We start from the raw sequence: 52661 nt of genomic DNA, 5'->3' as shown, positions 1-52661 counted from the left end.
CCCGCGGAGCGGGTCCCCCTGCGCTGCGCGCAGGGCAGGGACTCGCCCCCGCTGCGCGGGGGGGAGTGACGGAGTGTCACCGCCCACGCTGCGCGTGGGCGTTCGGCCGCTGCGCGGCCGACCCCTCTTCGCTGCGCTCCGAGGGGCATGTCCCGGCCTGCGGCCGGGACGGCACGGTCCGCTGCGCTCCCGGGCCGGGGCCCCTGCGGGGCCGGGCTGGCTACGGGAGGGGGTGGCCGGGGTGGGTGGTCAACTCCTGCCGTGGCTACGGCGGGTGATGCAGCATGTTCCGTTGGCGGAACCGGGGCACACCCCGTGCATCATTTTGAGGCCTGGGTAGAGTCTGGAACCACGCCCCACCACCCCTACCGGCCCGAGCCGCACCACCGGGCTCCTCTGACACCTAGTCTGACCTGTGAACTCAGGATGCCGGGCGCAGCGCGAGACCACACAGCACACCACACCCCAGCCTGAACTAACGGACCATCAGGCTTCAGCGGGAATTCCATCGGTCGCAAGAAAGCGACTAAAGGCCCAGCCCGAGGACGTCCAGGAGCAACCCTCGCTTCGCTCGTTTCGCGCGTCCCCGCGCGAATTGCCCCGCCTCCGGCGGGGGTTGTGGAACTGGCCTCCGGCCATTCCACAACGGCCCGTGCCTCCGGCACGGAAAGGCAGACAAATGGGTTTGTGCCTCCGGCACAAACATCGGTGCGGGTATTTGGTTGTTTCGGTGGGGTGTTGGGGTTTGAGTTGAGAGACCGTCATCTGGTTTGGCTGAGCGGGGTTCAGGGGAATCTCCGATCCCCCTTAGAGACGAGGGTATTTGATTGAGATTCCGTGGGGAAAGTGCAACACGGAAACCGGAAAAAGGCAATAGGGCCCCTCCGGGGCCCGACAGCCAGAGTGAGAGGGAGTGTTGGGTCCGCCTCCGGCGGCCGGACACCACCACCCCGCCAGCGCCCGAGCGCGGAGGCCCCGCCGACGCGCAACCCCAAAACCCCGGCCCCGATCCCCGAAGCCGCCGCGCCGCCCATGCCCGCCCCCACACTCCTTCTTTCTTCTTCGGGCAGGGAGAGCGGCAGCAGAGGGGATGTCAGCTCCCCCGACCACGCGTAAGAGCCCATCTGACCTGGGATGTTGGGAAGGCCGGCCGCTGGCCGAGGACAGGGGATAGCGCAGGAGATAGCGCAGGAGTTTGCGCGTGGGGTGGTGCAACAGATCAAGGTTGCTGTATTATGGAACATGTCGGAAGGGTGGCCCCCTAACCGGCACCGCCGAACGTTCGTCAACAGAAAGGCGTAAGCGTGGAAATCGTCATCAGCGGAGGCAAGGTGGCTCCTAGCACGGACGAGATCACGACCCCTCAGGCTGTCAAGGCCCGCCGGATCGCCAATTACCTCCCGCGCCCGGAACTCCTGCGGGACGCCGTCATCGAGCACAACCAGGACGACAACACCACGTCAATTCGGTTTGAGACCACGGCCGGTCCCATCCGAATTCTTCTGCCGGTCGCTCAGGGGTTTGAGTTTCACATCATCCACGACAGCGACACCGGGCCCCGCATTCTCGGAACGTTCCGAGGAGGATCCCTTTCGGTCCGAGCCGTCGCATTCCGCATCAGTGAATTCCTGCGGACGCGCGGACTGAAGTAGGAAGCAATTCCGGGGGGTCCGGTTTACCGGGCCCCCCGGACAGCCCCAGCACCTACACCAACCGGAGGGAAATTCACTGTGAGCATGACGAGCATCGAGCCGGCCCACCGCGCCGCTCCGGCGAGCGAGGGTGAGCGAGAGCAGATGGAGGCCGCATTTCGGGCGGCACTGGAACAGCTCCCCGAGAACACCGGTTTCCCGCACGACGTGCGCGAGGTGGCCCGGCCCCTGTTCGAAGTGGGATGGATCTCTGGCGTACGGACCGGGCACACCGGGCCCGCGCTGGCCGACGTGCCGTTGCCGCCCCACACGTTCGGTACGGCCCTGTCCAACCTGTCCGCCGCCATGCGCGCGGACAGTGGCCCCAGCATCGGGCAGTTGGTCAGCTACCACGGGTCGCAGGAGTGCTGCCACGGCCGCTACTGGGTGACGCGCATTGAGCGCGAACTGGACCACCGGGGACGAGAGTCCACGCTCTACCGGCTCAGCGAGTACAGGAACGGCGCGTTCGTCACCGCACTGACCGGAGTCCACGCGTGGAGCATCACGGCACTGCCGCAGCACTGGCAGCAGTAGGCCCACGCGGAAGGGAACTGATCATGAGTCAGAGGATCGCCGAGCAGCTCAAGACCCACCCGCGCGCCCATGTGGTCAAGCCGGAGGGGAACGACCGGCACGGTGTCATGCGCTACCGCGCACAGGTCAAGCACCTCGCAGTCGGTGACACGCTCGCAGGCTTCGGCAAGGTTCTGGAGTGGTCGGAGACTGACGCGGTCGACGGATGGCGGAGGTTCCGGATGGTCACCGAGCGCCCGCAGTACTACCCGGTCGAGACCAACGTGTTCCACGTGCCGGAGTACCTCTACTACGGCGTTACCGCCCTTGCCGAGCAGGAGGAGTGACCTGACCCGGCACATGCCGCCGCAGTCGTAACCGCAGGTCAGCAGGCTGCCCCGGGGGTGGGGCGCACCGGAGATTTAAGCGGTTGCCCCACCTCCAGAGTTAGGTATTATGGAACCAGTTCGGAAGGGTTGGCCCCCTACCGGACACGCCGAAAGTTCGTCACCAGAAGGGAAGCCCCAAGTGGCTCACGAGATCGAGCAGTTCACCGACGGCACCGCCGCTTTCGCCTCCGCCAACACGAGCGCCTGGCAAAAGCTCGGCACCGTCACCGACGGCGCGATGACCGCCGAGGAAGCCATGCGCCTCGCGTCGCTGTCCGGCTGGAACGTGCGGCTCCTCCCCCTGACCGCAACCGAGATCACGGCCGAGGGAACCACGCCGCTGGAGGTACCGCAGCACTTCGCGACCGCGCGCACGCACCCCAAGACCGGCCGCACGCAGACGCTCGGAGTGGTCGGCAGCGACTACCACCCCGTGCAGAACGAGGAACACGCCGAGTTCCTCAACCTGCTGGCCGACGAGTCCGGCGCGCACTTCGAAACCGCCGGATCGCTCAAGGACGGCCGTCAGGTGTTCCTGACCATTAAGATGCCGCAGGGTCTCACGATCGGCGGGAACGACGACGTTGATCTGTACATCGCAGCGTTCAACAGCCACGACGGAGGCAGCGCGTTCCGCATCGTGGTGACGCCGGTCCGGGTGGTGTGCGCGAACACCATGCGCGCAGCCATCCACGGGGCCCGGTCCTCGTTCGTGGTGCGGCACACCGCCGGAGCCAAGGCCCGCATCGCGCAGGCCCGTTCCGCCCTCGGTCTGACGTTCAAGTACGCCGAGGAGTTCGAGCAGGCCGCACAGCGCATGATCGAAGCCGAGATGACGCTCAGCGAGCTGAAGTCGGTAGTGGACGAGCTGTGGCCGGTCAAGGACAGCGACCACGCCCGCGCCAAGACCAACCAGCGCCAGCGCTGGGGGGCGATCTCGAACCTGTTCGAGCACGCCGACACCCAGGCCGGTATCCGGGGCACGCGGTGGGCCGGATACAACGCGCTCACCGAGTACGCCAACCACTTCGCCCCGACCCGGGGCAAGACCGACGCCGAGAAGGCGAACGCCCGCGCCGAGCGGGTCATCAGCGGAGCGGCGAACGACCTGATGGAGAAGGCATTCGCCCTCACCACGGTCTGACCCCCTGACCGCCGGGTGGGCACCCCAACTCCCCCACGGGGGTGCCCACCCGGCCCCACCGGCCAGCAGTGGCCGCACCCGCCCCCGAGCCCGGAGCGCTCAACCCCGCACCCAGCAGCGCGGAGCGCTGCCCGCCGGCCCCTGCCGCGTAGCGGCAGCGCGTCGCGTCTGCGGAGCAGAGCGCGCGCCAAGAACACGTCCGCCCCCTCCCTGCGCCCAGGCCGCGCCGGCGGACGCCCAGCAGCCTCGACACCCACCGCCCACCCACCGCCCCACGGAAGGCCATCCATGCCCATCCCGAAGTGGACGATCAAAGGCATCGTCGACGACTACGACACGTGCGGTTGCTGCGGCCGCCGCGGCCTCAAGCGCACCGTCGCGCTCATGCCGCTAGACGCCGACGGGAACGAGGACGGCACCGCCGAAGACGTGGGGTACTACGGCACGTCGTGCGCCGCCACCGCGCTGAGCTGGACGCAGGGCAAGGTGACCGACACCGCGCGCGCCGCCCAGGCCGAGCGGGACCAGCGCGACGCCTACGCCCGCCGGATGATCAGCATCTACGCCCCGGTGGAGTTCGCCCCCGTCCGCGACAAGGCACGCGTCTACTACGGCCGCAACCAGCACCAGCGGGGCACGGGCGTGAAGGCGACCGAGGAAGTGGCGAAACTGCTGGACAAGGCCCGCGCCACGCTGGCCGACACCACCACCGGCCCGGCCCGCCCCTCGCGGATCGAGGACTTCCGCCGCTACCTCGTGATCTTCACCAGCGACGACCGGATCCACCTCGTTCAGCGCGTGCCGGAGGAGGAGGCCGAGCGCCAGGAGCAGGCCGCCGCCGCCCAGCGCCGCGCGGACCAGATCCGGGGCAGCGTCCGGGTCGTGGCCGCGCTGGACGCCGAGTCCGCGCGCGACGTCGCGTACGCCGACGAACTGACCCGCGAGTGGAACACGAAGGCCTGGCAGGCCGCCCATGCCTGAGACCGCGCCCGCCCCCCGGTTGTTCATCGGGAGCCGCGTCACCTACCACGGCACCATCACCGAGATGCACGACCACCCCCTGTACCTCCTGCCGTGCACGTGGTTCGGACACTGCGACGCCTGCTGGGAGCAGGACGACGAGTTCGGCGAGCAGCACCCGGAAGAGCGGGACCACTTCATGGCGGTCGACCTCACCACCGACCGCCGTTTGCACCACGCCCGCCGAGCGCACCTGACCCCGGTCCCGCACGAGTGGCCCGCAGACGCCGTTCCGTTCAACATCAACGGCTACTGGTACGCCGCCGCGTACACCACGGCAGGAGGAAGCGGCCGGGCCCGGACGGTGCACTTCTACACCGCCGAGGACTTCATGGGGCGCACCTGGTGCCACTTCCAGGAGCCCGCGCCCGACATCCGCCGCCTGGACGAGTTGGGCCGCCGCCGCCCCGTCATCTGACCAGTGCCCGCGCGCCACAGCGCGCGGGACACCCCCGCCCGCCGCGCGCAGCCGGCCCCCACCCGTCGCCCCGCTGGAGTCACCGTGCCGAACCCACAGCCCGACCAGCCCGCCCGCCGCAGCCTGCCCTACCCCGGAGACGAAGCGATCACCTCCGCCCGCGACCGCGCGCACCTCGCATTCGCCCAGCTCTTCACCGCCCTGGGGGCTGGACGTCACCGCCTGCACTACGCCGCAGTGGACGTCGACGGCCGGTACCGCTTGGCCAGCGCCACCGTCACGGTCACGACCGCCCCCGCATGGCACCTGGACGCCGACCCGGACGAGTTCACCGTCATCGAGGCCGCCGTCACGGCCGCCCTGGAAGGCAGCTGCACCGTCCTGGCCACCCTGGTCGTGCAGACCGACCAGGAACCAGACCCGGTTGTCTGCGGGTGGCGCATCGAGCGCGAATGGCTGCACGGCATGAAGCCCGCCGCCGTGCAGGCCGCCGTACGGCCGTGCGGGGGCAGCTCAGCGCCCGTCGCCCGCGCATACCCCGCCCCGTTCCTGCCGGACCCGTCCGTCACCGGCTAAGGCCCCCGCCCGGCCCCGCCGGAGGCCGGGCCGCCCGCCAACTCCCCATTCACGAGGAGACACCCTGTGATCACCATTGCAACCCCGTCCGGCACCGTCCGCGCCGTTCCCTCCGAGCCGGACGCCACCGGAGCCGTGCTCTACACCCTCACCGGCGCAGCCACGGGAACTGTCCACGTGACCGCGACCAGCAGCCCCGCCCGATGGGACCGCTTCGACGCCGTCCGCGCCAGTCTCGGATCCGTCAGCGCGCGCGAGCTCCCCGCCGAGCCGCTGGTACGCATCCGCGGCCGCGCCTACCACGGCAACACGGTCCGGGTGCTCGCCTCCGCCGACGTGCCCTGGGGATGGCTGGAGCGCGACCTGACCGACACCGACGACCGGCCCGCGCCCCCGCAGGCCAGCCAGACGCTGACCGCCATCCTGCGCGCGTGCGCCGGACACTACGCCGCGCGCAGCGACTTCCCCAGCCTCCAGCACGCGGCCCGACGCCACGACACCCCGCAGCTGCTGAGGTGGCTGGACGCGATGATCTCGCACGCCGAACGGGCGCAGGCCCGCTGGCTAGAGGAGGCCGAGGCCCACCGGGTCCAGGCCGCCCGCAGTCTGGCAGCATGGTGGACGCTGGCCCGCTGGTTCACCGCCCGTCCTCACCCGGTGCTCGCACTCCTACTGGCACCGGACCGCGAGAGCCTGGCCCACCGCGCCGAGTACCTCCCGAAGTGGGCCGAGATCAGCACACGCGCAGCCGAGGACGAGGGCCGCCGTCTGACGCTCTTCCGGTCGGAGCGCGAGGGGTTGGCCCGGCCCGCCGCCGCGCCGGAGAGCACAGAGCGCGCGTACTTCGTGGTCGGTCAGTGGACGGGCGGGGGCGACGTCGACATCTGGCACGTGGAGGAGGCCCCCGCCGATCCGGGCGAACGGGCCGACGTCCACGAGCAGCACCAGGAGGACGCCGAAGAGACCTTCGGCAGCGCCAACGTCGTCTACGCCGCCAGCCCGCAGGCCGCAGCCGAGCAGGCCCGCCGGGAGGCGAGCGAGACCAGCGAGCGCATCCACCGCGAGCTCACCCGCCCCCAGGCCGATACGGCCGCTCCCCGGGGTGGCCTACTGCCAGGCCGCCCCGGCACCCGCCCCTGATCACGAGGAGAGACGACCCGTGGCAACCTTCGCGCACGCCACCCCGGAACGCTGCGCCCAGCTCGGCCGCGCCCTCACCGCCGCCGGCCTTGGCTGGAGTGACAACGGCCGCCAGGACGACCCGCAGTACCTCACCTACACCGTGACCGACCCGCACGGCCGCACGTGGCAGGTCAGCCCGGCCACCAACTTCCAGGTCTCCCCGTCCAGTCCGGGGCAGATCTGGCAGGCCAGCTGCGCGGCCCGGATGACGACGGCCCCGGTGCTGTCCGCCCGCCTGGTGGCGGAGCACATCAAGGACGTCCCGGCATGAGCAGCCCGCCGCCGTTTAGGCCCGAGGACTTCGAAGAGCGCTGCGAGACCTGCAACGCCCCGCCCGGACAGCTCTGCCACGCATGGTGCGACACCGGATACACCGCCGAGGACGCCTGCGCCGACGCCGAGCGCCACGCCTCCCAGCGCGACGCCAAGCCCCCTGCGCCGTAGGCGCACCGCCCCGACTCCCCCGCCCACCCCCACTTCCTCGAAGGAGCACCCTCATGGACCTGTCCACCCCCGCCGGCCTTGAGTCCCTCGCACGCTCGGTTGCCGAGCAGCTCGGCGCCGAGCGCACCGGGACGGACGGCGACACCGGCCGGGTGCGTGTCGTCTACGCCGACGGCCGCGCCCTGGAACTCACCCCCAACCGCCCCCGGACCCGGATCACCGTCACCGCGGTTCTGCCCGAGCAGGCCACCGCGCACGGCATCGAGGTCAAGGCGATCACGGTCACCGCCCTGCCCCGCCCGCGCCCCAGCGAGAGCCAGGCCAAGGCCACCGCGCGGCACACGGCCGACCACATCCGTCAGCGGCTGCTGCCCGCGCACACCGCCGCCCTGGCCGAGCTGCGCGAGCGCACCGCCCCCCAGGTGGCCACGTTCCAGCTGGCCGACGCAGCCCTGTCCGGATTCCTCGACCGCCCCCGGGGCGGGGTGGCGATCTCCGAGCAGCCGGTACGCCGCCCGTTGGGGCTGACCGCCCGGTGTGCCGTCGCCTGGTGGCACACGCTCGACGGGCCCTCCCGCGCCGTGGCACCGTTCATGGCCGACGCCCTGCGCCGGGCCGGACTGGCAACGACGGAGCCGCACGGCAGCGGGTACGTGTTCTTCGCCGAGCCCCCGGCCGAGCAGTCCGGCACCCGGTTCCGGATCGCCCCTGCCGCCGGGGGCGAAGGGTGGGACCTGGTCGACGAGTTCACCGGCGCGTGCGTGCGGACGTACGACGACCGGGAGTGGGCCCAGGGGATCGCCGAGAGCGCGAACGGCGAGGAGGACGCCACCCGGCGCGCCCAGGTCGCGTCCATGGACCTGCCGGGACTGTCTGCAGACCTGATCGAGGACGAGCAATTCCGAATGCTGGCCGTGGAGTTGGCCACCGCCGGGCACATGCCCTACGGCCTGGCCGACGTCGACTACACGCAGACGCCGGGATTCCACATCTACCCCAGCGCAGAGCCGGGCAAGGCCAAGGTGGCACGGCTGCTGGAACCCTGGGGGGCGATCCGGCCCGGTGCCCGCTTCGAGGCGCCCGAACGCGAAGTCGAGCGCCACGACAAGGACATGGAGGCCTACGCGCGGCTCCTGACCAGCCCAGGGCGAACGGTGGCCGTCATGCTGGACGGCATCCAGGTCACGTACAGCGACCCGCCGACCAGGCCCTGATCTGCGCGTTCCGGGGTGGGGCAGCGCTGAGAAATTCAGTTGCCCCACCCTTTGAAATAGGTATTATGGAACACGTCAGATGGAAGCGAGCGAGGAGGCTATCCGTGGACCTGCACAACGCGGCCGCGCTGCTCACCACCCACGCCCAGCACGCCTACACGCTCCAGCGTGAGGCCGGCGCCGCCCTCACGCTGGGGACGCAGCGAGCCCCCCGTCGGCTGGCCCGGCTCGCACACCGGGCCGAACGCGCCGTAGAACTGGCTGGGTTGTGGGACGGGGTCCTCTACGAGGCCCACGCCACCGACCAGCGTGACCTTCTCCCGCTCGCCGACCCCGCGCGCATCGTCGCTGCCGTCCGCACCCTGCGGGCCCTCACCCGCGAGGGGATCACCCGCGCGTACGACCTCGCCTGCGACGACCCCACCTGTCCGGAGTTCCGCGCCTCCACCCCGGAAAGCCCGGCACGGCACTGGGTGGCACGGCTCTTCCTCCTCCACACCAACCTTGTCGAGCACCTGCCCGGCGCGCCGACCGCCACCGCCGTACTCGACGAGCTGCACACCCGCCTCACCGCCGCCCCGGCCGGAGCCGCAGCCGTCCTGGATGTGGTCACCGCCCTGCGCGAGCGCCTCGACGCCGGGCTCGTGGCCGCCCGCGACATCCCCTGCCGCGCGGGCGAGATCCTCATCCGCGCCCTCGAACTGGCCTCCTTCCACGGAAGCAGCCTCACCGGCACCGGAGGCAGCCGCACCGCCGTCGTCGTCCCCCTGGTCGACGGCTGGACGATCCGCATCGACGACCAGGGCTCGGCCGACCACTCGGAGGAGGACCACGGCAGCGGCCGGGGCAGTGCGGGATGGACCGCCTACCTGCACGACCCGGACGGTGACGCGATCGATGTGCTCCGCCACCCCTGCCCCGACACGTCGCACGCGTGTCTCGCCGACAGCGGCATGCGTCCGTCAACTGACGCAGTGGCGTGCCGAGAGCCAGGCCAAAGGCCCTGTCCAGGGCTGACATCCGGCCGCCACGCCGGAGACCACCCACCGGTCCCGCTCACGAGAGGGCCTCCGCCGTGCCCCTGTCAGCCGCCCCGCTGGAGACAGCGGACCTGTCGGCACTCGCCGACCGTCAGCAGACATGGTTCGCCACCGGTCGTGGTCCGGTGGCCGTGCGCAGGTATGCCCGCTCCTCGGACTTCGTACGGGCCGCCGTGCGTTCCGGCAACGGCCGCGACCGCGCAGCCCTGCTGACGCTGCACCCCGAGGCGTACCCGCTCGCGCCGGCCTGGCTGACCGCCGTCGCCGAGGCCGCGCCCGAAACGGCCGACCACCGCCACCCGTCCGCCGCCATGTGCTCGGTCCGGCTGCTCGCGCGGATGACGCCGGATCACCGTAACGGCATCCCCCGCCAGTGCGACGGCTCGGTCGGCTGGAGTGTCCCGGCGCCTTCGCACGCGTGTGGCCGGACGGCCGGATCGAGTTGCGCAGCACCACCGGTGCGGAACTCGCCGGCCGCCTGGAGGGCTCCGAGTGGGATCACTTCAGGGTGGCCGCCGTGGCAGACGCAGGTCTGCGGCTGCTGTGCGCGCACGAGGCCCGGCACCTGATCAGCACCGGGGAGCCGTCCGGCTGGTACCGGCCGTCCGACCGGGGCCTGACCGGAGAGGGCCGGGAGCGCAAGGGCGGTCAGGTGTACGACGGCTCCACCGTGGCGCGCTGCTCCTGCGGCTGGAGCGTGACCGTCCCCTCGCAGCTGGGCGCCCGGGCGATGGCCAAGCAGCACCGCCGCGAGGCCACCGCCGGCGAGGCCGAGTAACTCCCCACGCCCGAGGGTGCGTACGCCCGTACACCCGGCCCGACCACGAAGAAGGTTCCGCCATGTCCCCCGCCGTCAAGACTCCGCCGCCCGCGCCATCCCCCGTACCTGACGACGACCGCAGGTGCGTCGACTGCGGTGTGCCCTGCACCGAGCGGGTGGCATCCATCCCCCGTCTCCGGGGCGGGACCCGCGCCGTGTACGCCTGCTCCGTACACGCGGCCAGGCGCCGACAGGCGTCCTGACCTGCCATGCGGCGCTCAGGCAGCGCCGAGAAATTCAGTTGCCCCACAGCCAGATATAGGTATTATGGAACATGTCGGGGTGGCTCCCTCCCGGCACCGCTGAAAGTCCGTCAACCCAGCGCAAGGAGGCCAGACATGGCCACAGCCACCACCCCTGTCACTGACCAGACGGCAGAGTCCGCCCCCGTCGACACCGACGAGACGCACCTGACCGCCGTCCTGCTCGACCCGGACCTCATCGATCGCGACGACTGCAACGCCCGCGAGCACGACACCGAGCCCGACGACGACCTGATCAACTCCGTCAAGGCCGTCGGCGTCCAGGACCCCGTCAGCGTCCGCCCCCGCCGGGACGGCACCTACGGCGCGTTCAAGGGCTGGCGGCGCACCCAGGCCGCGCAGATCGCCAACGCCACCGCCGAGGCCGAAGGCCACGAGAGGCGGCCGATCAAGGCCTTCGTCCGCGCCGACCTGGTCGGCCGGGACGCGTGGACCCGGTTCCTGTCCCTGATCGAGAACCACCAGCGCGAGGGCATGTCCGCCAAGGACACCCTCAAGGCCGCCGAACTCTCCCTGATCGGCATGGGCGAAGTCGAGCAGAAGGCCGCCGCGCGCGCCCTGGGGCTCAAGCGCGGCACCGGCAAGCGGCTCGGCCGCGCGCAGCAGCTCGACGACGCCACCTTGCGCCGCGCGTCTGCCGGGGGCATGGACCTGGAGCAGATGGCCACGCTCGCCGAGGTCGCCGATGTCCCCGACGCGGAAGGCCGTCTGCTGCGGGCGCTGGCCCGCGACGAAAAGGCGGAGGACGGCGGGCGCGGTCACTGGGACCAGGAACTCGCGCTGCTCAAGGCGGAGCAGGCCGACCGCGCCGCCCGCAAGGAGGCGATCGCCGCGCTGGAGAAGGCGCAAGTCCCCCTGCTGCCCGCACGCGTGCCGTACGGGGAGAAGGACACCGCCCGGCCGCTCACGGACCTGACCACCACGCTGGGCAACCCGCTGACCGAGGACAACCACAAGAACTGCCCCGGCCACAGCGCCCGGCTCGACGACGAGCACCAGCCAGTGTGGTTCTGCGCCGACCCGGCCGCCTACGGCCACAAGGCCCGCCCCAAGCCGAAGCCGGAGAAGACGGCCGAGGACGAGGCCAAGGCCGCCGAACGGGCCCGCACCACCGCGTGCAACCGGGCCTGGAAGGCCGCCGCCGGTCCCCGGCAGGAGTTCGTCTCCCGGCTGGTGCGCTCCAGCAAGGCCCTGCCGGAGGAAGCCTGGCGGTTCGCCGCCGGGGTGCTGCTGGACCTTCCCCGCTTCTACGGCAAGTGGGCCGGTCGGCAGGAGGCCGAGGACGTCGCCCAACTGCTCGGCGTGAAGCTGCCCGAGACGCCGTTCGAGCGGGTGTGCCTGTCGCAGCTGGTCACCCTGTCCAAGGCCCGGCTGCCGCACGTGCTGTTCGCGCACGTCGCCGCCGCCTTCGAGCGCGACATGCGCGAGCCGAAGGGCTGGCACGAGGCCCGGATGCAGGTCCGCTTCCTGTGGGAGGACCTCACCCCCCAGCAGGCCGCCTACCTGCTGCTCCTGGAGAAGCTCGGTCAGGAGGACAAGGGCTCCTACCGGCTGTCGGAGGTCGAGGAACAGGCCCTCGCCCCACACCGGAACGAGGACGCCGACGCCACCAACGACGCCACCGACAACTGACCGCGCGGACGACGGCCGGGCGCCGACGGTGCCCGGCCCCCGCTACCACCGATCAAGACCGCAGGGAGTCCGTCATGTCCAAGTCCAATTCTGCTGAGGCCGCACAGCCGATCGAGGCAGACCAGCCGCTCACCCTCGACGTACTGCGCCGCCTGATCGGCAACGACTGGGCCCGCCTTCCGGGCAAGACCCTGGTCGTCCTGTCCCGGGACGCCGAGGGCAACCTCTACTCGCCGTTCAGCACCTACGCGATCGGCCGCTACGCGCCCGACTACGAGCAGACCGGCGAGGTCTACCCCCTGGAAAGCGAACTCGCGCGCGACCCCGAACTGCGAAGGCTGTTCCCCCAGATCCCGGACAAGGCCGTCGCCGCCCTGGTGCTCTACCCGCTCGGCTGACCGACGGCACACGGTGGGCGCCGTGCATCCGGCGCCCACCCCGGCCCGCCGTCCGGCCGGACGGCGGGTCGGCTCCCACCACCCGGCCATCCCGTCCTCACCCGTAACCCGCGAAGGGAGTGTGACTTCGATGAGCCCCGCGATTCCCGTGCGCTGCCTCGCCCGGCCGCTGGCCGGCGGACTGGTCGTGCCGTGGGTCTCCCTGATCCACAACGGACACGCCGTATTCGGCAGTCTCGACGCCGACCGCGCCCGCCGCGCCTTCCTCGGCCACCTGTGTCAGATCTGCTCCCAGCCTCTTGAGGAGCGGTTCTTCGTCATCGTCCGCCCCGCCGACCAGGAGCAGGGCTACTCCCCCGAACCCGGGCTGCACCCGGAGTGCCAGCCCTACGCCGCCGCCCACTGCCCGATGCTCAACGGCACCGCCACCCACTACCGCTCCCGCCCCGTGCTCGCCTCCCATCCCCCGGGCCGCCCCTGCGCCAATCCCTCATGTCCGTGTCCCCAGCTGACCCCGGACGAGGGGCACACCGCCCGCAGCGGACGGCCCGCCGACCGGTACGAGGCATGGATGATCGCGGCCCGGCACTACCGGCTGGTGTTTCGCCAGGACGCCTTCGGGGCTCCGGCCGGGATCAGTCTGAACGCGCCCGTCCTGCGCAAGCGCACCCTGCGCGAGGCCGTGCTGCCTGCCGACCACGCCGCCCTGCTCGACCTCTTGCACAAGGCCCTGGGACTGGAGAACCCCTAGCCCGCCGGACCGGGGCAGCCCCCGGTGCCGCCCCAACTACGCCATCCAGAAGGGACGTTGCATGCCCACCACGTACCCCGTGACCTTGCCGCCCGTTCCCGGCGACCCGGAGACCACCTGGCACGCCCAGCGGATCGGCGACACGGTCTTCGAGCGGCCGGACGAGGGGTGGCCCTCCGCCACCACCTTGTTCGCCATCGAGCCTCCAGCCCGGCCGAAGCCGAACTGCGCGTGCTGGCGTGGATCAACCACAGCTACGAGGACGACCTCCGTCAGGCGACCGCCTCTGCCGAGCACTAGGCCGGCCCCCACCGCTGGCACGTCAGTCTCCGTCTGCTCGGCGAGTTCTGAGCAGACCGGGTCGCACTACACCGAGAGGAGCCCATCGTGATCATCCCCGACCCTGACAGCCCTGTGGGCAAAGCCGTCATCTCGCTGCACCGGCAGATGACCGATCTGGAGGAGCGCACGGACGAGTGGCCCGGCGCGGACGTCGTCGACATCCTCGGCGACTGGCTGGAGCAGTTCGACTTCACCACGGCTCCGAACCCGGCCGTCGTGCACATTCCGCCGCGCCCGCCGGGGCGGGCCTGGGTGCTGCGCCGCTGGGACCGGCACGAGGACGGCATCGAGCTGTTCACCGACGAGGGCACGGCCCTGGGCGCGCTCGCGCAGCATGTGCGCGGAGCCTGGGACAACCTCGTCGGCGAGGACGGCGTCCCTGAGGAACCGCCCGCCGACGACCGCACGGCCGTGAACCTCTACTACGGGCCGAAACGCGACAACCGCCCGGACGAGGGCTACTCGCTGTACGCCGACACCATCCGCGGGAGGAACCGCACGCGGATCGTGCCGCTCGACTTCCACTTCCCCGACGCCGGCGCCTGCGAACGGGCCCACCGCAACACCGTCTTCCACGCGGGAACCCACGGCGATCTCCCCTGCCTGGAGGTCGACGGCGTCCTGGTGTTCACCTACCTCGACCACCAGGCCGGCGCCGTCCGGGTGTCCGTTCACCTCGACAGTGTCCCCGATCACCTCGTCCGGCCCGACGGCACGGTGCCGCTGCGCGTCGAGGTCGAGGACACGGTCGTGCTCGACGACACCGGCACACAGAGCGCGCCCAGGCCGCCCCTGCTGGACGCGTTGCTGAGCACGGCCGACGCCGTACAGAAGGCGGCGATCCTCGCGGCGGCCCGGGCCGCCGGCCTGCTGTGGCGCTGCCCGGCCTGCCAGTGGGACAACCCGGCTGCGGCGACCTGCTGCGAGGGGCCCGGACCCTGCCGAACGCCCAAGCCAACCAGCGGAGTCGAGGCGGAGCGCGAGCTCCGCGAGCCGTAGGCAGGAGCCGGCCTCAGCGGGGCGGGTGTCTCCACCCCGAAGGAAAAAAAGGGGATGACACCCGCTCTGGACTAGGTATTATGGAACTAGTTTGGGTGGCTCCCGGGCACCGCCAGACCGTTCGTCGCATCGAGGAGTACTTCCATGAGCGGAGAGACCACCGCTGTCATCCGCGGCCGCGTCTTCGGAACCGTGCAGCTGCGCCACACCGAACGCGGCACCCCCGCCGCCCGGTTCACCGTGGTGCAGGTCCCGCGCGAGTACGACCGCACCCGAGGGCAGTGGCACGACGGCCAGCCGGTCCCGGTCATCTGCACCGTCACCGGGCCTCTCGCCCGGCACGTCGCCGAGTGCCTCACCGACGCCGTCCATGTGATCGCCACCGGGAACCTGGCTCTGCGCGACAACATGCTCCGCCTCGACGCGGCCCAGGTCGGTGTAGACCTCGCCCACCACGTCGCCTACATCGACGACACCCTGCCCGCCGTCCTCGCCGGACGCGCACCCACTCCGGCACCGCGTGCGGCAGCCGCCCCCGAGCCCGCACACCGCTCCGGTCCCGCCCGTCCGGCCGCGCCAGCCGCTGACTGGTGGCAGTCCCCGCCGCGCAACTCCTGGGATGCCGTCACCGCGCCCAGCCGCTGACCGCGCCCGCGCTCTCGCCCCCCCATCGCGGCACCGGCATGCCGTCGGCCGCCGCCCTCTCACGGAGGTACATCGTGCCCGACACCGCCCTGTCCGAGCGCGCCGCACGCGCCGCGCTCGCCGCCCACTTCCCCCCTCACCAGGTCGCCGACCACCTCGCCCATCACCCCGCCAAGGACGTCTGGCAGTACGGCGTCGACCATGACGCCAGCGGCCGCCTGGCCCAGTACAAGCCGCACGAGGAACTCGGCAGCGCCCAGCTGACGTGCCAGTTCGTCATCCCGTCGGACGACATCTGGCCCGCCGCCCTGGCCGACCTCGGCCCCGACTGCCCGCTCGGTCTGTGGGTGCGCGGCCGCGAGCAGCTGCCCGAGCTGACCTCACGTGCCGTGGCCGTGACCGGCAACCGGGCCGCCACCGCCCAGGCCCTCGCCCGTACGAAGGCCTTCGCCGCCGCCGTCGCCGAGGCCGGGCACACCGTCACCGCCACCCTCGCCTACGGCGTCGACGCCACCGCCCACCGGGCCGCCGCCCAGGCCGGACACGCCACGCTCGCCGTCCTGCCGCGCGGCCTGGACCGCGCCCACCCGCACGACCACGCCCAGCTGCTGAGCTCGATCCCCACCAGCGGCGGCGCGGTGGTCAGCCTGTTCCCGCCGGGCACACCGGCCAGCGGAGCAACGCTCCGGGCCAGCGCCGCCCTGCTCGCCGCGCTCGTACGGGCCGTGGTTCTCATCGAGGCCCTGGACCACGCCGAGGCGGCGATGCACACCGCCGAGGTCGCCGCCGGCCTGAAGCGGCCCGTGCTTGTCCCGCCCCCCACCGGCGACGTGCGCGCCTACGGCAACGTCCGCCTGCTCGCCGAGCAGCGCGCCGTCCTGGTCCCCGACCCCGCGCACGCGCTCGCCGCCCCGCGCTGACCAGCCCAACCGCCCGTCCGTGCCCGGCTCTCCGGCCGGGCACGGGCCCCGGAAGGAGTGACGGAGGTTATGCCCCGCACCGCGTACACCCCGTCGCTGCCCGGCCTCAGCACCCCCGACGACCTGGACACCGTCATCAACTGGGGCCTCGGCGCCGACTCCACCGCCTACCTCGCCCGGATGCTCACCGACCCCGCCGCGCACGGCATCGACCTGGAGCGCACTGCCGTCCTCTACACGGCCACCGGCAGCGAGTGGCCCGAGACCCGGCTCCTGGTCGAGGAGTTCATGCTGCCGCTGCTTCGCGAACACGGCGTGCGCTTCGTCCAGCTGGCGCGCAACGGCCATCTGCGAGAGGACGGGTTCACGGTCCTGGACGACTCCCGCCAACCCGAGCGGCTCTTCGTCCGCGGGCCGTGGACGCGGTGGGACGACCTGGAGTCCGTCGGCACCGTTCCCCAGCAGGCCGGCACCCGCAAATGCAGCCTGTGGGCCAAGGGCGCCGTCGGTGACTGGTGGCTCGGCCAGGTCTTCGGCGGCCGCCCGTTCCGGCAGGTCATGGGCTTCAACGCCAACGAGGCCGGGCGCTGCTTGCGTGACGAGGCCGCCTCGAAGCTCCCCGGGCGGAGAGGGGTTTACCCGCTCCTCGACTGGGGCTGGGACCGGCAGCAGGTAGAGGACTACCTGCTGAAGCGGTTCGGTGTGCACTGGCCGAAGTCGTACTGCACGTTCTGTTGCTTCCCGGTGTCCATGGGCGCGCTGCCCGCCCACCTGGAACGAATGCGGTCCCACCCGGACATCGCCGGCGAGGTGCTGCGCCTGGAGTACACGGCGATGAGCCTCAACCCCAAGGCCAAGCTGTACGGCAAGCGCACCCTCCTGGAGTGCTTCGACCCCTCCCGCCCACGGGACCGCGATTGTCTGGAGGCCTTCGAGCGCGAGCTCGACATGCCGTGGGCGCTGTACCACGTGCGCCGCCTGTTCCTGCTGTCCGCCTCCGGCGAGCGGCGCCCGGTCATGCGCTCCACCGAGCGCGTCGACCTCGGCCGCGCACGCCAGCTGGGCCAGCGGCTGATCTCCGTGTCCGAGCGGCACGGGATCGAGGTCGAGCACGACCCGGTGTACGGGCGCGCCCGCTCCTGGGTGCGCCGGCGTCGCGAGACCTGGCCGATGGCGGAGGAGCTCTTCACCACCGCCCCCGCCCGCGTGATCAACAAGCAGGACAAGAACTTCGAGCCGGCATGGGACGCCCTGATCTCCGGCTCCACCGCCCAGCTCCCGCTTACCTGAACCACCCCCTCTCTCTGGCGGAAGGACACCTCATGCGCGCTCCCCTGGCCTTACCCCCTGATTCGTCTCGTCCTCTGCGCCGTGCTGTACCTGGCCACGCCGTCCGGGGATGACGTTCGGGCCGCCATGCGGGCCGGACTTCTGGCCTGCATGACGACCCCGGCCCAGGGCGACGTGATCCCGCCCGGTTGCCTGTACGCCTGCGACAACGGCAAGTTCGGCAAGGGCTGGCCCGGCGAGCAGGCCTGGTTCGCCTGGCTCAGGGCGACCATCGACCGCTACGGCCCAGACCGCTGCCTGTGGGCCGTAGCCCCCGACGTCCCGATGGACGCCACAGCGACCCTGACCGAGTCGCTGCCCTGGCTGCGGCAGATTCGCTCCCTGGGCATCCCGGCCGCCTTCGCCGCCCAGGACGGCAGCGAGCACGGCCTCATCCCCTGGGACTTGATCGACGTGCTGTTCCTGGCGGGCAGCACCGAGTGGAAGACCTCACCAGCCGCCCACCGCCTAGCCCTTGAGGCCCGCGAGCGCGGCCTGGACGTCCACATGGGCCGCGTCAACTCTCGCCGGCGGCTGCGCATCGCACAGGCCTTCGGCTGCACCAGCGCCGACGGCACCTACCTCGCCTTCGGCTCCGACGCCAACCTCCCGCGCCTCCTCACCTGGATGAACGAACTCCGCACCACCCCAACTCTGTTCGGAGACGACACATGACGACCTGGCTGCGCTACGTGGGCGCATCGATCATGGGCATCCTCGACCCCGTCCCCTCCGCCGTGGCCTCCCCCATGACCGTGGAGGAGGGCGCCTGGGTCCGCGCGAACGCCTGGACCAAGGCACTGCGCAAGATCGATGACGCCTACCCCCACGGCTTCCACCGGTGGTGCTCGTGCGAGGCCGGCACCTGCCACCCCTGCCGCACCGGCCACCACCAGTGCATCAGCCGCAACGGCCCCCACGTCGACGACGACGCCGGCACCATCACCGACCGCGGCGGCTTCGTCGTCGCGGTGATCCGCTACGGCCCCGGCCAGCGGCCCTGCCGCTGGAGCTGCCCCTGCACGCACGCGCCCGACGGCGAAGCCGAGGAGGCCGACGCCGTCGACGCCTCCGAGGTGCAGCCGACCGCCCGGCGGTCGGCGACGCGCCCCTCGAAGTCCGTGCCCGCGCTCGCACCGGACGGGCAGATGTCCCTCTTCGCCAGCGCCGGTCTGCCGGAGGAGGCCACCGGCGGTGAGACGCCGTGACGCTCCCGATCGGGCCCGACCCCGAACCATCGCCCGCCTGCGCTCCCGCGGCGCCGTCTGCCCTGAGTTCCCCCGTCCGCTGCTCGTCTCAGTGGAGTTGACATGCCTTCGCGCCCCAGCACCCTCCCGCCCATCACACCCGATCTGACCTCGTACGATCTGCTCGCGCCCCAGTTGTCCGGCGGGAAGGACAGCGCGGTCATGATGGCCGTGTTCATGGAAGCTGCCCGCACCGCCGGCGTGGCCGACCGGGTCATCTCGTACCACTCCAGTCTGGGGGTTTTGGAGTGGCCGTCCGTCGTGTTCGACGGCACCCGATACCCGGGGGTGTCCGAGCTCGCGGCCCTGCAGAGCGCCGCGTTCGGGGTCCCCGCCGACCGGCACCTGGAGGTCACCCGCACGATGCCAGGCCCGGACGGGATCCGGATGCCGCACAGTCTGCTGACGGAGATCGCGCTCTATGGGCGCTTCCCGCGCAAGGGCAGCCCGTACTGCCGCAAGAGCGCCAAGGAGAGCGTGGTCTCGAGCGCCTGGACCCCATCGTCCACCGGCTCGGGCGCGAGTTCGGCCGGCCGGTACGCATCCTGAAGGTCATGGGCCTGCGCAGCGACGAGGGCCCCGACCGCAAGAAGCGTGCCACCTTCCGTACGGTGCAGGTCAATGGGGCCCGGATCGTGGACGAGTGGCTGCCCGTCAAGGACTGGCCGACCGCCGCCGTCAAGGAGTGGCACACCGATGCGCCGGTGCCGTACTCCTGGACGTACGATTCGGTGCCCGGCGCCGGCGACTGGGCAGGCACCTCCCGCTGCTCCTGCTCGCTGTGCGTGTTCGCCTCCAAGCGCGACGTGCTGCTCTCCATCAGCCGGCGGCCGCGGCTGGCCGACCTGTACGCCGAGGTCGAACAGGCCCGGGGCGACAGCTTCCGCGCGGACTGGCGCATCACCGACCTGATCCGGCACGCCGAGCAGTGCGGCGCGCCCGACCCGGGCGTCGTCTGCCCGGACGACGGCCCAGAGTTCACCGCCCTCAAGAAACAGGTACGGGCGGCGCTGAAGAAGAAGCCCCGCAAGGAACCCGAACTGGCCCGCCGCGCCGGCCGCGCATTGTGCGACGGCTGCACCGTGCACAACTGATGACCACCGCCCCCTGCGCTCCTCGGCGCAGCGGGCGCCCCCTACAGTGGATGGAGGAGATGACCATGGAGACGAACCCCACCGCCCTGCTGCTCGAACTCACCGCCCAGGCCCAGCGTGCGAGCGACCCGGAGAGGCTGCACGACTTGCTGTCCAGGGGCCACCGCGCCTGGTGCGAGGGCGTCGCCGACGTCCAGGCCGGCGTTGCCCGCGAGACCACGAGCCTGTCCGACGCCGAGCTCGCCGAGCGGTGCGCCGCTGCGTGCGCGCCGTGGGAGCAGGGGATGACGCGCAGCGAGGCGGTCTCCGCTCTCGCTTTCATGACGTGGGATTCCGCGCCGGCCGCGATGGCCTACACGGAGCTGGAGGAGCGTGCGGCGCACTTCGGGGTGTGCCTGCTGGGCGAGGAAGTGCTGTAGGCCGGCCTGGCGGCGGGCTGGACACCAACCCACCGGCTTTGGCATTATCGAACCTGTCGCGCTCGTCCCGGGCGCCGGCATCGTCTTGCCGATCCTTGCCAAAGGGGCCCAGATGTCTCCCGCCGACCGGCTCGTGGACACCGCGCAGATCGTGTCCGAGTTCGGCACGAGCAAGCCCCGGATCAGCGACTGGAGCAACAACCCGGACAGTGGGTTCCCCGCGGTCGCGCACACGGAAGGCCGCAAGCGGTTCTGGCGCCACGACGAGATCGCGGCGTTCTTCGCGCAGCGTGCCCCGAAGAAGCGCGCGCTGCCGGCCGCGGTACTCGAGGCCGACCAGGACGAGCTGCTGACCAAGCGGGAGGTGGCCCAGCTTCTCCGCTACACCCGCACGTCGACCATCGACGGGTACTTCCGCGACCGGCCCGGATACTTCCCCGAGCCCGACGAGGACGTCGACGGCCCCATGTGGCGCCGCGGCACGATCGTGGCCTGGGTCGCCAGCCGCCCCGGCAAGGGCCGGCGCAGCTCCGCTCCGACAGCAGCGCGGCCTGAGGTGTCGGCGGACGGCGACCCCGACGAGCTGCTCGGTACGGCCGAGGTCGCTGCACTGCTCGGCTACGGAAGCCCGGCTTCCTTCTCCAGCGCCCTCTACCAGGGGCGCATCCCCGAACTGCCCGAGCCGGACGCCCAGGTGAAGGAAGAAGGCAGCCGCGGCCCCGGTCGCAAGAAGTGGCGGCGGGCAACCGTCGTCGCTGTCGCCCGCCAGCGCGGTGTGCTGCCGCCGGCCGACAAGGACGAGAACGAGGACCTGGTCGGCGCCGCCGAGGCAGCCCGCATCCTCGGATACAGCAACGCCGACAGCTTCATCAGCGCACTCGGGCACGGGCTCCTGCCCGACCTCGAGCAGCCCGACGGATACGAGTACCGGCGCGGCAGCGGCGGCCGCCCCCGTCAGCAGCGCTGGAAACGCTCCCGCCTCGAGGACCTGGCATCCCGCCGCTCCTCACCCTCCTGACCGCAGCGCACCGACCCGCCGCAGGCGGGATACCGTAAGACCGCGGCCTCTGGTTTAAGGGATCGACGAACTCCCGGCGGGCCAGACGCCGCACGATGGCCGGTATGGAGAGGCCAGCCACCTCTCCCCCGCGAAGCCGCACGGCTTCGCGGAACCGGCCATCGTTACGGATCTCCTGCTACTTCTGCCTCAGCCGCTCGGGAAAGTACGTCCTGAGCGTGTTAAGAGACGCTCGTGCCCAGAGGACGCCGGCAACCGGCCCCAGGACGAGACCGATCGGCAAACCGATCACCCACGCCTCCCGCAGGTTGCCCATGCTGCCGTCCGGGTCGAGTGCCGGCGCGAGCACCCACGGGGCAACGGAGGCGGCCAGGAGACCGAGCACCCAGCCCACCGTGAACACAGGGTGGTTGGGCAGGCCCTGCGCCCGGCGCAGGCGGATCACGTGGATCGGCCCCGCCAGAGTCGCGACGCCTGCCGTCAGGGACCACATCACCCCGATCAGGAAGCCCATCGTCACTGTGCGCGTGTCCTTTCGGAGAGGGGGCCGGGTCGAGCGGAGTCTGTCAGGCCGCTCTGACATCGGCAGCAGAACCTGCCGTGACAGCCGTGGTTCCGGTGTCGGAGTCCGGCCAGCAGCCGACGGAGCTCCCCCCAGACTTTCTACGCTTCGTAGCCGAACATCAGCTGGCATCCCCGGAGGTGATCGGGGAAAGCAGGCCGTCACCGGGCCACAGGGGAGATCCTGCTTCCGCCCAGGCCAGGTGCCGGCCGACCTCGACGAGGACCTCGATCCGGGCGGCGGGCCCGTACGCCCGATGTGCCCCGGACGTGGGGTCGACGGCGCGGACCTCCCTGTGCGGGCCGGCGCACAACAGGGCCCGCGCGATTTCCGGCAGGCCCAGGTTGAGGGCGTCGCAGTCGTGGTCGCGGATGAGCTGCAGCAGGTCTTCGGTGGCTGCCTCCCAGTCGCCGACCTCCGGCCAGCGCGCGCCGCCGTCGAGTTCGTGGGTGAGCGTGGACAGTGGCACGATCTCGCCCGGCCGGCGGCCGCGGGTGAGGCGGTCGTGGATGCGGGCGCCGTCGGGTTGCCGTACGCGGGGGTGCAGCAGGGAGGCTGCGGCCACGACGGTGGTGTTGATCTCCTGGGCGGCGGCCGGGTAGTAGGGCTCGTGCGCGAACAGGAGGTAGACGTCCGTGGTGGGGATAGCTGGGGTGGGTTCGGGCTGGGTCATGGGGAGGGTTCCCTTCTGCAGCGGTGGGTTCGGTGCGTGACGAGCGGCCGGATGGGTCGTCGGCCGGGGGCCAGGCGGGTACGGGCCCAGGGGCCGGCCGGGGTCGGAGGCCTGGTTCGCGTCGGCTGTCCCGTCCTCTGCGGTGCGCTCGAGGATCTGTGCGACCTGGTGGGCGAGTTGGAGCATCAGCCGTTCACGGGCGATGAGGCCGTCTGAGGCCGAGCGGCTGTCCCGGGTCCGGAGCAGGCCTGCGGCATCCCACAGCAAGCCCTGGCCGACCTCGGCCGAGCGGCGCAGGTCGTAGCGTTCGCTGCCGGCGGCGGCCTGGACGAGGGAGGTGTGCAGGGCGGCCAGGCGCTGCAGGTAGCGGCAGGCGACGTCGCCTTCGACCATGCGGACGTGTTCGCGGGCCCGGCTGTCCAGCCTGTCGGGCAGGTGTTCGGCGAGCAGCGGGGCGAGGAGCATCGCCGGCAGGGCGACGTCGACCGGGACTCCGTGGCGGATGGCGAACAGGCCGGCGACCACACTGACGAGCGCGACGGCCGCGGCGGCGAGCCGCAGCGATCCGGGGACGGTGTCCACGGCGATGCGCTGGGCGGGGCGCCGGGTCAGCCAGCGCAGGGCCATGCGCTGCGTACGCGTGGCGACTGGAGTGAGCACCGCGATCTGGTGGGGGATCTCGGGCGGGCTGCCGTCGCCGGGGACGGTCCAGGCGAGCCATCCCCACAGGGTGCGTTCGTGGACGAGTACGGGCTCGCAGGCGGCCGAGCAGGTGTGATCGCGGACGTGGCCGGTCCGCAGGGCTCGGGAACGTTCTTTCTCCCACCGCCCCGGATCACGGGTGAAGGGGCGCTCGTGGTGCGCAGCCGCGGTCGGCGGCGGGGTGTGGAGCGTGTCCGTCACGAGGTGCTTCCTTCCAGGTGGTGGTCTGTCAGGGCGGAGGCGCACGTGGTGCAGCGGCCGTCGCCTGCGGGGTGAGCGCGGCGGGGTGTGGGGCCCGGGCAGGTGCGGCAGAGCGGCCAGCCGAGGCAGGCCGGGCAGAGGTCCTCGCCGGGGGCGGTTCCGGGAACGCCGCAGCCGGCGCACTCGGTAAGGGCCCGGTAGGTCAGGGCCTCGCTCACCGTGCGGGCGGCGGCGGAGCCGGTCATCGGCTGCGGCGGCTGGGCGTCCCACACGGGCTGGTCATGGTGGTCGGCCGCGAGGGCGGGTGGCGGGTAGGCCTGGGCAGCGCGCAGGCGGGCGGCGATGATCGCGCCGACCGTGGTCCGTACCGGATGGGGCAGGGGCCGGGCGGCGATGACGTGCCGCAGTTGCTCAGCGTTCCAGCCGGCCTCCAGCATCACGGTCACGACGCGGCCTTGATCGGTCAGCGCCTGCCCGGTCAGCAGCAGCTCGGGGCGAGCCGCCCCGAGGTCGAGCAGCAGCCGGATCCCCGGGTGCATCTCATCCGCCGCAGGCGCGGCCGGCGGGGACGTCGGTGTGTCCGGCCGGTCCGTCCGTCCCGGTGTTCGCGACGCGTCGCCGCGGCAGGGACGGAGGGGGCTGGTCTTCTGCTTAGTGGTCTTCTTTCTGTTGGTGTTCTTAGTGGACCGATCAGCCAACGTAGGGTCATCCACTGGTGGAAAACCCGACTCTGGTTGTGACCTGCTGCTTTGCAGAGCGGGCAGGTCGGTGAGGAAATACGCCGCCGCACCGAGGGTGCCGTCTGGGCCGCGCTCCCGTTCCCGCACCAGGAAGCCGTGCTTCTCCAGCTCCTTCAGCCCGCTCTTGACGGCTGAGTCACCGTCGCGGCCACGACGTGCGATGTCGGCAACCGTCATCCGCCAGCCGTCCCGATGCGTGGAGAGCAGTCCGAACAGGCCCTTGGCCTTGAAAGACAACTGGGGGTCGCGGAAGAGCCCGTTGGCGATCTGGGTGAACTGATCGGCCGCCATCACGCCCCGACGGATCCCCGTCGGCAGGCCGCCGACAGGCTCAGCCTCGGGGGACGTGACCATCACGTCGGCTTCGATCAGCGCGACGTCCAAGGTGGCCGGTCGGTCGGTGATGCAGTAGACGATCTCGCCGAGGGTGCCGTCCGGGCGGCGCAGGCGTTCACGGATCAGGTAGCCGTGGACCTCGAGCTCCTGCAGCCCGGTGCGTACCGCTTCGCGTCCGTCCGGGCCCAGGCGGACGAGGTCGGTGACCGTCACCTGCCAGCCATTCCTGTGCGTACTGACGTACCCGAAGAGCCCCTTGGCTTTGAACGACAGCCCGGAGTCACGAAACAGCGCGTTGGCGATCTGGGTGAACTGATCGGCCGCCATCACGCCCCGGCGGATCCCCGCCCCGAAGCGGCTCACCGCCGTGTCCCCGACGCATGCCGCGGGCGGTGCCCACGGCGGCACACCGGGCTCGTCGCGGTGGGGCGGCCGGGGGTCCTGGGCGTGGAGGCGTGCGTGTGTTCCATGGCGTCAGCTCACCGGCCGACCCCGACCAGGCTGACGGCCACGAGCCCCGACCATCGGTCACGATCCGGCAACGGAGCCGTCTAGCTGCCGTGGTCGGGCTCATGGTCGGGCCGACACGCGCCTTCGGCTTGGGCGCTCAGTGATTGCGCAGTCCGCCCGGCCTTCCTGATCTTCTCTTGTGCAGGTCCGTATCGCGCACTGCGCAGGCCTCTGACACGGGCCGGTGCCGGCTTCCGTCTGCGCATCGGTGTCCGGGCCCTGTGGCCGGGCGGCACGTGATTGCGCGGCGGTCGCCGGTCAGGTCAACGTGCGCCGGACACGGTGGCCTGCCGCCAGATCGCGGCAGCCCCATGGTCGGGGTCATGGTTGGCCCGACCATGACCCCGACCATGGTCTTCGTGTCCCCATCGTGACCATGGTCGGGGGTTCATGGTCGGTGGTCGGGTCGGGGTCGCCGGGTTTTCTCAAGGTCAGCAACTACACGTCCTGACCTGGGAGTTTGACCATGTTCCCTGGCACGCAGGCCTCAAAGAGCGAGGCCGCTGCTCCGATGGCGGCCGGCGCCCGGCTGGAGGCGATGCGCCGCCGCGTCCGCCTCTCACGCGTGGCGGTCTGGACCGTCATCGCGGCCGGCCCCATCGCCCTGTGCGTCGCCGTCGCCTCCACCCCGACCACGGTCGCGTCAGCCCCCGCGGCCAAGCCCACCGCCGTGCGCCCCGCGACATCCGCCGCCGACCCGGGCGGCTATGCGCAGGTGTTCGTCGGCGCGTGGCTGCGCAGCAGCGCGACCGACGAAACGAGTGCGCAGGCGCGGCTTGCGCAGTCGATGGCGCCGGACGTCGAGCTGCCCGGCCCGGCCGATGCGCAATCGGCGCCTCAGTCGGTGACGGCGGTGCGCAGTGCGCAGCGGGCGGACGGTGCGTGGTCGGTGACGGTGGCTGCGCAATACGCAGGCGGATCGGTGCGGTACTACGCCGTGCCGGTGGCAGCCGACAGCACGGGCTCCTCGTTCACTGTGACCGGTGCGCCCGGCGTGGTAGCCGGCCCGACCCGGGCCGAGGTGCCGAAGTCGTCGTACGCCGTGACCGTCCCGGAAGGGAATCTGTCCTCCGCTATCGGGCAGTTCCTCGCCGCCTATCTGACGGGTGCCGGCGAGGTCGACCGCTACCTGGCGCCCGGCGTGCAGCTCACCGCCGTCTCCCCCGCCCCGTACACGGCGGTCGCCGTTCAGGAGGTGTCCGCCGTCGAGGAGGCCGCGGCCGCCGAGAAGGTGCCGACGGACGGCACGACGGTGCGGGTGCTCGCCTCGGTAGAAGCCCGGGGTGCGACCGGCCGGTGGCCGCTGGCGTACGAGCTCACGCTCAGGGCCCGCTCGGGCCGGTGGGAAGTCGCCGCGCTTCAGTCCGGCACGGCTCAGGACGGGGGTGCCCGATGAACACCATGCACAGCCTGATGCTCGCCGGGCAGCTGGACGACCTCGGCACTAGCTGGATCAACATGTTCAAGGAGTGGGCGACGAAGGGGCTTCAGGCCGGTCTGATCTGCCTGGTCGTCGTCATCATGATCCAGAAGTTCTCACTGAAGGCGGGGATCGGCGCCCTGCTCCTGATGGTGATCGCGCTCGGTCTGTACAACTCGCGCAACGACCTGGCGAACATGTTCACCGACGAGGTGAAGAACCCGTCCAAGGGTGCGCCCGCCGCTCCTGGGGTCGTCCGGTCCGAACTCCCGTCCTCTCGTGACCACTCGCAGGGCGTCGGAGGCTGGCTGTGAGCGCGACAGCCGCGGCACGGGTGGGCCGCTTCTACACCGCCGCCCGCCGCCATCCCTGGGTGCTGGGCAAGGTCGCCGACTGGAAGATCCCGCTCGGCCCCTACACGCCCGCGCAGATCGCGGTCGCCGTCGGCGGCGGCTTCCTCCTGGTCAAGACGATCAGCTGGTGGTCGTGGATGGGGCCGGTCCCCATCGTCGGGTGGGGCCTGGTCATCTGGATGGTGCGCCGCCCGAAGGTCCGGGGCCGTGCCCCGATGCAGGCCGCACTCGGGTGGGTGCTGCTGGGCTGGCAGCCTCGCGGTGGGCGGATCGGCGGGCGGGCCGCCCGCGACCGCGCTGTGCACCCGCTGCTCGGCGGCTTCACCATCGAGGACACGCCCGCGCCCGTCTCCGCTACGCAGGCCGCACCCTCCCGTGCGGTGCAGCGGCGTCCGGCCCGGGCGCCGCACCCGAGCCCGGCCAGAGACCGCTCGTCCGCACCCCGCCGCACCCAGCCGGCTGCTCCCTCGGCGCTGGGGCCGGTGTCGGGTGTGCAGCAGCTGCTCGCGCTCGCCCAGCAGGGCGGGGGTGCGCGGTGAGGGTTCCGATCCGTCACATCGCCGGGCATCTGGTGTGGTCGACGCAGGGCAGCGTATGGGCCGTCTACCGCCTGCACCCGGGCCCGGACGCTCAGGGTCGCCGTGAGGAGACCGTCCAGGGCACCTACGTGCCCGCCCCGGTCCGCGACGAGCAGCTGGCGAAGATCACCCACTTGGTGCGCTCGCTGTCCGGGGCCCCGCGGCTGTACGGTCTGTGCGCGCAGGTCGACCCGGGCGAGATCGCCCTGAGGATGATCGAGGGCATCGAGCCGGTCGAGCAGGCACCCGGTGCGGGCCGGCACCCGTGGGTGGAAAATGTCGAGGCCGCCCTCGACCTGCTGGACGACCAGGAGATGCACCGCCGCACCCTGTGGCTGGCCGTGCCGCTGCAGACCGAAACAGGTGGCCTTCAGGTGTCGGCGTCGCTCGGCGCGGCGTGGGCCGAGGTCGCGCCGATGCTGGGCATGCGGTCGGCGCCGGTGGCCCGGCGCGAGGTCAGCGCGTATCGCGAGCAGGCCTCACGGGTGGAGGCCACGCTCGCCGGCGGCATCGCCTTCCGCCCGGCCCGCCCGGCAGAGATCGTGTGGATGATCCAGCACGCCCTGCACCGCGGCCTTGCAGAGCCGCTGCTGGCGGAGGCCGAGACCAGCGAGATGTATGGCGGGCAGGTCCGTGAGGGGGCGCTGCGCTCCCCAAGCTACGCCGACCTCGGCCAGGTCCGCCTGCAGGAAGGCGGCATCGACCCCTACCTCGACGACATCGACGAGCTCAAGAGCGCAGGACAGATCACCCGGTCGGGCCGCAAGGCCTGGTGGCGAGTGAACACCGGCTCTCCGCTGGGACGGCGCTGGCTGCAGGTCGAGTCCGACAACGGGGTGGGCTACCAGGCGCAGTTGGCGCTGGCCGAGTGCCCGCCCGCGGTCAGCCAAGACGCCGCCGACCTGTTCGCCCAGCTCGAGATGCTCGACTTTCCCGTCGACTACACCGTCGACCTCACGCTCGTGCCCGCCGAGAAGGCACGCGACCAGGTGCGGCGCAAGAAGAACGAACTCATCGACCAGGCCGACCAGTACGACGCCCGCCCCACTGGCATGCCCGCCTCGCTCACCGAGGCCGCCCGCGACCTGGGCGAGCTCGACGCACGCCTCTCCCGCACCAGCGTGGAGGTCGAGGTGCAGTCCGTCACCGTGCTGACGGTGTGGGGGCCGACCGCCGCCATCTGCGACGCCAGGGTCCGCGCCCTGGCCGCACTGCTCGGCGGCGCCGACTACCGCGCCGTCCGCCCGGCCGGCCTGCAAGAAGCCCTGTTCACCCTCGGCCTGCCGGGCACCGTGCGGCCCGGTGTGGTGCGGGAGTTCACCCAGCACCAGGTATCCGAGGACTGGGCGCTGGGCGGGGCCTTCACCGCTGCGGAGGTCGGCGACCCCAACGGCATGTTCCTGGGCATCGACCTGGACTGCGGCACGACCCGCCCCGTCATGATCAACGTGGCGGACGCGCCCAAGGTCGACGCGTCCGCCTCCATGGGCATCGTCGGGGATCTCGGCGCGGGCAAGAGCGTCCTGCAGAAGCTGATTGCGGAGGCGGTGTGGGCGCGCGGCGGCTGCGCGATCTGCATCGACCGCACCCCTGTACGCGAGTGGGCGACCTTCGCCCGCACCGCCGCCAAGGGCCGCGCCCAGATCATCGACGCCGCCCAGGCCGAGGTGTCTATCGACCCGCTGCGCATGTTCGACGGCCCGGAGGGACGGCACTATGCCCTGTCCTACCTCACCCTGCAGCTCGGCGTCGGCCCGATGAGCACCAACGGCGAAGTCCTCCACCACGCCGTCGAACAGGCCGCCCTCAGCGACGCCCCGTCCATGTACCGCGTGCTGGAGGTCCTCGAGGAGATGGCCGCGCGCGAGGCGGGCAAGCGGCAGGACGCGGCAGCGACCCTCGCCGGCCTCATCCGGGTCGTCGCCACCAACTCTCTGGCGGCGATGGTCTTCGACCCGACGCTGCCGCCGGTGCGGCTGGACGCCTCCAGCGCCTCCGACATGATCGTGATCACCACCACCGGTCTGAAGCTGCCGCCGAAGGCCGCGTTCGCCAACCCCGAGATCCTGCACCAGCAGCCGCTGGAGGCGCTGATCGGCCGGGCGGTGCTCTACCTGATCGCTGCGATCGCCCGGCAGACGGCTTTCGAGGACCCCGAGCGGTTCACGGCGGTGGTGCTGGACGAGCTGTACTGGCTCACCTCGTCCGCCGAGGGCACGGCCCTGGTCCACGAGATCCTCCACGACGGGCGCAAGCACGGCGCCGGCCTGTTGGCGGGTTCGCACGATGCCGAGGAACTTGGCCCCGACCGGGGCCTGATGGCCTACCGGGCGCTTGCCCGCACTGCCGACCGTGAACGCGCCCGTCGTGGTCTGGAGTTCGTCGGGCTCGACCCGAATGACGGTGAGCTGCTGCGGCTGGTGACCACCGGCCTGTCCCCCGTCGGCCAGAAGGGCCGAGAGGGCGAGTTCCTGCTGACCTGCCCGCGACAGAACACCGGCCGCATCAAGGTCTCCATCCCCCGCATCCCGCGCATCACCACATCCATCACCACCACGCCAGGACGCCGCACGAGCCCTGTCTCCCCCTCCGTGCCGGATCCGCTCGCCGGTGAGGCCGTACAGACCAGTCCGAAGGAGACCGTCTGATGACCACTTTGTCGTGGGACCGTTCGAAGCGCGTCGCTGCCGCCGTGAGTGTCCTCACCGTGGTCACGGTCGCCGGCGCCGCGGTCGTGCTCGCCCTCGGGGTGGGCGTTCCGCAGGGGTGGTGGCCACACACCGGACGGGCCTTTGCCGCCGACGCCGCGCACCGGGATCCCTGCGCCCTGATCGTGGGCCCGGCCAAGGCGTACTGCGAGCGCGGCGCCGCGGCCAAGGCCTTCGCCGGCCATCAGAATGTGACCGGCGGGGCGTGGCGGCTGGTGCCTGCCGGTGCAGGTGTGGGTGCTCTCGTGGTGTGGCGGCTGCGCGGTATCGCTGGGCAAAGGCGGCGCTGACGTGTTCCGTCCAGACCGCGCGACCCTGCGTTCGGCCAGCTTCATCGTGCTGCTCACCGGCGTGTTTCTCCTGGTGAACACGCAGGTCGTCTACGCGGCCGGCAGCAACGGCGAGACCGGGGACCTGCTCGCTCCGTTGAACATCTACTCGTCCGAGGGTGTGCCGATCGACGGGTACGACCTGAGCGCCGAGGGCGGCTCCATCGTCGCCTTCAAGAGCCAGGCTCTGTCCTTCGCCCTGTCCGGGCTGTTCACGCTGATCCGGCTGCTGGTCGGGCTGGCCGGGTGGGCGATCGAGGTGGCCTTCCGGTTCCCGTTACTCAAGCTCCTCGCGAAGCCCGCGCAGAGGGTCGCCGACACCTACGACAGCGTGGTCGTCGACACACTCGGTCTGAAGGGGCTCTTGCTGGCCTGGGCATTTGTGTTCGCTGGATTCATGATCGTGCGTGGCCGGGTCGGCCGCGGTCTGGGCGAAATCTTCCTCACCCTGCTCATCGGAGCGATCGCCGCCTCGGCTCTCATCCGTCCCGACACCCTGCTTGGCCCGGGCGGGCCGCTCGGGCAATCCCAGCAGGTGGCCGCCGAGGTCGCCCAGAAGAGCGTGAACTCCTACAACTGGGGCGGCAAACTCGCCAGCAAGGACCCATGCGACGGCATGGCCGGCAACGCCGAGATCAAGTGCGAGGAGCGGGAAGGCGAAGGACCGGTCTCCTCAACAGAGGTGGCCCGGCCCATCCAGGATTCGATCACCAACGCCTTGATTGTGAAGCCGTACATGCTCCTTCAGTACGGTCGCATCCTAGACCCGGCCAAGGAATCCGACCGCCAGGCCTATGCCATCCATCTGAAGTGGGTCACCGGCGGGTACATGCCCAGCTCAACGCCGTCGAACAAGGCGAAGGATGCCTGCCGCCTGATCCACGGGCCGGCCAAGAAGTACTGCGAACGCGACGTTGACGGTAAGCCGCCCAGCAGCGACGACCTCCCCTCACTCACACCCGGAGGCGAACTCCTCGACGCCTCCAATCCGATCGTCACCGACGAGGACCAGGCATTCGCCGCGTTCCTCTCGGACATGAAGAGGGCTGGCCCGGTCGGCAAGTCGTGCGCGGCCTACGCCGAGAAGCCCACGTGGTGGCGAGTCGGCGGCGCCTTCCTGCTACTGATCGCCGCGCTGTTCATCTGCGGCATGCTGCTGTCCAGCGCGATCGTGCTGCTCGGCACCCAGGGCGTGTGCGCGGCCGCGGCGACCGTCGGCGGCGTCACCTTCGTCGCGGGCATGCTGCCCGGGCCCGCACGCCAGAGCGTGTGGAAGTGGCTGTCCCTGTGGGGCATCGCAGTCCTGGCCGTGGTCGGAATATGCGCGTTCATCCCGTTCTTCGGGATTGCCGTCGACGCCACCATCACCAACGGCCCCAACCTGATGGTCGAGCGGATCCTACTCATCGACGTCCTCGCCATCGCCGGCGCCGCCGGACACCGCAGACTGCTGACTGGCATCGCCTCCTTCGGCCGGCGCATGGCGATGCGGATGCGCTACGCCAAGGTCGGCGGCACCCACATGCCCGGCGACACCTCCGAGCTCGGCGCCGCGCTCGCCATGAACTCCACTGCTGCGATGGGCGGATACGGCGCAGGACTGCGCGCTTTCACCGGCTGGAGTGGCGGCAGGTTCGGGATGCTGGGCACCCGGCAGCGGCTGATGGGCGCGCTCACTTCGCTGTTCGACGGTGCGGGCATGCCGGTGGACACCGGCGGACTACTAGCGGACGCTACTGCCGAGGCCGGGCGTGGTCTGGCCCCGCTCACCGCGGCCGCGGCCGTGGGCGGGTTGGGGGCGCGGCTCGGCACGAAGGGCGCTTGGTGGTTGCTGGTCGGCCGACGCCCGGACAAGGAGCAACTGGCCAAGTGGCGCAAGCCCACGGCCGATGGAGGCCCGCAGGCCGGTGGTCCTTCGGATGGAGGGCCGGGCGGCCAGGGCGGCAGCGGTCCGCGCAGGCCTGGCGGCCCGCCCGACCGGTACCGCGACGATCAGGGTCAGATCATCGACCGCAACACCGGCCAGGTGCTTCACGACCAGAACAGCGACCGCACCCTGCTCTCCACCCGCGCCCATAACCGGCTCGTTCGCTTCCGCGGCTACCGGCTCCTGCACCGGGGCGGCCGGGTTGCGTACGGGGCGACAGTGGGGTTGCCGACCACCGTGCGCCGGGCCCGGACGGGTGGCTCGCGCTACTCCCAGGACGCCCGCCAGCAGGTGCGGGTGTGGGGCAACACCGTGCGCGAGGACGGCCGCGCCTGGGGCGACACAGGGCGCCATGTGGCCCGGGTCCTGCGGGCACACGACGACAGTGGCGGACCCGGTCCGTTCACCAGCCGCCGCCTGCCGACCACAGCCACCGCGGCTTCTGCCCCCCGTTCGGCCACGCCACCGCGGCCTGTGTCCGGACGTCCTTCGGCCGGCTCGGCCTCCGCTTCTGTGCAGCCCACTCAGTCGGCGGGCGGTCCCCAGGAACCTGCGTCCCCAGCACGGCGCCCGCGCCGGGACGGCTCTGCGCCACTGCCTCGGCCCGGTCTCGACGGGCCCGTGCTTCCTGGCGGCGCAGGCGCGCGTAGCCAGGCTCGCGAGGAGGCGCGGGCCCGGATGCAGGAGCTGATGCGGCGGACCTCCCCCGCTGCTGAGCGCCGACGCGAGGAGCAGGCGAACGAGGACGGTGGCCAGGAGTGAAACCACCTGGACGCCGCGTGAGGCGGTTCGGCTGCGTCGTGGCGCTGCTGATGTTCGCCGCCGTGTGCTGTGCCGCGCCGGTGGGAAACGCGATCAGCGCGTATGTCGCGCTCAAGACGAATACCCAGGACGACGGAGGAATCGCCGAGGGCGGCAGCGCCGCTGACATCCCCCTGCGGATGCTGGCCGCCTACAAGAAGGCCGTACAGCAGGTCGGACAGTACGTGCCCAAGTGCCAGGGCATGCGCTGGCCGATCCTCGCCGGGATCGCCAAGGTCGAGTCCAACCACGCCATCGGCCACAACATCGCAGACAACGGCGACATCCGACCCAAGATCTACGGAGTGCTCCTCGACGGCTCCGGAGCGGGCGGCAACACGACCGCGCTTCCGGACAGCGACGGCGGAAAGTGGGACGGCACCGCCACTGGTGAGCGAGCCGTGGGCCCCTTCCAGTTCCTGCCCTCGACGTGGGAAAGCGTCGGCAGGGACGGCAACGGGGACAAGGTCGCCGACCCGCACAACGCCGACGACGCCGCCTTGGGGGCAGCCGTCTACCTGTGCGGCCAGGGCCGTGATCTGACGAAGTCTTCGCAGCTTCGGGCCGCGATCCTGCAGTACAACCACTCCAGCGAATACGTCGCCGACGTGCTGGGCTGGATCGACCAGTACACGGCGGCCGCCAAGGATTCGAATTTGAAGAACCTGCCCGGAAACGCCCGCACCGTGATCGAGGCAGCGCTCTCACAGCGAGGCGTGCCCTACTCGTGGGGCGGCGGCAACGCCCAGGGCCCGTCGTACGGGATCTGCTGTTCGCCCAGCGGAAAGAGCGGCGCCGGCATCAAGGGCTTCGACTGCTCGGGCCTGACCACTTACGTCTATGCCAAGGCCGGCATCAGCCTGCCGCGTACTGCGGCCGCGCAAGCCGGCGTCGGCCGTCGGATCCCTGCCGGCCTCGGTACAAGCGCCCTCAAGCCGGGTGACCTCGTCTTCTACGCCTACGCCCCCGGACGCGATTCCACGATCTACCACGTCGGGATCTACGCAGGCAGCGGCCAAATGATCAACGCTGCCCGCCCAGGCACGGTCGTCCGCCTGGACTCGGTCAACGCCATGTCCGGCTACGCGGGGGGAGCGCGGCTGCTGTGACCACCAACCCCCGCTCACCGCGTCTGCTGGTGCTGAGCACCATCACGCTCACCGTAGTCGGCGTCGCCCTCCTCGGCATGCCGCACGGCCAGGAGCCACCGGCCCCGACGGCATCCCCGACTGCTCGCACAATCACGGATCCGTTACCTGGGGCCTCTCCGCCGACCACTGATCAGCCGACCGTCCGTACGCCTTTCTCGACGGCCACGGCGTCGACACCGGCGGCCGATGAGTCCGCACTGCCGCCGCACGGCGAAGGCACGGCCGGCGACGCGGCTATCCAAAAAGCGTTGGAGGCCACCTGGCCCCCAGACCTTCCCTCCCGCGACGCAAGCGCACTGCTATCAGCAGGACGCGACCTCCTGCGCGCCGACGCCACCGGGATCGGCCGCGCGAGATGGCCTGCGGTCTTCCCCGCCTCCCGGCAGGGCCTCGCGCCGGCGTTCGCCACCGCCCGTTTCCGGATCCAGGCCGCGATCGCCCGCCGCGACGCCAGCCCGGACAAGGCGGTGGTGCACCTGGTGTGGGCTGGCACTGACCGCGGAGGCACCTTCACCGACGGCCGCATCACCAATTGGCACTTCACCCGCACCACCGCAAAGAAAGGGGCGTCCACGTGGACTCCGCAGCCCCGTTCCTGACCGGCCAGGCCTCCGCATCAACATCCGGCCCGCTGCTCGGCCTCGTCTGGGGCGTCGTTCACACTGTCGGCTGGTTGATCACCTACTGGTGGGCGGCGGCCTTGGCCGCCGTCGCGGTCTGGGCCGCGGGCGCGACGGCGGTTCGCCATCTGGCGCGGAAGGCCTCGGCCCAACGGATGGCGCTGGAGCTCCTACCATCGCGGCACTTCGACCCTGGTCTGGAGGAGATCTTCCGCCGGGGTGTGCAACTCGCCCGGGCGTCGACGAGCATGCCGTGGTGGGCGCCACGCCGGTCGAAGACGGTGCAGATCAGGCTGCGCGCCGACGGCTCCAGCCCGCTGCGCTACCGCATTGAAGGCCCGGCCGGCGGCGAACGCCTGCTGTCGATCACGCCGTTCGGTCCAGCCGTCACTGTGAACCGGGCTCGTCCCCTCGTCGACAGGCCCCGTGACCACGCGGTGCGGGCGGAGTTCATCCTGCGCGGCAAGCCGACCGCACCCCTGCGCGAGGTCCCGCTGAACCCGGACCCGTTGCAGCCGCTGATCGACGCCGTCTCGGACCTCCGTGCCGAGCTGGGGGACCTCGCCGAGATCCGGCTCGACATCCAGCGCGCGCCCAAGTGGGCACTCCGGGCGCGCCGTCTTCAGCTGATGAGCAACGCACGTCGCACGGAACGGCGCGAAGCCCAGCGGGCCGCCGGGTGGGTGCGGCAGGACGCTATCGGCATCGAGGACTCACTCACCTGGCAGCTGCAGCAACTGGTCGTCGGCAAGCAGGGCGGAGGCGGGCGCCGGCTGGTCATGCCGCCCGTCCCACGCAGGGTGGACCCGCAGGAGGCACTGGGCAAGCTCGCCGAGGATGATCACCTGGTGCGCGTGCAGCTGCTGGTGATGTGCGCGTCGAACACCGAGGGCCGCTCCGAGGCCCGGCTCGCCCAACTCCAGGCCGCCCTGGATGTGTTCGGCGGCGGCTCGCGCTGGGCAATGCGAGGCTGGAGGGTAGGTCCCTGGCGGTTCGGAGCAGACCGTTGGCCCAGCCGGCGCGGCTTCGAACGCCGCTGGACTCTGGGGCAATGCCAGCCACCCCGTTCGAACTGGGTCCGGCTGGAAGAGCTGACCGGCCTACTCAAGCCGCCCACGACGCACTGCCGTCTACCTCTGCTCGCCGGCGACCTGCCGACGTTCGAACATGGAGATCCCGAGCTGTTGCTGCAGGGGATCTACCGCGGCCCGGACGACCGCCGCCGTCTGGTCGCCACCTACGCCAAGGAGACGCTGTTCGAGGTCGGGGTGGGCAAGGCGGGCGGCGGCAAGACTGAGCGCGCCCTCGCCCAGGCGATCGGCTGGGCACATGCCGGCGGCGGGCTGATGTTCGTCGACCCGCACCGCGACTCGTGGCCGCGTGCACTGCCCTTCCTCGCCCACGACCACCTGATGCCGCGGATCGCGCTGATCGACCTCAACGCCAGCGGGCCTGGTCCGCACATCAGTTGTTGGAACCCAATCGGCATGCACCAGGGCCAGGTCGCGCACGAGGTTGTCGAGGCGACCGCAGACGCCTATGCATCCGTGCTCGGCTGGGATGACGCCACCGCTCCCCGCGCGCTCACCATCTTCACCGCCTCTCTGGCGGTGCTGGTGGCCGTCAACGGGGCCGCCTGCCAGGCCGGGCGGCCGGAAGACCAGGCCACGGTCTTTCACGTGCGTTCCCTGCTGACCGACCCGGTCTTCCGCACGATGGCGCTCACCGCGGTCGAGACACGCCTGGACGAGGAGACCCGCTCGTGGTGGCGGACGGTGTTCCCGACGCTGCCCCCCGACGCGTTCGCCGTCGTCCTCAACCCGATCGCTCGCCTAGCCGCCAACCCCGTCACCCGGGCGTTCCTCGGTCAGCCGGCCGGTGTCTACAACATCCGGGCCGCGATGGACTCGCGGATGATCGTGTGGGTGTGTCCGGGCGGGAACGGGCCCACCGACCGGCTGATCACCGCGCTGCTAGCCCGGGACCTGCTGCGGGCCGTGCGCTCCAGGAGGGACACGGCGGAAGAGCGGCGGGTGCCGTTCCGGCCCTACTTCGATGAGCTGATCACCCTCACAGGCGCGGCCCCGGAGACGATCGCCGCGATGTTCGAGGACTTCCGCAAGTACAGGGTCCACGTCCACGGCATGACCCAGCTGCTGGCCCGCCTGCCCATCCCGGTGCGTCTGTCGCTGGTGCAGAACGCCTCCACCCTGGCGTCTACCGCGGGGTCGCAGTCCGCCATCGCCCCGATCACCGCGGAGTGGGGCGATCGTCCTAGTCCGGACGTCGTCGCCGCGCTGGACCGGTTCGATCACTACATGTCGTTGACCGTCGGGGGGCGTCGTGTCGGTCCGGTCCGGATCACCGGCCCGCATCTGGACGAGGTGTTCGCCGACTACTTCCGTCCGGGCCAGGCCGGGGCACTGGAGCGTGCCGCCCGGGCCACGGCAGGCGCCGCCCCGCTGGGCCGGCTCACCGACCGGGCCGAAAGCCAGCTCACCCGCGTGAGCGACTTCCTCGCCCAGCAGGCCTCCGCCATCGAGCCCGCCGTCCGTCTTCAGAAGAAGGGATACAAGTGACCACCGCCTTTGAGGCCATGCCGTCCGGCCGTACGCCCAGCCCCGTCGAGCCGCTACCGCATCAGCTCCTGGCCGTGCTCGGCCAGCACCGGATGGCGACCACGAACCAACTTCATGCACTGCTGCGGCCCGACGCAGCGCGGCAGACCGTCTCCGCACCGCTGAACAAGCTGCGCCGCGACGGCCTGGTGGACTACACCGTGCTGCCGCAGTCGAACCGGTCCCGCGCCTGGTACCTGACGAGCGAAGGAGCCCGGCTGACCCGTGACTTCCCCGCCCTGCGCGGACGCCCCGCGTACCCGATCAACTCGGCCACGGCAGCCTCGCTGAAGACTCCACACACCCTGACCGTGGTCCGCACTCATCTCGCGTTCGTCACCGATGCGCGCCGGCGCGGCGACGAGCACGGCCACCTGGACTGGACCCCGGAGGTCTCCCACCCGCTCAGCGACGGCGAGCGGATCATCACAGACGCGGTGATGCACTACACCCATATCGAGGGCGATGAGCGCACCAAGCTGCGGGCCTTCGTCGAGGTCGACCGGGCGACGATGGGCAGTGAGCGGCTCGCCTCCAAGCTGATCGACTACGCACGGCTGTGGTCGTACGAACCCCAGCCCTTCGGCCGGCCACGCTCGCGTCAGCCCGCCGCTCCCGGCCCGGTGTGGCTGCGCTGGTATCCCGTCTTTCCTCGAGTGTTGTTTGTACTGACCGGGGCCTCCCGGTACGTCCTGGGCAATCGGATCAGCGACCTGCAGGCCATGGTGGCGGAGCATCCCCTCGTGGGCACGCTGGCACGGCAGGTGCCGATGGGGGCGGCCGTCCTGGAGGACCTCGAAGAGCGGGGCCCTACCGGTGCTGCCTGGGTGCCTCTTGCCGGCGGTGGTTCGCGGCCGTGGACCGAGCTGTGACGCCCGGGTGGCTGTGACCGAATGTCGCAGCCTTGCAACTGCACCCCAAACCACTTGAAATTTGCTCACGCGAACATCTATTTTACATCTGCACAACATGGGCGGATCTCAGACATGCCTTGCTGTGTACGGATGTTAGGGGACTCCGCATGTCACACACCGCTGGTCTTGTTCGCACTGCGGAATCGATCGTCGAAGCCGGATGGCCCGCTCGGACGCGGGTTGTCTCGTACTTCGGGGACGCGTGCGTGGTCCATGGGAGCAGCGATTTCGACCTTGCCGACCTGAGCGCGGTACGCCTCCGCTTCCCGGGTCGGCACATCACCCTCGACGGCGACGCCATCACGGTCTGGCCGCCAATCCGGCAGCAGTGAGACGCGCCTGCCCCTCTTCTCCCCCAGCCCCCTCACGCCGCCTGGCCGGGTCCCGCCGCCGCCATGACCGGCCCCAGATCCTTCACCGAAAGGAAGCAAAGCTGTGACCAGTCGGGAGACCACAGCACCAAAGGCCTCATCGCGATGGCGATCGCTGACCGCCTGGACCTACCTCGGCCCCTCCCTCCACGGCGACAGCAGCGCGCCGTCGCCGTCCAGAGGGTGCTGGCCCAGGATCTGCGCGCCATGGTGTCGCTTTCGACACGCACGGGGTCGGCGGGCGGCATCCACTGGCCTCCGACGCAACCGAGGCCAACCGCCGGCAGAACTGGCGAGTCGAGATCTCGTTCTCCCACACAGCGGGCAGGCAAGGTTCGTTCGACGATCGGCACCTCCTTGACGGTACGCGGGTGCGACGAGCGAAGACACAGAACTACAAATCGACATCCAGTTCCGAAAGTGACCGTATACGTCCCGAGTTGTACAGGAGAACTCGACTATATAGCTGGGAAGTTGACAGGCATATGCGTAATCTTGCAGTCACGCAAACGCATAACCGCAGCTTGACCGGGCCGCGGACAGCGCCCACACCAGCGCAGAGCCTCGGATGTGGGCGTCACGCAGCGCGTTCGTTCGGGGAGGCAACTTGAACCGCCGTGCACACAGGACCACTCATTCCGCTATTCGCTTGCGAAATCTCGCAGCAGCGTACGTATCGCTGAGCGTGCTCGTCCTGACCGCTTGTAGTTCCTCCCACGGCGACCACAAGCCCTCGACACCCCCCTCGGCTCCTGCGCCGCCGTCGGCGTCAAGCTCCTCAACAGATCCGGAAGCAGCAGAGAAGGCGGCGGTCCTCAAGGCCTATGGCGCCTTCTGGGCCGAGCAGGTCAAGGCGTACGCCCAGACGGACATCAAGGGCACTGACCTCAAGAAGTACGCCACTAAAGATGCGCTCGGCAGGACCATTGGCGACCTGCTCGTGATGAAGCAGGCTGGCACGGCCACAACCGGTACCCCGACCCATCGAGCTGAAGTCACGTCACTGACACTCACGGGTCCGGTCCCCAAGGCGACCCTGCAGGATTGCCTGGACATCTCGAAATGGAAGACGATCAAGAAGAGCACGGGCAAGGTGCAACCGTTTCCGTCGAACCAGCCGCTGCGTTACATCACCACGGCCACGGCGGAGAAGTGGGGGAAGCAGTGGATGTTCACGGCGCTGAGTCCCGACGGGAAACACACATGCTGACAAGGTCGTTAGTAATGCTGTCCCTGGGTGCTGTCCTCCTGGGCGGGGCGGTGGCACCGGCGGCGGCCGATGACGGTCCGGTCATCGGAGGTGGCTGCAAGGGGGCCAGCAGCTGGGTGACGGTGTGTGTGCAGCAGCCGGGGACTCCTGGCGGTGCGGGAAAGAATGGAGGTGCCGGCAAGCAGACGGGCAGCAAGGCGAAGGTCAGCCCACAGCTCTGTGCGGTGGAGCGCCTCGACCCTCAGCCGCCCCCTAGCGACCCGGTATGGAAAGGGCACAAACCCGGCGACGGCGCAATCTATACCCGTGTCTGTGTGGGTGACGCCGCTGCGGGTGCCGCAGGCAGCGCGAACCTGGGAATGCCCTTCACACCGCAGGTCTTCTGGGCGGCGCAGGCCCCGAAAGTGAACGTCAATCCTGAGCAGTTGGCCCGGCAGGCAGTCGACCGGATGCTCCTGACCGGACCCCAAATCACCAGCCCGCGGGCCGCAGGACGGTACATCGTCGGTATGTCGATGTGGCTGTGGGTCCGCCCGTCGCCCACCACGTACGGTCCGAACACCGCCTCAGCGTCGCTGGCTGGGGTCACGGTGACGGCGACCGCGAAAGTGACGCAGATCGACTGGCAGACAGGCGACGGATCGGACGTGATCTGCAACGGTCCTGGCACTCCTTACGCCGACTCCTACGGCAAGCAGGACTCACCGACCTGCGGACACACCTACAGCCGCACGTCCGCCGATCAGAGGAGCGGAAAGTACACGGTGTCGGCCACCGCGACTTGGACTGTCAACTGGCAGGTCAACGGCGGCGGTGAGACCGGGCAGTTCAACGAGACTCGCCAATCTCAAGTGCAGATGGCAGTCGGCGAGGTGCAGGTCGTCAGGTAGCAGGACTGCCGGAAGGACAGAACGTTGAGTAAGACCCAAGCACGTAATGCCAGCAGTGCGGCCGAGATTCCCCAGCAGGGGCGCATAGCTGGCCCGGTGGTTCCCCCACGGGTGTCGGCCCGTCGGCGACGCCCGGGCGTCATCGCCCTGTCGTTGGCGTTAATCGCCGCGGGAGGGGCTGGCGTTGCCGTCCTGCTGGTCCAGGTCGGCCACCGCACCGACGTGATCACTGTCGTCCGCGACGTCCAAGTCGGCCAGGTTCTTACCGAGAGCGACCTCGGCAAGGCATCGGTCGCCCTGGACCCGGCCGTTAAGGCTGTGCGCAGCACCGACCTCAACTCGGTGGTCGGCAAGCGCGCCGCTGTGGAGCTCAAGCCGGGATCCTTGCTAGCTCCTTCGCAGGTCACCAAGGATTCCTTGGTGAAGGCTGGCGAGCAACTGGTGCCAATCGGGCTCAAGCCCGAGCAGGTACCGGCCACCACGCTAGTGCCGGGCCAGAAGGTGGAACTGGTCCACGTGCCCGCCCAAGGCGCCGTCGACAACGCCGGCAAATCGTCCGGTGCCGCACCCGAGACTATCGACGGGCGAGTGGTGAAGGCATCCGATGCAGCCCCCGGCACGGGCATCGTGGTCGTCGACGTGGCCACCTCCGCCACGGACGGCCCCACGGCCGCCGCTTGGGAGGCAGCCGGCACCTTACGCCTGGTCCTCGCTGCTCCGGACGGTGGCTGATGGCTGTTATCGCGCTCGCGGGCTGCAGTGGCTCACCCGGCGTGACCACGAGTGCCCTGGCTCTGCTGCTGTCGTGGCCGCTGGAGGCGGGCCGGCGGATGATCCTGGCCGAGTGCGACCCGGACGGCGGAGCCGTGCTGCACGGTCTGCTGCAGGGCACGCTCGGCGACCGGTACGGGCTGCGCAACCTCTCTGTCGCTGCCCGAAAGGGGGAGTTCAGTGAGGCCTTCTGGCGGCAGCTGATCGACCTGAGTAGTGAGGATGGCAGGCAGGACTCGCCGCGCGATCGGCTGCTGCTGCCTGGCATCACCGACCCTTCGCAGTCGGCGAGCCTCGGCCAGGTGTGGAAGATCCTCGCGCAGATGTTCTGCGGCATCGAAGCTGAGAGCGGCCACGACGTCCTCATCGACCTCGGTCGGCGAGGGGCCTATGGCCCTTCCGGAGTCCTGGCCGAGCAGGCCGACGCCGCCTTCGTAGTCGTCCGCAATACCCTGCGCTGCTTGCAAGCTGCTGAGAGCCGGGTCCGCGCTCTCAACGATCGTGTGGGTGACGTCAGCGTGTTGATGGTCAACGAGGGACCGTATCCTGCGGGCGAGGTGCAGCGGGTGCTGCAGGTACCGGTGATCGCCACGCTGCCGTACGCGCCGAAGGATGCCCGCGTGCTGTCCGACGGCGCCGAACAGCCACGCACCTTCCCCAAGTCACCTCTGATGAAGGCTGCCCGCACGTGCAGCACGCTGCTTCTCCAACGGGTCGCCGTGCGCCGGGCCCGCCTCGATCCACGCGGCCTGCGCACAGCAGGCGGGGAGGTGACCCATGCAGGCTAGGCCCCTGCACCCCGACCCTACGGTGGCTCCGCTGCCTCGGGAGTGGCAACCGACCACCGGCGCACCAGCGGCTGCCAGTGCTGCCTCGAGTACGCAGGTGCTCGGCGCGGTGGTTCCTCAGGTCACCGTCGACTACCGGGTGGCCCGGGAGATTGCGTCCCAGGTCGCCAGGCAGCGTGAGGAACTGCTCAAGACCAAGCCCGATATGGACCGGGCCAGTGAAGAGCAGCGCTGCTTGAACTGGATCGCTGAGGCGGTCGCTCTGTGGTCGGACGCGCAGGCGATGACGCCGCAGGAGGACGAGGCGCTGCGGCGCGCGGTGTACGACTTGCTCTTCAGGGCCGGTCGGCTTCAGCCGTACCTGGACGATGAGCGTGTCGAGGACATCATCATCCAGGGCCCGCAGGAGGTGTGGCTGGACTACGGCGACGGGGAACGCCGCCGGGTGGGGCCAATAGCTGACTCGGAGGAGGAGCTGCTGGAGCTGCTGCGGGAGTTGGCTCGGGGCTCCGGGCACAGTGAGCGCACCATCTCCACTGCGAACCCCACCCTCGCCCTGTCCCTGCAGGATGGCTCCCGTCTCCAGGCCATCACAGGACTTGGGCCGATGACGTATGCGGTCATCCGCCGTCACCGGGTCTCCCATGCGAATCTCGACGACTTGGTGCGACTGGGGACCATCGACCCGATCCTGCGCGAGTTCTTCGGCGCCGCCGTGCGCGCAGAGAAGAACATCATGATCGCGGGGAAGCAGAAGGCCGGGAAGACGACACTGCTGCGGGCGATGCTCAAGGAGTTCGACCCGGAGTGTCGGTTCGCGACCATTCAGACCGAGGACGAGCTGTTCGCTCACGCCAACGGCTACCACAGGCAGGTCGTCTCCCTCGTCGGGCGGGAGTCCAATGGGGAGAAGGACGTCACCGGGCGCGGCGCTGGCGAAATCACCCTGCTGGACCTGATGCATCCAGCGCTGCGGATGTCGCTGGAGCGGATCGTGGTCGGTGAAGTCCGCGGTCCCGAAGTCGTTGCCATGATGCAGGCGTTGACCAACGGGTCCGGCGGCAACCTGTGCACGATCCACGCCCGGCGCCCGGACATCATCTTCGACCGGATCGCCGAGCTGTATGCGCTCGCGCAGGAGAACCTGTCCGAGCAGCTCGCCTACCGGCAGATCGCCAACGGTCTGGACTTCGTCGTGTACGTCGACATGACGGACGAGACGCAGATCGGCGGCCGCCGGCACCGCTACGTCTCCCACGTGCTGGAGCTGACCGGGATCGGCGAGAACGGCCGGCCCGCCACCAATGAGGTCTTCTCTCCCGGCCGTGAGTGGGGGGAGCTGCGGGCGGTTCCGAGGATGGATCCGGGTTGCATCGATGACTTGCGCCGCGTCGGCTTCCACTCAGGGCTGCTGCAGGAGTCGTACGGCGCCTGGACGGCGCCGCTGCCGCTGAAGGTGGGGGTGAGCCGATGACGCTGCTGTTCGCCTTGCTCAGCGGCATGGCCGTGGTCGGCGGGGCAATTGGTGTCGTGGCGGGCTTCGTGGGCACCACGGCGCCGCGTCGCGCACCGCTGCTCAAGCGCTGGCAGGCGGCCTTGCGCGGTGGGAAGAACCAGGGCGAGGACGCCCGGCTGCGGCGGCGGACCCTCATGGTCGCGTCCGTCGTGGTCTTCGGAGCGGTGTGGCTGGTCTCGGGGAACTTCGTCGGGGGTGCGCTGCTCGGCGCGGCCGTCATCGGCGTGCCCTGGCTGATCAGCCCGGCTCAGATGGCGCAGGCGCGCATCGGTCAGCTGGAGGCGCTCAGCGAGTGGACGCAGCGGCTGGCCGGCCTGCTGAGACTGGGCATGGGCCTGGAACAGGCGATGATCACCAGCCGTCAGGGGGCACCGGAGGAACTCGCCCCGCAGATCATCAACCTGTCCGACCGTCTGCGCCTGGGGTGGCGGCCGGACGGAGCGCTCCGCGCGTTCGCCGAGGAACTGGACGATGTCACCGCGGACAAGGTGGTCGCCGCGCTCATCCTCTCGGTCAACGACCGCGGCCCGGGCCTGGCTCAGGCACTGGAAGACCTTTCGGGCACCGTCCGCGAGGAGGTCGCCAAGAAGCGCGCCATCGAGGCGGACCGGGCGAAGCCGCGCACCACCGTGCGGTGGATGACCATCATCACCGTGGGCGTCGTGGTGGCCGGGTTCTTCGTGCCGTCGTATACGAAGCCGTACTCCTCCCTCCTCGGACAGCTCGTGCTGGCCTTCCTGACCGCCGGGTTCATCGGCGTGCTCGCCCTGATGCGGCAGCTGGGTAATTTCCGCCGCATCCCGCGCTTCCTGATCACCGACCCGACCAGCACCGTCCGTCTGCCTGCTCCTGCCCCAGAGGCGGACCTGCCGATCACCCCGCGAGAACCGGAAGGAGCCGCGTCGTGAACCTGGTCCCCGTTGTTCTGACCGGCGGCACGGTCGGCGCCGGCGTCGCCTTGCTGATCCGCGAACTCCTGCCGCCCCAGCCCGCGTTGGGGCCAGCCCTCAGGCGCAGCGCCCCGGCGCCCTTGACGATGCCCGAGCCGGAGCTGGACCGCGAGGAGATATGGGGCCGATGGCTGCTGGCCCGCCTCGAGCGGCTTCCGGGCATCCGGGTGCCCACCACAAACCTGGCCCTGCTCGGACAGGGGCCAGGCCAGTTCATGCTCAAGAAGACCGCGCTCGCCGCGCTGGGTCTGCTCTGCCCGGTGATCGCGACGATTCCGTGGATCATCGCGGGCGTAGGCCTGCCGTTCTACGTGCCCGCCGGCGTCGGACTCCTCGTCGCGGCCCTGCTGTTCATCACCCCGGATCTCGCCGTGCGGGACCAGGCCAAGCGCGCGCGGGAGGAGTTCGCGCACGCTCTGTCCGCCTACCTGGACCTGGTCGCGCTCAAGCGGGCCGCCGATGCCGGGCCCGCTGAGGCGCTGGAGAAGGCCGCCGAGGTCGGCGAGGGCTGGCCCTTCCTGTATCTGCAGGGCGCGCTGCGACGGGCCCGGCTGGAGAAGATCCCGCCGTATCAAGCGCTCTCGGAACTCGCCCACGAGTACGACCTGCCCGTCCTGGACGGTGTCGCCGACATCATGCGCGGTTCAGCTACCGACGGCGCCGCCGTCTACAAGGCGCTGCGGGCCCGCACCGCGGCGCTCAATGCCGAACTGCTGGCCGATCAGGCATCCGAGGCGAACACGGCCAGCGAGAAGATGACCGCGCCGGGAGCCCTCCTGGCCGTCCTGGTGATGCTGCTGATGGCCTTCCCGGCAGTGATCCGCATGCTGACCGTCTAAAGACCACCACGACTCGTTCAACGCTCCAGAGAGGTAAGGAACATGAAGCACACCCCAGCCCGCACCCGCCGTGCTGTGCTCCGGGCGACCAAGCACCCGCACACCGGCCCGGACACCGCATCGGGTGGACCGGGGCGTGGCCGCCGGAGCGCGCGTGCCTGGGCGCGTGCGAATGGAGCGGTCCTCCGGCTGACCAAGCGCGTGCAGGAAAGCCTTGAGGAGGCTGCCCGTCGCCCGGACCGTGGCGACATCTCCACCACCACCGTCATCATCTGGGTGGCCGCCGTCACCGGGGCCGTACTGATCGCCGGGACCATCGCCGTCGTGATCGCCAAGTACAACGGCAAGCTCAGCGGACTGTGATGAAGCCTCCCGAGCGGCTGACGGCCTGGTGGCAGGGGCGAAGATGGCGCGACGACCGCGGGGACACCTCCATCCAGATGGCGATCATCTTCCCGTTCGTGCTGCTCGCCACGGTCGCCGTCATCCAGGCCTCCATGTGGTACTACGCCCGGCAGATAGCTCTGACCGCTGCCCGCGAGGGCGTCAGCGCCGCCCGCGCCTACCAGTCGAGCCCGGCCGACGGTGCGGCCCAGGCGCGCAACGTGCTGGGGCGCACCGCGGGTGACAGCCTGAGCGGCTACAGCGTCTCCGCCAGCAGCGACGGGCAGCGCGTGCGCGTCCAGGTGTCCGGCACGGCCCTGTCGATGATCCCGGGTGTGCCGGGTCTGCAGGTCACGCAGTCGGCGTCCGGACCCGTGGAACGCTGGACCGTCCCGGGGGAGTGAATCACGTGCGATCCATGGCCCGTTGGGCACGCGACCTACGCAGCGATGAGGGCAGCGCTGCGATCGAGGCGGCGATCGTCCTTCCAGCATTGATCATGTTTCTGTGTCTGGCGATCGCCGGCGGCCGGATCGTCACCTCCGGCGCGAAGATCGACTCCGCGGCGGAGGACGCGGCGAGAGAAGCATCCATCCACCGCACAGCGGCCGCCGCGCAGAGTGCCGCGCAGTCGGCGGCTGCCGAGTCACTCAGCGACCAGGGCATCAAGTGCGCGTCGACATCCGTCAGCATCAACACCGGTGGTCTCAGCGTGCCGGTGGGGCAGGTCGGTACGGTCACCGTGACCGTGACCTGCACGGTCAATCTGTCCGACCTTCTGCTTCCGGGCCTGCCAGGATCCAAGACGCTCACTTCGAGGGCGACCTCGGTGGTGGACCAGTACAGGCAGCGTGGTGACTGATGATCTTCCGACAGATCTGCCTGCGCCGAGCGCGGCGGCTGGACGATGCGGGAGGCGTCACCGTGTTCGTCGCCGTGTGCGTGATCGCGCTGATCGGGATCATCGGCGTCGCCGTCGACGGCGGCAGCAAGATGCGTGCCACGGAACGCGCGGACTACATCGCCGGCGAGGCTGCGCGGGCAGGTGGGCAAGCCATCGATCCCACCGATGCGATCAACGGGAAGGCGATCGTGGTGGATCCGCAGGCCGCGTCCGCCGCGGCCCAGGCCTACTTGCGCTCGGCCGGTGCCACCGGCACGGTCAGCGTGTCCGGCGACGGCAAGACGCTCACCGTCACGGTCACTGGCTCCTACGACACGAAGTTCTTGTCGGTGGTGGGGATCGGCTCTCTGTCCGTAACCGGCCATGGCAAAGCGACCCTCCTGCATGGCGTCACGGCTCCCGAAGGAAACTGATGCGCACCACCCCCTCCCCCGCCGCAACAACCGGCCGCACCCTGGTGCGGGTTCTCAAGGCCGGCTTGAGTCTGCTGGTCCTGGCAGTTGCGGTCGCCGGGCTGCCGCTGCTGCTGGCGTGGGCCACCCCGGTCATCTGGGCTGCCACCCACGACGACGTAGTGCACCTGCTGGACCGGCAGGACACCGGCGGCGTCTTCCTGCTGCTGCTCGTCACGGTGGGCTGGATCGGGTGGGCGCAGTTCACGTTCTGCGCCGTGCGCGAACTCATCGCGCAGGCGCGGGGCCGGACATGGCATGCCCCGCGCGGCATGGGCGCCTCGCAGCGCGCCGCGGCTCTGCTGATCGGCAGCATCATCGTGTTGCTTCCGACGGGTTCGGCTCTGGCCTCTGACGCCCAGGCCGCCCCCGCCACCACCGCGGCTCGTGTGCCCGGGCAGACCCAGGCCCCGCAGGCCGCCGCGACCGAGCAGGGCAGGACGCCCGCAGCGAACACAGCAGCGACCGGCACGACGTACACGGTCCGTGAGACGCGGCCCGCGGAGAGCCTGTGGGGGATCGCCGAGCGGGAGTTGGGGGACGGCGAGCGGTGGCGGGAGATCGCCAACCTGAACGAGGGCCACACCATGGTCGACGGAACCGTCTTCCGCGCGAACAGCTTTCTGCAGCCCGGCTGGCAGCTGCAGATGCCCGAGACCGCGGCGGCTGCGGGAGGCGTCCGTACGCAACTGGGTGACAGCACACCCGCTGCCGAGGAAAAGGGCGGGCATGTCGTCACGGTCCACTCGGGCGACTACCTGTCGAAAATTGCAGAGCAGGAACTCGGCCACGGCGACGACTGGCCGCAGTTGTTCGAGGCTAGCCGGGACAAGCCACAACCGCACGGCCTGCCCGAGATCACCGACCCCGACGTCATCTACGCGGGGCAACAGATCACGATTCCCGAAGCCCGGTCCGACCAACCGGCCCAAGGCCGCGACGAAGGCAGGGAGTCGGGCGGCCAGGAGGCCACGCCCCCGGCCACCCAGAATCCCGACGGCAAGCAGAAGCCGGGCGACGGCACGGGCGATGAACGAACGCCGGCCCCCAGCCAGACCACAGGGCCGGCACCAGAGTCGTCGGCGCCCAGTCGCCCTGCCGAGCAGCCCGAGCAGGATCAGTCCTCTGCGTCCGCAACAGCGTCCGCGAAGCCCGAGCCCAGCCACAGCGCCTCGCGCTCTGCCACCTCTCCGTCGGAGCCGGAAGCGTCCGACTCCACCGCCCCCTCCCCCGCCACTCCCAGTCCCGTGACCCCGGCGACGGCCCCGGTCAGCAGCAGCCCGCTGAACCTGCGCATCGTGCTCGGCGCCGGCGCACTGCTGGCGGCCGCCATCACCGGCGCCCTGGCCCTGCGCAGGACACTGCAGCGCCGCCGCCGCAAGCCAGGCGAGAAGATCGCCATCGCATCAGAAACCTCGGGTGCCGAGGCTCAGTTGGCGGCGGTCGCCGAGCCCAGCGGCGCTGCCCGCCTGGACGTGGCGCTGCGGACACTGGCCCACCATGCGGCCCAGCAAGAGGACGACGCGATCCTGCCGCCGCTGCGGGCCGCCCGGATCGGGACCCGTGCGCTGGGGGTACTGCCCGAGGACCTCGCCCAGGACCCGATGGCGCCCTTCACTTCCGGGCAGGGCGGCTGGTGGATTCTGCCCGCCGACGCCGCCCTCCTGGACGACGAGACCGCCCGCGATGTACCGGCCCCATACCCGGGGCTGGTCACGATCGGCAGCACCGAGACGGGCGACCTGCTCCTGCTCAACCTCGCGCAGCTACCCGCGCTGCTGCTGGACGGCAACCCGGTCCACATCACCGAGGTGTGCACCTCACTCGCCCTCGAACTCGGCATGAGCCCCTGGGCGTCCAACGTCGAAATCGTCACCATCGGGTTCGGCGAGGACCTGCCACAGCTGCTGCCCACCGCACGGATCGCCCACATGCGGCAAGCCACGCACGCGCTGCGCGATCTGAGCGAACGCCTGCTGGAAGCACACCAGATCCCCGAAACCCAGCACCAGCCCTATCTGCTGCTGTGCGCGTCCTCCTTGGATGAGGACACGGCGTGGCAGTTCGCCGACGTCATCGACAAGGCGGGGGCGGTGCCCGTCACGCTGATCGCCCCGGCGAGTACGGCGGTCGGGCAATTCCCCGAGGCAGAGATCATCAACGCCTCCCTCAGCGAACCGCAGCACCTCGACTACGCCGGCACCGACATCACCGTGCAGCGCCTGGAGCACGCCGCCTACCTGCAGATCACCACCGCATTGAAAGTATCCGGGCAACCCTCCCACCCCGCAGAGGGGCCCTGGCAGGACGTTCCGGACGAGCTAGAAGGCATGCAGCAACCCGCGCAGGCAACGCCGGAGGAGTCCATCGCGCCCGCCGCCGCCTCGATCCCGTCGCCGCCCGCAGCAACGGAGGTGAGCGGGGAGGTCTTCCCGGCCCTGCTCGCCGCCAGCACCGATCCTTCCGGACTCCGTCTCCTCTCCCCCAGCCCATCGTCGGCCGGACTCGACGACGAAGCCGGCCCGGGCACCGAAGCAGCCGTGTCTTTGGCCCCTGCGCCCCAGGCCGAGGCAGACTCCACCGACACGGCAGAGGCCAACGAGCCGGCGACGGCCGCCGAGGCGCCCACAGTGTCGGAGACGGAAGAGAGCGAGGCGCACGACCTGCACGCTCCGGAGATCCGGGTCCTGGGGCCGGTTGAGGTGACGGGCGTGGACAACACCGGCCACGGCCCGAGGATGGCGCAGCTCGCCGCCCTGCTGTACTTCAGGCCTGGGCGGAGCGCGGACGTGCTGTGTGCCGACATGGATCCCGTCAGTCCGTGGTCGACGAGCACCCTCAACGCGCGGATGCAGGGCCTGCGCAGCTCACTGGGCGGTGACTCGTCCGGCAACCTCTACGTTCCGCGCCGCAAGGCGGGCGAGGACCCGTACCGGCTCGCTCCCGGCGTGCGCTGTGACTGGACCCGTTTCCTCCAGCTCGTCGAACGCTCGCTGCCGCTGGGCCCGTCCGGCCTGACCGACTTGGAGAAGGCGCTGAGCTTGGTGCGGGGCAAGCCGTTCGGGGGTCGGCCGCTGCCGTGGGCCGAGCCTTACCAGCAGGAAATGATCACTCGGATCATCGACGTCGCACACACCGTGGCCACCTACCGCATCCCCGCAGGCCCCCACCACGACCTCAGCGTCGCCCGCCAGGCCGTCGCGACCGGTCTCGACGTCGACCCCACGGCAGAGCTCCTCTATCGGGACTGGATGCGCCTTGAGGCTGCGCGCGGGAACCGCTCCGGGCTGCACACCGCCATCACACGCGTACAACAGGTCAACCGGGATTTGGAGTGCGCGCTGGAGATCGAGACCACGCACCTCGTCAACGAGCTCCTCAACGGCACGAACGCGGCGGTGCGCAAGGCTCTGTGATTGGGGCTGCACAGGGCCGCGCAGTCCGCGCTACTGGCCGGGGACGACGTCCCGAGCTGCGTAGACAAGCAGTTCGCTCAGGGCCGCCTCGTTGGACGCGGGCGGCCGGGCGCGCCACTCCCCCAGTGTTTCGCGAACGGTCTGCGCAACCGAGTGCGCGTGCTGGGCCAGGTCGTCGTCCAGAGCGGCCACTGCCCCGTCGTGGGCGCGTCCGGTGACGATGACCGGCCCGTGGATCGGGTACATAGCGATGCCTCGCCAGGTGCTCGCCAGGGCCCATGCGGTGATGTTCTGCTCGAGGCCCATCCGGTGCCCGTCGCCATGGATGTGCAGGAGGGCTCGCCGGTGGTACAGCCCTTGATCAACTGATCCGGTCGTTCCGATGTGATGCCTGACCGCGGAGTGCGCATCGGGCTCGGGCAGGTCGATTTCCGTGACGGTGGTGTCGGGGGCGATGCGCAGGGCACGCATGGGATTCCTCCTGTCTCGGCGACTAGGCTGGAGACCGCTGTGCGCACTGGCCGCGCAATAGGCATGCGGTCTGCTCAATGTTGGGTTGACCTGCGGTTTCTCGATTGCGCAGCCGTGACACTGGCTGGATCACTGGTGCGCAAGGACGAGCGGGGCGCGGCTCGTCACTGCTGTGGCTGCGCATGGTGGCGGGTCAGTGCCTGCCAGCGCCGCTCGAAGTCGACGGCCTGCTCGGCACTGTAGTCGGTGGTGAGGGGCTTGTTGTGCTGCGCGGTGAGCCCGTGGGATGCGCACTCCTGCGCAATCGCGTCGAGCGACGGGGTTTCGTTGCCCACCCGGTGTTCCGCCCAGACGTTGTAGACACGGAACGGCAAGAGGTAGCGGCGCAGGGTGGACGGGCTGACTGGCTTTCCTCCGCGGCCGGTCATGCCCTTCTTCGTTGCAAGGTAGGCGGAGAGCTGCTCGGCTCTGGGTTCCTCGCCGTGCTCGGTCTGGTACTCGATCCAGGCGAGGTAGTAGCGGTCGACGGTGGTCGGCGCGGGAGGCACCCCGGTCGCGCCGCCCTCGCCCGGCGGGGCATCAATGGCGGCGCTCACCCTGGGACCGCGCTGCTCCTTGGCAGGCTGTGCGCCCCTGCCGGCCAGTGCCCCTTCAGGTTGGTCCTCGCTCGACTCGCCAGAGGGCGCCTGCACGGCGGGCTCGGCGGCTTCCTCGCCGATGGGCGGCTCGGTCTCGTCGAACTCCCGCTGCCCGAAGGTCGAGACGAAGCCCTCCAGATCTGCGCCGGTGATGGGCTGGCCGTTGCCGCCGGTGATCTGGTCCCGCTCGTAGACGTACGTCGCGAGGGCGGCGGCATCGGGGTAGGCCCCGTGTTCCTGCGCGTATGCGAGCCAGGCGTTGTGTAAGTAGTCACCCCATCCGTCGTACGGGGCTTGGGGTTCGGTCCCGTTCTAAGAGGTCGTTCTCTTTCCGAACCTCGTGTGACGTTTTCGCTGGCCAGGCATGAACTAGCTACTGCTGCGGGAGCCTCGGCTCGTTGCCGGAC

General features: G+C 70.6%; 54 protein-coding genes. 48 read left to right on the top strand and 6 right to left on the bottom strand.

All coding sequences use genetic code 11. From position 1 onward, the window contains the following. Positions 1-1304 precede the first annotated feature (1304 nt). The 16 genes from ACZ7FF_RS40990 (at position 1305) to ACZ7FF_RS40915 (ending at position 13498) form a co-directional block, all read left to right on the top strand. A complete protein-coding gene (locus tag ACZ7FF_RS40990) occupies positions 1305-1652 on the top strand; it encodes a hypothetical protein (protein ID WP_470819367.1) in 348 nt (115 codons plus the stop codon). A gap of 84 nt (positions 1653-1736) precedes the next feature. Next, on the top strand, positions 1737-2228 hold the full coding sequence (locus tag ACZ7FF_RS40985) for a hypothetical protein (RefSeq protein ID WP_470819365.1): 492 nt from the start codon (positions 1737-1739) through the stop codon (positions 2226-2228). A gap of 23 nt (positions 2229-2251) precedes the next feature. Next, a complete protein-coding gene (locus ACZ7FF_RS40980; RefSeq protein WP_470819363.1) occupies positions 2252-2554 on the top strand; it encodes a hypothetical protein in 303 nt (100 codons plus the stop codon). A gap of 181 nt (positions 2555-2735) precedes the next feature. Beyond that, positions 2736-3740, top strand: coding sequence for a DUF932 domain-containing protein (locus ACZ7FF_RS40975; protein ID WP_470819361.1), 1005 nt, complete (start codon positions 2736-2738; stop codon positions 3738-3740). 288 nt (positions 3741-4028) lie between these two features. Continuing rightward, a complete protein-coding gene (locus ACZ7FF_RS40970; RefSeq protein ID WP_470819359.1) occupies positions 4029-4721 on the top strand; it encodes a hypothetical protein in 693 nt (230 codons plus the stop codon). Then, a complete protein-coding gene (locus ACZ7FF_RS40965; RefSeq protein WP_470819357.1) occupies positions 4714-5178 on the top strand; it encodes a hypothetical protein in 465 nt (154 codons plus the stop codon). Before ACZ7FF_RS40970 ends, ACZ7FF_RS40965 begins: the two co-directional genes overlap by 8 nt. Positions 5179-5262: 84 nt before the next feature. Beyond that, complete coding sequence (locus ACZ7FF_RS40960) at positions 5263-5754, top strand: hypothetical protein (protein WP_470819355.1); 492 nt, start codon at positions 5263-5265, stop codon at positions 5752-5754. Between the two features lie 66 nt (positions 5755-5820). Beyond that, positions 5821-6894 (top strand): hypothetical protein, encoded by a 1074-nt coding sequence (locus ACZ7FF_RS40955; RefSeq protein WP_470819354.1) that lies wholly within the window; start codon positions 5821-5823, stop codon positions 6892-6894. 19 nt (positions 6895-6913) lie between these two features. Continuing rightward, positions 6914-7207 (top strand): hypothetical protein, encoded by a 294-nt coding sequence (locus ACZ7FF_RS40950; RefSeq protein WP_470819352.1) that lies wholly within the window; start codon positions 6914-6916, stop codon positions 7205-7207. Next, complete coding sequence (locus ACZ7FF_RS40945) at positions 7204-7380, top strand: hypothetical protein (RefSeq protein WP_470819350.1); 177 nt, start codon at positions 7204-7206, stop codon at positions 7378-7380. Before ACZ7FF_RS40950 ends, ACZ7FF_RS40945 begins: the two co-directional genes overlap by 4 nt. Before the next feature lie 53 nt (positions 7381-7433). Next, a complete protein-coding gene (locus ACZ7FF_RS40940) occupies positions 7434-8594 on the top strand; it encodes a hypothetical protein (protein ID WP_470819349.1) in 1161 nt (386 codons plus the stop codon). 104 nt (positions 8595-8698) lie between these two features. Next, a complete protein-coding gene (locus tag ACZ7FF_RS40935; protein WP_470819347.1) occupies positions 8699-9847 on the top strand; it encodes a hypothetical protein in 1149 nt (382 codons plus the stop codon). Between the two features lie 160 nt (positions 9848-10007). Continuing rightward, complete coding sequence (locus ACZ7FF_RS40930; protein ID WP_470819345.1) at positions 10008-10412, top strand: hypothetical protein; 405 nt, start codon at positions 10008-10010, stop codon at positions 10410-10412. A 380-nt stretch (positions 10413-10792) separates the two neighbouring features. Next, positions 10793-12349 carry a ParB/RepB/Spo0J family partition protein gene (locus tag ACZ7FF_RS40925; protein ID WP_470819343.1) on the top strand — a complete coding sequence of 519 codons (1557 nt, stop codon included), beginning with the start codon at positions 10793-10795 and terminating at the stop codon, positions 12347-12349. 74 nt (positions 12350-12423) lie between these two features. Next, positions 12424-12747 (top strand): hypothetical protein, encoded by a 324-nt coding sequence (locus ACZ7FF_RS40920; RefSeq protein ID WP_470819341.1) that lies wholly within the window; start codon positions 12424-12426, stop codon positions 12745-12747. A gap of 130 nt (positions 12748-12877) precedes the next feature. Beyond that, on the top strand, positions 12878-13498 hold the full coding sequence (locus tag ACZ7FF_RS40915) for a cell envelope biogenesis protein OmpA (protein WP_470819339.1): 621 nt from the start codon (positions 12878-12880) through the stop codon (positions 13496-13498). Positions 13499-13534: 36 nt separating this feature from the next. Here the strand turns inward: ACZ7FF_RS40915 and ACZ7FF_RS40910 are convergent, their stop codons facing one another. After that, positions 13535-13696 (bottom strand): hypothetical protein, encoded by a 162-nt coding sequence (locus tag ACZ7FF_RS40910; RefSeq protein ID WP_470819337.1) that lies wholly within the window; start codon positions 13694-13696, stop codon positions 13535-13537. Positions 13697-13885: 189 nt separating this feature from the next. On the opposite strand from ACZ7FF_RS40910, the gene ACZ7FF_RS40905 reads away from it, so the two are divergent. From ACZ7FF_RS40905 to ACZ7FF_RS40860, 10 genes are all read left to right on the top strand, one after another. Continuing rightward, complete coding sequence (locus ACZ7FF_RS40905) at positions 13886-14839, top strand: hypothetical protein (RefSeq protein WP_470819335.1); 954 nt, start codon at positions 13886-13888, stop codon at positions 14837-14839. 144 nt (positions 14840-14983) lie between these two features. Beyond that, positions 14984-15484, top strand: coding sequence for a single stranded DNA-binding domain-containing protein (locus ACZ7FF_RS40900; RefSeq protein ID WP_470819333.1), 501 nt, complete (start codon positions 14984-14986; stop codon positions 15482-15484). A 74-nt stretch (positions 15485-15558) separates the two neighbouring features. Beyond that, a complete protein-coding gene (locus ACZ7FF_RS40895; protein WP_470819331.1) occupies positions 15559-16404 on the top strand; it encodes a DNA-processing protein DprA in 846 nt (281 codons plus the stop codon). 69 nt (positions 16405-16473) lie between these two features. After that, complete coding sequence (locus ACZ7FF_RS40890) at positions 16474-17694, top strand: hypothetical protein (protein WP_470819329.1); 1221 nt, start codon at positions 16474-16476, stop codon at positions 17692-17694. Between the two features lie 150 nt (positions 17695-17844). After that, entirely contained in the window at positions 17845-18408 is a 564-nt protein-coding gene (locus ACZ7FF_RS40885; protein WP_470819327.1) for a hypothetical protein, read from the top strand. Then, complete coding sequence (locus ACZ7FF_RS40880; RefSeq protein WP_470819326.1) at positions 18405-18941, top strand: DUF6248 family natural product biosynthesis protein; 537 nt, start codon at positions 18405-18407, stop codon at positions 18939-18941. Before ACZ7FF_RS40885 ends, ACZ7FF_RS40880 begins: the two co-directional genes overlap by 4 nt. Positions 18942-19043: 102 nt before the next feature. Beyond that, the gene (locus ACZ7FF_RS40875; RefSeq protein ID WP_470819324.1) at positions 19044-19529 is read left to right on the top strand and encodes a hypothetical protein; all 486 of its coding nucleotides are present in this window, start codon (positions 19044-19046) and stop codon (positions 19527-19529) included. A gap of 5 nt (positions 19530-19534) precedes the next feature. Continuing rightward, positions 19535-20074 (top strand): hypothetical protein, encoded by a 540-nt coding sequence (locus ACZ7FF_RS40870; protein WP_470819322.1) that lies wholly within the window; start codon positions 19535-19537, stop codon positions 20072-20074. A 65-nt stretch (positions 20075-20139) separates the two neighbouring features. Further along, a complete protein-coding gene (locus ACZ7FF_RS40865; RefSeq protein WP_470819320.1) occupies positions 20140-20493 on the top strand; it encodes a hypothetical protein in 354 nt (117 codons plus the stop codon). Positions 20494-20605: 112 nt separating this feature from the next. Beyond that, complete coding sequence (locus tag ACZ7FF_RS40860; RefSeq protein WP_470819318.1) at positions 20606-21511, top strand: helix-turn-helix transcriptional regulator; 906 nt, start codon at positions 20606-20608, stop codon at positions 21509-21511. A 178-nt stretch (positions 21512-21689) separates the two neighbouring features. On the opposite strand, the gene ACZ7FF_RS40855 is transcribed toward ACZ7FF_RS40860, so the two are convergent. The 3 genes from ACZ7FF_RS40855 to ACZ7FF_RS40845 all read right to left on the bottom strand — a co-directional run bounded on the left by ACZ7FF_RS40855 (position 21690) and on the right by ACZ7FF_RS40845 (position 25088). Further along, on the bottom strand, positions 21690-22031 hold the full coding sequence (locus ACZ7FF_RS40855; protein WP_470819317.1) for a hypothetical protein: 342 nt from the start codon (positions 22029-22031) through the stop codon (positions 21690-21692). A gap of 163 nt (positions 22032-22194) precedes the next feature. Continuing rightward, positions 22195-23649, bottom strand: coding sequence for a hypothetical protein (locus ACZ7FF_RS40850; RefSeq protein ID WP_470819315.1), 1455 nt, complete (start codon positions 23647-23649; stop codon positions 22195-22197). Further along, positions 23646-25088: a hypothetical protein gene (locus ACZ7FF_RS40845; protein ID WP_470819313.1), complete on the bottom strand. Its 1443-nt coding sequence runs from the start codon at positions 25086-25088 to the stop codon at positions 23646-23648. The genes ACZ7FF_RS40850 and ACZ7FF_RS40845 overlap by 4 nt, the downstream gene beginning before the upstream one ends. Before the next feature lie 613 nt (positions 25089-25701). Here ACZ7FF_RS40845 and ACZ7FF_RS40840 point away from each other — a divergent pair. From ACZ7FF_RS40840 to ACZ7FF_RS40735, 22 genes are all read left to right on the top strand, one after another. Further along, positions 25702-26631 (top strand): conjugal transfer protein, encoded by a 930-nt coding sequence (locus ACZ7FF_RS40840; protein WP_470819311.1) that lies wholly within the window; start codon positions 25702-25704, stop codon positions 26629-26631. Beyond that, on the top strand, positions 26628-26969 hold the full coding sequence (locus ACZ7FF_RS40835; protein WP_470819309.1) for a hypothetical protein: 342 nt from the start codon (positions 26628-26630) through the stop codon (positions 26967-26969). Before ACZ7FF_RS40840 ends, ACZ7FF_RS40835 begins: the two co-directional genes overlap by 4 nt. Further along, on the top strand, positions 26966-27547 hold the full coding sequence (locus ACZ7FF_RS40830) for a hypothetical protein (RefSeq protein WP_470819307.1): 582 nt from the start codon (positions 26966-26968) through the stop codon (positions 27545-27547). The genes ACZ7FF_RS40835 and ACZ7FF_RS40830 overlap by 4 nt, the downstream gene beginning before the upstream one ends. After that, positions 27544-30234, top strand: coding sequence for an ATP-binding protein (locus ACZ7FF_RS40825; RefSeq protein WP_470819305.1), 2691 nt, complete (start codon positions 27544-27546; stop codon positions 30232-30234). The genes ACZ7FF_RS40830 and ACZ7FF_RS40825 overlap by 4 nt, the downstream gene beginning before the upstream one ends. Further along, on the top strand, positions 30234-30584 hold the full coding sequence (locus ACZ7FF_RS40820) for a hypothetical protein (protein ID WP_470819303.1): 351 nt from the start codon (positions 30234-30236) through the stop codon (positions 30582-30584). The genes ACZ7FF_RS40825 and ACZ7FF_RS40820 overlap by 1 nt, the downstream gene beginning before the upstream one ends. A gap of 1 nt (position 30585) precedes the next feature. Next, entirely contained in the window at positions 30586-33312 is a 2727-nt protein-coding gene (locus ACZ7FF_RS40815) for a hypothetical protein (RefSeq protein WP_470819301.1), read from the top strand. Positions 33313-33350: 38 nt separating this feature from the next. Next, positions 33351-34460, top strand: a complete 1110-nt coding sequence (locus tag ACZ7FF_RS40810) for a C40 family peptidase (protein WP_470819299.1) — start codon at positions 33351-33353, stop codon at positions 34458-34460. Then, the gene (locus tag ACZ7FF_RS40805; protein ID WP_470819297.1) at positions 34457-35101 is read left to right on the top strand and encodes a hypothetical protein; all 645 of its coding nucleotides are present in this window, start codon (positions 34457-34459) and stop codon (positions 35099-35101) included. The genes ACZ7FF_RS40810 and ACZ7FF_RS40805 overlap by 4 nt, the downstream gene beginning before the upstream one ends. Then, on the top strand, positions 35077-37701 hold the full coding sequence (locus tag ACZ7FF_RS40800) for an ATP/GTP-binding protein (RefSeq protein WP_470819295.1): 2625 nt from the start codon (positions 35077-35079) through the stop codon (positions 37699-37701). The genes ACZ7FF_RS40805 and ACZ7FF_RS40800 overlap by 25 nt, the downstream gene beginning before the upstream one ends. A gap of 17 nt (positions 37702-37718) precedes the next feature. Beyond that, positions 37719-38612, top strand: coding sequence for a replication-relaxation family protein (locus tag ACZ7FF_RS40795; protein WP_470819371.1), 894 nt, complete (start codon positions 37719-37721; stop codon positions 38610-38612). 1098 nt (positions 38613-39710) lie between these two features. After that, positions 39711-40235 (top strand): hypothetical protein, encoded by a 525-nt coding sequence (locus ACZ7FF_RS40790; RefSeq protein WP_470819293.1) that lies wholly within the window; start codon positions 39711-39713, stop codon positions 40233-40235. Between the two features lie 14 nt (positions 40236-40249). Beyond that, positions 40250-41125, top strand: a complete 876-nt coding sequence (locus tag ACZ7FF_RS40785; RefSeq protein ID WP_470819291.1) for an ATP/GTP-binding protein — start codon at positions 40250-40252, stop codon at positions 41123-41125. 24 nt (positions 41126-41149) lie between these two features. After that, entirely contained in the window at positions 41150-41857 is a 708-nt protein-coding gene (locus tag ACZ7FF_RS40780) for an SAF domain-containing protein (protein WP_470819289.1), read from the top strand. After that, positions 41857-42684 (top strand): hypothetical protein, encoded by an 828-nt coding sequence (locus ACZ7FF_RS40775; RefSeq protein WP_470819288.1) that lies wholly within the window; start codon positions 41857-41859, stop codon positions 42682-42684. Before ACZ7FF_RS40780 ends, ACZ7FF_RS40775 begins: the two co-directional genes overlap by 1 nt. Further along, on the top strand, positions 42674-44158 hold the full coding sequence (locus tag ACZ7FF_RS40770; protein WP_470819286.1) for a CpaF family protein: 1485 nt from the start codon (positions 42674-42676) through the stop codon (positions 44156-44158). Before ACZ7FF_RS40775 ends, ACZ7FF_RS40770 begins: the two co-directional genes overlap by 11 nt. Then, the gene (locus ACZ7FF_RS40765) at positions 44155-45108 is read left to right on the top strand and encodes a type II secretion system F family protein (RefSeq protein WP_470819284.1); all 954 of its coding nucleotides are present in this window, start codon (positions 44155-44157) and stop codon (positions 45106-45108) included. The genes ACZ7FF_RS40770 and ACZ7FF_RS40765 overlap by 4 nt, the downstream gene beginning before the upstream one ends. Beyond that, positions 45105-45989 carry a type II secretion system F family protein gene (locus tag ACZ7FF_RS40760; protein ID WP_470819282.1) on the top strand — a complete coding sequence of 295 codons (885 nt, stop codon included), beginning with the start codon at positions 45105-45107 and terminating at the stop codon, positions 45987-45989. Before ACZ7FF_RS40765 ends, ACZ7FF_RS40760 begins: the two co-directional genes overlap by 4 nt. Positions 45990-46190: 201 nt before the next feature. Further along, positions 46191-46352: a hypothetical protein gene (locus tag ACZ7FF_RS40755; protein WP_470819373.1), complete on the top strand. Its 162-nt coding sequence runs from the start codon at positions 46191-46193 to the stop codon at positions 46350-46352. Beyond that, positions 46352-46777 carry a TadE/TadG family type IV pilus assembly protein gene (locus ACZ7FF_RS40750; protein WP_470819280.1) on the top strand — a complete coding sequence of 142 codons (426 nt, stop codon included), beginning with the start codon at positions 46352-46354 and terminating at the stop codon, positions 46775-46777. Before ACZ7FF_RS40755 ends, ACZ7FF_RS40750 begins: the two co-directional genes overlap by 1 nt. Before the next feature lie 14 nt (positions 46778-46791). Continuing rightward, positions 46792-47235, top strand: a complete 444-nt coding sequence (locus ACZ7FF_RS40745; RefSeq protein WP_470819369.1) for a TadE/TadG family type IV pilus assembly protein — start codon at positions 46792-46794, stop codon at positions 47233-47235. Further along, entirely contained in the window at positions 47235-47690 is a 456-nt protein-coding gene (locus ACZ7FF_RS40740) for a TadE/TadG family type IV pilus assembly protein (RefSeq protein WP_470819278.1), read from the top strand. The genes ACZ7FF_RS40745 and ACZ7FF_RS40740 overlap by 1 nt, the downstream gene beginning before the upstream one ends. Beyond that, the gene (locus tag ACZ7FF_RS40735) at positions 47690-51145 is read left to right on the top strand and encodes a LysM peptidoglycan-binding domain-containing protein (protein WP_470819276.1); all 3456 of its coding nucleotides are present in this window, start codon (positions 47690-47692) and stop codon (positions 51143-51145) included. Before ACZ7FF_RS40740 ends, ACZ7FF_RS40735 begins: the two co-directional genes overlap by 1 nt. 30 nt (positions 51146-51175) lie before the next feature. On the opposite strand, the gene ACZ7FF_RS40730 is transcribed toward ACZ7FF_RS40735, so the two are convergent. After that, entirely contained in the window at positions 51176-51616 is a 441-nt protein-coding gene (locus tag ACZ7FF_RS40730) for a hypothetical protein (RefSeq protein WP_470819274.1), read from the bottom strand. 164 nt (positions 51617-51780) lie between these two features. Beyond that, complete coding sequence (locus tag ACZ7FF_RS40725) at positions 51781-52212, bottom strand: hypothetical protein (RefSeq protein ID WP_470819272.1); 432 nt, start codon at positions 52210-52212, stop codon at positions 51781-51783. Between the last annotated feature and the right edge of the window lie 449 nt (positions 52213-52661).

The sequence above is a fragment of the Streptomyces sp. NPDC037126 genome (assembly GCF_055605965.1).
Note: the sequence above shows the minus strand (reverse complement) of the source record. Positions and strands in the feature narration are given on the sequence as shown.

What these genes read in the sequence shown, in the direction of transcription:
- ACZ7FF_RS40985 (WP_470819365.1), top strand. Translation starts at nt 1,737, where the DNA reads ATGACGAGCATCGAGCCGGCCCACCGCGCCGCTCCGGCGAGCGAGGGT.
- ACZ7FF_RS40860 (WP_470819318.1), top strand. Translation starts at nt 20,606, where the DNA reads ATGTCTCCCGCCGACCGGCTCGTGGACACCGCGCAGATCGTGTCCGAG.
- ACZ7FF_RS40745 (WP_470819369.1), top strand. Translation starts at nt 46,792, where the DNA reads ATGGCCCGTTGGGCACGCGACCTACGCAGCGATGAGGGCAGCGCTGCG.
- ACZ7FF_RS40925 (WP_470819343.1), top strand. Translation starts at nt 10,793, where the DNA reads ATGGCCACAGCCACCACCCCTGTCACTGACCAGACGGCAGAGTCCGCC.
- ACZ7FF_RS40940 (WP_470819349.1), top strand. Translation starts at nt 7,434, where the DNA reads ATGGACCTGTCCACCCCCGCCGGCCTTGAGTCCCTCGCACGCTCGGTT.
- ACZ7FF_RS40965 (WP_470819357.1), top strand. Translation starts at nt 4,714, where the DNA reads ATGCCTGAGACCGCGCCCGCCCCCCGGTTGTTCATCGGGAGCCGCGTC.
- ACZ7FF_RS40880 (WP_470819326.1), top strand. Translation starts at nt 18,405, where the DNA reads ATGACGACCTGGCTGCGCTACGTGGGCGCATCGATCATGGGCATCCTC.
- ACZ7FF_RS40980 (WP_470819363.1), top strand. Translation starts at nt 2,252, where the DNA reads ATGAGTCAGAGGATCGCCGAGCAGCTCAAGACCCACCCGCGCGCCCAT.
- ACZ7FF_RS40970 (WP_470819359.1), top strand. Translation starts at nt 4,029, where the DNA reads ATGCCCATCCCGAAGTGGACGATCAAAGGCATCGTCGACGACTACGAC.
- ACZ7FF_RS40870 (WP_470819322.1), top strand. Translation starts at nt 19,535, where the DNA reads ATGGGCCTGCGCAGCGACGAGGGCCCCGACCGCAAGAAGCGTGCCACC.
- ACZ7FF_RS40900 (WP_470819333.1), top strand. Translation starts at nt 14,984, where the DNA reads ATGAGCGGAGAGACCACCGCTGTCATCCGCGGCCGCGTCTTCGGAACC.
- ACZ7FF_RS40915 (WP_470819339.1), top strand. Translation starts at nt 12,878, where the DNA reads ATGAGCCCCGCGATTCCCGTGCGCTGCCTCGCCCGGCCGCTGGCCGGC.
- ACZ7FF_RS40775 (WP_470819288.1), top strand. Translation starts at nt 41,857, where the DNA reads ATGGCTGTTATCGCGCTCGCGGGCTGCAGTGGCTCACCCGGCGTGACC.
- ACZ7FF_RS40735 (WP_470819276.1), top strand. Translation starts at nt 47,690, where the DNA reads ATGCGCACCACCCCCTCCCCCGCCGCAACAACCGGCCGCACCCTGGTG.
- ACZ7FF_RS40920 (WP_470819341.1), top strand. Translation starts at nt 12,424, where the DNA reads ATGTCCAAGTCCAATTCTGCTGAGGCCGCACAGCCGATCGAGGCAGAC.
- ACZ7FF_RS40770 (WP_470819286.1), top strand. Translation starts at nt 42,674, where the DNA reads ATGCAGGCTAGGCCCCTGCACCCCGACCCTACGGTGGCTCCGCTGCCT.
- ACZ7FF_RS40885 (WP_470819327.1), top strand. Translation starts at nt 17,845, where the DNA reads ATGACGACCCCGGCCCAGGGCGACGTGATCCCGCCCGGTTGCCTGTAC.
- ACZ7FF_RS40890 (WP_470819329.1), top strand. Translation starts at nt 16,474, where the DNA reads ATGCCCCGCACCGCGTACACCCCGTCGCTGCCCGGCCTCAGCACCCCC.
- ACZ7FF_RS40820 (WP_470819303.1), top strand. Translation starts at nt 30,234, where the DNA reads ATGACCACTTTGTCGTGGGACCGTTCGAAGCGCGTCGCTGCCGCCGTG.
- ACZ7FF_RS40875 (WP_470819324.1), top strand. Translation starts at nt 19,044, where the DNA reads ATGCCTTCGCGCCCCAGCACCCTCCCGCCCATCACACCCGATCTGACC.
- ACZ7FF_RS40785 (WP_470819291.1), top strand. Translation starts at nt 40,250, where the DNA reads ATGCTGTCCCTGGGTGCTGTCCTCCTGGGCGGGGCGGTGGCACCGGCG.
- ACZ7FF_RS40840 (WP_470819311.1), top strand. Translation starts at nt 25,702, where the DNA reads ATGTTCCCTGGCACGCAGGCCTCAAAGAGCGAGGCCGCTGCTCCGATG.
- ACZ7FF_RS40740 (WP_470819278.1), top strand. Translation starts at nt 47,235, where the DNA reads ATGATCTTCCGACAGATCTGCCTGCGCCGAGCGCGGCGGCTGGACGAT.
- ACZ7FF_RS40910 (WP_470819337.1), bottom strand. Translation starts at nt 13,696, where the DNA reads ATGGCGAACAAGGTGGTGGCGGAGGGCCACCCCTCGTCCGGCCGCTCG.
- ACZ7FF_RS40750 (WP_470819280.1), top strand. Translation starts at nt 46,352, where the DNA reads ATGAAGCCTCCCGAGCGGCTGACGGCCTGGTGGCAGGGGCGAAGATGG.
- ACZ7FF_RS40765 (WP_470819284.1), top strand. Translation starts at nt 44,155, where the DNA reads ATGACGCTGCTGTTCGCCTTGCTCAGCGGCATGGCCGTGGTCGGCGGG.
- ACZ7FF_RS40835 (WP_470819309.1), top strand. Translation starts at nt 26,628, where the DNA reads ATGAACACCATGCACAGCCTGATGCTCGCCGGGCAGCTGGACGACCTC.
- ACZ7FF_RS40795 (WP_470819371.1), top strand. Translation starts at nt 37,719, where the DNA reads ATGCCGTCCGGCCGTACGCCCAGCCCCGTCGAGCCGCTACCGCATCAG.
- ACZ7FF_RS40945 (WP_470819350.1), top strand. Translation starts at nt 7,204, where the DNA reads ATGAGCAGCCCGCCGCCGTTTAGGCCCGAGGACTTCGAAGAGCGCTGC.
- ACZ7FF_RS40730 (WP_470819274.1), bottom strand. Translation starts at nt 51,616, where the DNA reads ATGCGTGCCCTGCGCATCGCCCCCGACACCACCGTCACGGAAATCGAC.
- ACZ7FF_RS40865 (WP_470819320.1), top strand. Translation starts at nt 20,140, where the DNA reads ATGGAGACGAACCCCACCGCCCTGCTGCTCGAACTCACCGCCCAGGCC.